Origin of the sequence: Micromonospora sp. WMMD964 (assembly GCF_029581455.1) — a bacterium.
GTDB lineage: Bacteria > Actinomycetota > Actinomycetes > Mycobacteriales > Micromonosporaceae > Micromonospora.
The window spans coordinates 2,396,931-2,454,601 of sequence record NZ_CP120860.1 but is presented as its reverse complement, the minus strand read 5'-3'; the positions used below and the strand labels follow the sequence as shown (position 1 = coordinate 2,454,601).

Annotated in this window: 49 protein-coding genes and 3 tRNA genes (2 of these 52 cut by a window edge); 22 read left to right on the top strand and 30 right to left on the bottom strand. The window is 71.6% G+C overall.

The annotated features are described in order from the left end of the window. Positions 1 to 423 carry the 5' portion of a 3-isopropylmalate dehydratase small subunit gene (gene leuD, locus O7616_RS11485; protein WP_282262032.1) on the bottom strand. 165 nt of this gene lie to the left of the window's left edge, so only the first 423 of its 588 coding nucleotides appear in the window; the start codon lies at positions 421 to 423; its stop codon lies beyond the left edge, outside the window. 15 nt (positions 424 to 438) lie between these two features. After that, the gene (leuC, locus tag O7616_RS11480) at positions 439 to 1,884 is read right to left on the bottom strand and encodes a 3-isopropylmalate dehydratase large subunit (protein WP_282306794.1); all 1,446 of its coding nucleotides are present in this window, start codon (positions 1,882 to 1,884) and stop codon (positions 439 to 441) included. Between the two features lie 49 nt (positions 1,885 to 1,933). On the opposite strand from leuC, the gene O7616_RS11475 reads away from it, so the two are divergent. Continuing rightward, positions 1,934 to 2,620 (top strand): IclR family transcriptional regulator, encoded by a 687-nt coding sequence (locus O7616_RS11475; RefSeq protein WP_007456408.1) that lies wholly within the window; start codon positions 1,934 to 1,936, stop codon positions 2,618 to 2,620. Positions 2,621 to 2,893: 273 nt separating this feature from the next. Here O7616_RS11475 and O7616_RS11470 read toward each other — a convergent pair. From O7616_RS11470 to O7616_RS11455, 4 genes are all read right to left on the bottom strand, one after another. Next, a tRNA-Glu gene (locus O7616_RS11470) sits at positions 2,894 to 2,966 on the bottom strand. Positions 2,967 to 3,278: 312 nt separating this feature from the next. After that, a tRNA-Glu gene (locus tag O7616_RS11465) sits at positions 3,279 to 3,351 on the bottom strand. 134 nt (positions 3,352 to 3,485) lie between these two features. After that, positions 3,486 to 3,557, bottom strand: a tRNA-Gln gene (locus tag O7616_RS11460). Between the two features lie 108 nt (positions 3,558 to 3,665). After that, entirely contained in the window at positions 3,666 to 4,469 is an 804-nt protein-coding gene (locus O7616_RS11455) for a fumarylacetoacetate hydrolase family protein (RefSeq protein WP_282262034.1), read from the bottom strand. A 570-nt stretch (positions 4,470 to 5,039) separates the two neighbouring features. On the opposite strand from O7616_RS11455, the gene O7616_RS11450 reads away from it, so the two are divergent. Continuing rightward, positions 5,040 to 6,248: a hypothetical protein gene (locus tag O7616_RS11450; RefSeq protein WP_282306793.1), complete on the top strand. Its 1,209-nt coding sequence runs from the start codon at positions 5,040 to 5,042 to the stop codon at positions 6,246 to 6,248. Positions 6,249 to 6,282: 34 nt separating this feature from the next. Further along, positions 6,283 to 7,149, top strand: a complete 867-nt coding sequence (locus O7616_RS11445; RefSeq protein WP_282306792.1) for a 3-methyladenine DNA glycosylase — start codon at positions 6,283 to 6,285, stop codon at positions 7,147 to 7,149. A gap of 15 nt (positions 7,150 to 7,164) precedes the next feature. Here the strand turns inward: O7616_RS11445 and O7616_RS11440 are convergent, their stop codons facing one another. The 9 genes from O7616_RS11440 to O7616_RS11400 all read right to left on the bottom strand — a co-directional run bounded on the left by O7616_RS11440 (position 7,165) and on the right by O7616_RS11400 (position 14,686). Further along, positions 7,165 to 7,761, bottom strand: a complete 597-nt coding sequence (locus O7616_RS11440) for a TetR family transcriptional regulator (RefSeq protein ID WP_282306791.1) — start codon at positions 7,759 to 7,761, stop codon at positions 7,165 to 7,167. A gap of 73 nt (positions 7,762 to 7,834) precedes the next feature. Beyond that, positions 7,835 to 8,833, bottom strand: a complete 999-nt coding sequence (locus O7616_RS11435) for an aldo/keto reductase (protein WP_282306790.1) — start codon at positions 8,831 to 8,833, stop codon at positions 7,835 to 7,837. Positions 8,834 to 8,942: 109 nt separating this feature from the next. Further along, a complete protein-coding gene (gene arfB, locus O7616_RS11430) occupies positions 8,943 to 9,368 on the bottom strand; it encodes an alternative ribosome rescue aminoacyl-tRNA hydrolase ArfB (RefSeq protein ID WP_282262044.1) in 426 nt (141 codons plus the stop codon). A 234-nt stretch (positions 9,369 to 9,602) separates the two neighbouring features. Beyond that, positions 9,603 to 9,899: a hypothetical protein gene (locus tag O7616_RS11425; RefSeq protein ID WP_282262046.1), complete on the bottom strand. Its 297-nt coding sequence runs from the start codon at positions 9,897 to 9,899 to the stop codon at positions 9,603 to 9,605. Positions 9,900 to 9,986: 87 nt separating this feature from the next. Beyond that, on the bottom strand, positions 9,987 to 10,871 hold the full coding sequence (locus O7616_RS11420; protein ID WP_282306789.1) for a trypsin-like peptidase domain-containing protein: 885 nt from the start codon (positions 10,869 to 10,871) through the stop codon (positions 9,987 to 9,989). 35 nt (positions 10,872 to 10,906) lie between these two features. Then, positions 10,907 to 11,866: a VWA domain-containing protein gene (locus O7616_RS11415; RefSeq protein WP_282262050.1), complete on the bottom strand. Its 960-nt coding sequence runs from the start codon at positions 11,864 to 11,866 to the stop codon at positions 10,907 to 10,909. Beyond that, entirely contained in the window at positions 11,863 to 12,858 is a 996-nt protein-coding gene (locus O7616_RS11410) for a DUF58 domain-containing protein (protein ID WP_282307592.1), read from the bottom strand. Before O7616_RS11410 ends, O7616_RS11415 begins: the two co-directional genes overlap by 4 nt. A 23-nt stretch (positions 12,859 to 12,881) precedes the next feature. Next, the gene (locus O7616_RS11405) at positions 12,882 to 13,931 is read right to left on the bottom strand and encodes a MoxR family ATPase (protein ID WP_282262052.1); all 1,050 of its coding nucleotides are present in this window, start codon (positions 13,929 to 13,931) and stop codon (positions 12,882 to 12,884) included. Between the two features lie 245 nt (positions 13,932 to 14,176). Continuing rightward, on the bottom strand, positions 14,177 to 14,686 hold the full coding sequence (locus O7616_RS11400; RefSeq protein ID WP_282306788.1) for a hypothetical protein: 510 nt from the start codon (positions 14,684 to 14,686) through the stop codon (positions 14,177 to 14,179). 341 nt (positions 14,687 to 15,027) lie between these two features. On the opposite strand from O7616_RS11400, the gene O7616_RS11395 reads away from it, so the two are divergent. Next, on the top strand, positions 15,028 to 16,035 hold the full coding sequence (locus O7616_RS11395) for an endonuclease/exonuclease/phosphatase family protein (protein WP_282306787.1): 1,008 nt from the start codon (positions 15,028 to 15,030) through the stop codon (positions 16,033 to 16,035). Between the two features lie 164 nt (positions 16,036 to 16,199). Here O7616_RS11395 and cimA read toward each other — a convergent pair whose 3' ends face one another. Further along, positions 16,200 to 17,783 (bottom strand): citramalate synthase, encoded by a 1,584-nt coding sequence (gene cimA / locus O7616_RS11390; protein WP_282306786.1) that lies wholly within the window; start codon positions 17,781 to 17,783, stop codon positions 16,200 to 16,202. Between the two features lie 314 nt (positions 17,784 to 18,097). Here cimA and O7616_RS11385 point away from each other — a divergent pair, with 314 nt between their 5' ends. From O7616_RS11385 to O7616_RS11370, 4 genes are all read left to right on the top strand, one after another. After that, the gene (locus O7616_RS11385) at positions 18,098 to 18,274 is read left to right on the top strand and encodes a hypothetical protein (RefSeq protein ID WP_282262057.1); all 177 of its coding nucleotides are present in this window, start codon (positions 18,098 to 18,100) and stop codon (positions 18,272 to 18,274) included. A 2-nt stretch (positions 18,275 to 18,276) separates the two neighbouring features. Further along, entirely contained in the window at positions 18,277 to 18,807 is a 531-nt protein-coding gene (locus tag O7616_RS11380) for a carboxymuconolactone decarboxylase family protein (protein ID WP_282306785.1), read from the top strand. Between the two features lie 134 nt (positions 18,808 to 18,941). Continuing rightward, positions 18,942 to 19,400: a PRC-barrel domain containing protein gene (locus tag O7616_RS11375; RefSeq protein WP_282262059.1), complete on the top strand. Its 459-nt coding sequence runs from the start codon at positions 18,942 to 18,944 to the stop codon at positions 19,398 to 19,400. Positions 19,401 to 19,456: 56 nt separating this feature from the next. Next, the gene (locus tag O7616_RS11370) at positions 19,457 to 20,200 is read left to right on the top strand and encodes a tyrosine-protein phosphatase (RefSeq protein WP_282306784.1); all 744 of its coding nucleotides are present in this window, start codon (positions 19,457 to 19,459) and stop codon (positions 20,198 to 20,200) included. 50 nt (positions 20,201 to 20,250) lie between these two features. Here O7616_RS11370 and O7616_RS11365 read toward each other — a convergent pair whose 3' ends face one another. Both O7616_RS11365 and O7616_RS11360 read right to left on the bottom strand, forming a co-directional pair. Beyond that, a complete protein-coding gene (locus tag O7616_RS11365; protein ID WP_282262062.1) occupies positions 20,251 to 21,348 on the bottom strand; it encodes a branched-chain amino acid aminotransferase in 1,098 nt (365 codons plus the stop codon). Between the two features lie 141 nt (positions 21,349 to 21,489). Next, a complete protein-coding gene (locus O7616_RS11360) occupies positions 21,490 to 22,521 on the bottom strand; it encodes a 3-isopropylmalate dehydrogenase (RefSeq protein WP_282306783.1) in 1,032 nt (343 codons plus the stop codon). Positions 22,522 to 22,749: 228 nt separating this feature from the next. Between O7616_RS11360 and O7616_RS11355 the strand changes: the two genes are divergently transcribed. After that, positions 22,750 to 23,592, top strand: coding sequence for an FAD:protein FMN transferase (locus tag O7616_RS11355; protein WP_282306782.1), 843 nt, complete (start codon positions 22,750 to 22,752; stop codon positions 23,590 to 23,592). A 410-nt stretch (positions 23,593 to 24,002) separates the two neighbouring features. After that, positions 24,003 to 24,359: a hypothetical protein gene (locus O7616_RS11350; RefSeq protein WP_282262065.1), complete on the top strand. Its 357-nt coding sequence runs from the start codon at positions 24,003 to 24,005 to the stop codon at positions 24,357 to 24,359. A gap of 72 nt (positions 24,360 to 24,431) precedes the next feature. On the opposite strand, the gene serA is transcribed toward O7616_RS11350, so the two are convergent. Beyond that, the gene (gene serA, locus O7616_RS11345; RefSeq protein ID WP_282306781.1) at positions 24,432 to 26,030 is read right to left on the bottom strand and encodes a phosphoglycerate dehydrogenase; all 1,599 of its coding nucleotides are present in this window, start codon (positions 26,028 to 26,030) and stop codon (positions 24,432 to 24,434) included. Between the two features lie 266 nt (positions 26,031 to 26,296). On the opposite strand from serA, the gene O7616_RS11340 reads away from it, so the two are divergent. Beyond that, complete coding sequence (locus O7616_RS11340; protein WP_282306780.1) at positions 26,297 to 27,286, top strand: hypothetical protein; 990 nt, start codon at positions 26,297 to 26,299, stop codon at positions 27,284 to 27,286. An 81-nt stretch (positions 27,287 to 27,367) separates the two neighbouring features. Here the strand turns inward: O7616_RS11340 and ilvC are convergent, their stop codons facing one another. From ilvC to O7616_RS11320, 4 genes are all read right to left on the bottom strand, one after another. Next, the gene (ilvC, locus tag O7616_RS11335) at positions 27,368 to 28,381 is read right to left on the bottom strand and encodes a ketol-acid reductoisomerase (RefSeq protein WP_269680709.1); all 1,014 of its coding nucleotides are present in this window, start codon (positions 28,379 to 28,381) and stop codon (positions 27,368 to 27,370) included. A gap of 92 nt (positions 28,382 to 28,473) precedes the next feature. Next, positions 28,474 to 28,989 (bottom strand): acetolactate synthase small subunit, encoded by a 516-nt coding sequence (gene ilvN, locus O7616_RS11330; RefSeq protein ID WP_088991111.1) that lies wholly within the window; start codon positions 28,987 to 28,989, stop codon positions 28,474 to 28,476. Positions 28,990 to 29,047: 58 nt separating this feature from the next. Continuing rightward, entirely contained in the window at positions 29,048 to 30,931 is a 1,884-nt protein-coding gene (locus O7616_RS11325; protein ID WP_282306778.1) for an acetolactate synthase large subunit, read from the bottom strand. A gap of 187 nt (positions 30,932 to 31,118) precedes the next feature. Further along, a complete protein-coding gene (locus O7616_RS11320) occupies positions 31,119 to 33,491 on the bottom strand; it encodes an EAL domain-containing protein (RefSeq protein ID WP_282306777.1) in 2,373 nt (790 codons plus the stop codon). A 111-nt stretch (positions 33,492 to 33,602) separates the two neighbouring features. Between O7616_RS11320 and ilvD the strand changes: the two genes are divergently transcribed. Beyond that, positions 33,603 to 35,450, top strand: coding sequence for a dihydroxy-acid dehydratase (ilvD, locus tag O7616_RS11315; RefSeq protein WP_282306775.1), 1,848 nt, complete (start codon positions 33,603 to 33,605; stop codon positions 35,448 to 35,450). A 115-nt stretch (positions 35,451 to 35,565) separates the two neighbouring features. Further along, entirely contained in the window at positions 35,566 to 36,411 is an 846-nt protein-coding gene (locus O7616_RS11310; protein WP_282306774.1) for a hypothetical protein, read from the top strand. 223 nt (positions 36,412 to 36,634) lie between these two features. Here the strand turns inward: O7616_RS11310 and O7616_RS11305 are convergent, their stop codons facing one another. Then, on the bottom strand, positions 36,635 to 37,909 hold the full coding sequence (locus O7616_RS11305) for an ROK family transcriptional regulator (protein ID WP_282306772.1): 1,275 nt from the start codon (positions 37,907 to 37,909) through the stop codon (positions 36,635 to 36,637). A gap of 163 nt (positions 37,910 to 38,072) precedes the next feature. Between O7616_RS11305 and O7616_RS11300 the strand changes: the two genes are divergently transcribed. The 6 genes from O7616_RS11300 (at position 38,073) to O7616_RS11275 (ending at position 43,177) form a co-directional block, all read left to right on the top strand. Continuing rightward, positions 38,073 to 38,801, top strand: coding sequence for an amino acid ABC transporter ATP-binding protein (locus O7616_RS11300; RefSeq protein ID WP_282307591.1), 729 nt, complete (start codon positions 38,073 to 38,075; stop codon positions 38,799 to 38,801). A gap of 19 nt (positions 38,802 to 38,820) precedes the next feature. Then, positions 38,821 to 39,789: a glutamate ABC transporter substrate-binding protein gene (locus O7616_RS11295; RefSeq protein WP_282306771.1), complete on the top strand. Its 969-nt coding sequence runs from the start codon at positions 38,821 to 38,823 to the stop codon at positions 39,787 to 39,789. 16 nt (positions 39,790 to 39,805) lie between these two features. Next, entirely contained in the window at positions 39,806 to 40,450 is a 645-nt protein-coding gene (locus O7616_RS11290; RefSeq protein ID WP_282306770.1) for an amino acid ABC transporter permease, read from the top strand. Further along, the gene (locus tag O7616_RS11285) at positions 40,447 to 41,316 is read left to right on the top strand and encodes an amino acid ABC transporter permease (RefSeq protein WP_282306768.1); all 870 of its coding nucleotides are present in this window, start codon (positions 40,447 to 40,449) and stop codon (positions 41,314 to 41,316) included. The genes O7616_RS11290 and O7616_RS11285 overlap by 4 nt, the downstream gene beginning before the upstream one ends. After that, positions 41,313 to 42,296, top strand: coding sequence for an asparaginase (locus O7616_RS11280; protein WP_282306766.1), 984 nt, complete (start codon positions 41,313 to 41,315; stop codon positions 42,294 to 42,296). The genes O7616_RS11285 and O7616_RS11280 overlap by 4 nt, the downstream gene beginning before the upstream one ends. Before the next feature lie 137 nt (positions 42,297 to 42,433). After that, positions 42,434 to 43,177: a copper homeostasis protein CutC gene (locus O7616_RS11275; RefSeq protein ID WP_282306764.1), complete on the top strand. Its 744-nt coding sequence runs from the start codon at positions 42,434 to 42,436 to the stop codon at positions 43,175 to 43,177. 274 nt (positions 43,178 to 43,451) lie between these two features. Here the strand turns inward: O7616_RS11275 and O7616_RS11270 are convergent, their stop codons facing one another. The 4 genes from O7616_RS11270 to O7616_RS11255 form a co-directional block, all read right to left on the bottom strand. Then, positions 43,452 to 44,399, bottom strand: coding sequence for a tetratricopeptide repeat protein (locus tag O7616_RS11270; RefSeq protein WP_282306763.1), 948 nt, complete (start codon positions 44,397 to 44,399; stop codon positions 43,452 to 43,454). Then, positions 44,396 to 46,654, bottom strand: coding sequence for a CHAT domain-containing protein (locus O7616_RS11265; protein WP_282306762.1), 2,259 nt, complete (start codon positions 46,652 to 46,654; stop codon positions 44,396 to 44,398). Before O7616_RS11265 ends, O7616_RS11270 begins: the two co-directional genes overlap by 4 nt. A gap of 44 nt (positions 46,655 to 46,698) precedes the next feature. Continuing rightward, entirely contained in the window at positions 46,699 to 47,949 is a 1,251-nt protein-coding gene (locus O7616_RS11260; protein ID WP_282306761.1) for a tetratricopeptide repeat protein, read from the bottom strand. A gap of 394 nt (positions 47,950 to 48,343) precedes the next feature. After that, complete coding sequence (locus O7616_RS11255) at positions 48,344 to 50,794, bottom strand: glycoside hydrolase family 2 protein (protein ID WP_282306760.1); 2,451 nt, start codon at positions 50,792 to 50,794, stop codon at positions 48,344 to 48,346. A gap of 111 nt (positions 50,795 to 50,905) precedes the next feature. Between O7616_RS11255 and O7616_RS11250 the strand changes: the two genes are divergently transcribed. Continuing rightward, positions 50,906 to 51,925, top strand: coding sequence for a LacI family DNA-binding transcriptional regulator (locus tag O7616_RS11250; protein WP_282306757.1), 1,020 nt, complete (start codon positions 50,906 to 50,908; stop codon positions 51,923 to 51,925). 6 nt (positions 51,926 to 51,931) lie between these two features. Here O7616_RS11250 and O7616_RS11245 read toward each other — a convergent pair whose 3' ends face one another. Beyond that, positions 51,932 to 54,289 carry an EAL domain-containing protein gene (locus tag O7616_RS11245; protein WP_282306755.1) on the bottom strand — a complete coding sequence of 786 codons (2,358 nt, stop codon included), beginning with the start codon at positions 54,287 to 54,289 and terminating at the stop codon, positions 51,932 to 51,934. 218 nt (positions 54,290 to 54,507) lie between these two features. On the opposite strand from O7616_RS11245, the gene O7616_RS11240 reads away from it, so the two are divergent. Further along, positions 54,508 to 54,900, top strand: coding sequence for a PH domain-containing protein (locus O7616_RS11240; protein WP_282306753.1), 393 nt, complete (start codon positions 54,508 to 54,510; stop codon positions 54,898 to 54,900). Here O7616_RS11240 and O7616_RS11235 read toward each other — a convergent pair. Then, a complete protein-coding gene (locus tag O7616_RS11235) occupies positions 54,894 to 55,820 on the bottom strand; it encodes a 2-hydroxyacid dehydrogenase (RefSeq protein ID WP_282306751.1) in 927 nt (308 codons plus the stop codon). The genes O7616_RS11240 and O7616_RS11235 overlap by 7 nt on opposite strands. Positions 55,821 to 56,006: 186 nt before the next feature. Here O7616_RS11235 and O7616_RS11230 point away from each other — a divergent pair, with 186 nt between their 5' ends. Next, on the top strand, positions 56,007 to 57,671 hold the 5' portion of the coding sequence (locus tag O7616_RS11230; protein ID WP_282306749.1) for a SpoIIE family protein phosphatase. It continues 153 nt past the right edge of the window; 1,665 of the gene's 1,818 nt are visible here — the first part of the coding sequence; its start codon is at positions 56,007 to 56,009; the stop codon falls past the right edge of the window.

Below are 57,671 nucleotides of genomic sequence, written 5' to 3'. Positions count from 1 at the left end.
GGCGGTCAGGTCGACGGTCACCGGAGTGGTCGGATCCGACTCCACCAGGTCCCACAACTCTTCGACGGCTTTCAATTCCAACTCGACCGGCAACAGGCCCTCCTTGAGGGCGTTGCCCCGGAAGATGTCGCCGAAGCGGGGAGCCACCACCGCGCGGAAGCCCCAGTCCCGCAGTGCCCAGACCGCGTGTTCCCGGGAGGAGCCGGTGCCGAACTCCGGGCCGGCGATGAGGATCGACGCCCCGGAATAGTTCTCATCGTTGAGTACGAATGTCGGATCTTCCCGCCAGGCGCTGAACAGCCCGTCGGCGAAGCCCGTCCGGGTCACCCGCTTGAGGTACACGGCGGGGATGATCTGGTCGGTATCCACGTTGGACCGGCGCAGCGGCACGGCGGTGCCGGTGTGGGTGGTGAACTTGTCCATCTCCTGGCGTCCCTTCTACAGGTCGGCGGGGGCGGCCAGCCGACCGACCACGGCGGTGGCGGCGGCGACCGGCGGGGAGACCAGGTGGGTACGCCCACCCCGGCCCTGACGGCCCTCGAAGTTGCGGTTCGAGGTGGAGGCGGAACGCTCGCCCGGCTTCAACGTGTCGGGGTTCATCCCCAGACACATGGAGCAGCCGGCGAACCGCCACTCGGCCCCGGCGTCGGTGAAGACCTTGTCCAACCCCTCGACCTCGGCGGCCTCCCGCACGGCGGCGGAACCGGGCACCACGAGCATCCGAACGCCGTCGGCGACCCGGTGGCCGCGCAACACGTCGGCGGCGGCCCGCAGGTCCTCCAGGCGCCCGTTGGTGCAGGAGCCCACGAAGACCACGTCGATCGGCAGCTCCCGCAGCGGGGTGCCGGGACGCAGGTCCATGTACTCCAGGGCGCGGCGCGCGGCGGCCCGCTCCGAATCGGTGACGAACTCCTCCGGATCCGGCACCGGCGCGCTCAGCGGCGCACCCTGCCCGGGGTTGGTGCCCCAGGTGACGAACGGGGTCACCTGACCGGCGTCCAGCGTCACCTCGGCGTCGAAGCGCGCGCCCTCGTCGGTGGGCAGCGTCCGCCACCACTCCAGCGCCGCGTCCCAGTCCGCGCCCTGAGGCGCGTTCGGACGACCCTTGAGGTACGCGAAGGTCGTCTCGTCCGGCGCGATCATGCCGGCCTTGGCGCCCCACTCGATGGACATGTTGGCGATGGTCATCCGCCCCTCCATGGAGAGGGCCCGGATCGCCTCGCCGCGGTACTCGACGATGTGCCCGCGCCCACCGCCGGTGCCGACCTGGGCGATCAGCGCGAGCACCAGGTCCTTGGCGGTGACGCCGGGGGCGAGGCGGCCGGTCACGTTCACGGCCATCGTCTTCGGCCGGCTCTGCGGCAGTGTCTGGGTGGCCAGTACGTGCTCCACCTCACTGGTGCCGATGCCGAAGGCGAGCGCGCCGAAAGCGCCGTGGGTGGCGGTGTGCGAGTCGCCGCAGACGATCGTCATGCCCGGCTGGGTGACACCGAGCTGCGGGCCGATCACGTGCACGATGCCCTGGTTGTCGTCACCGAGCGGGTGCAGGCGCACCCCGAACTCGGCGCAGTTACGGCGCAGCGTCTCGATCTGCGTACGCGACGTGGGGTCCGCGATGGTGAGCAGGTCACCACGGCGGAGGCGGAACGCCGGGTCGGCGTACCCGGTCGGGGTGTTGTGGTCCTCGGTCGCGAGGGTCAGGTCGGTACGACGCACCCGGCGCCCGGCGAGCCGCAGCCCGTCGAACGCCTGCGGGCTGGTCACCTCGTGCAGCAGGTGCAGGTCGATGAAGAGCAGGTCCGGCTCACCGGCGGCGGACCGTACGACGTGCGCGTCCCAGACCTTCTCGGCCAGGGTCCTCGGCTGAGGAGTGACTCCCACCATCTGGACATCCTAAATTCTGGGAGGTAAGTTTCGGCTTGTGGGACACAGTATGAGCGGTGTCGGCGTTCTCGACAAGGCGGTGGTCATCCTGGCCGCCTGTGTCGACGGCGCCAGCCTGGCCGAACTCGTTGAACGCACCAAGCTGCCCCGAGCCACCGCACACCGGCTGGCGCAGGCTCTGGAGATCCACCGGATGCTGGTCCGGGACACCCAGGGCCGATGGCGACCGGGCCCCCGGCTGGGCGAGCTGGCCAACGCGGCGCCGGACGTCCTGCTGACCGCCGCCGAGCCCCTGCTCGCCGCGTTGCGCGACGCCACAGGCGAGAGCGCCCAGCTCTACCTGCGGCGCGCCGACGAGCGGATCTGCGTGGCGGCGGCAGAGCGGGCCAGCGGCCTGCGGGACACCGTGCCGGTGGGCTCGGTGCTGCCGATGACGGCCGGCTCCGCGGCGCAGATCCTGCTGGCCTGGGAGCCGCCGGAGGCGGTGATGCCGCTGCTGCCGCGCAGCAAGTTCACTGGCCGGACCCTCGCCGAGGTACGCCGCCGAGGCTGGGCGCAGAGCGTCGCCGAGCGGGAGGCCGGTGTGGCGAGCGTCTCCGCCCCGATCCGCGACCGCACCGGTCGGGTGATCGCCTCGGTCAGCATCTCCGGCCCGATCGAGCGCCTGGGCCGCCGCCCCGGCGAGCGCCACGCGATGGCCGTGGTGCGAGCCGGCCAACGCCTGTCCGGCCTCTAACCCCCCGCACCCCGCACCCCGCACCCCGCACCAAGATCCGCGCAACTTCCCCGATGTTGCTGCCTCCGACACGCGGGAGACAGCAACATCCCCGGTGTTGCTGTCTCCCAGCGCAGGGACCCCGCCCCACCCCCGCCTCCTCCGGTGATCAAGAGGTTTGCGTCACGACACGCCGGAAGCGGTGACGCAAACCTCTTGATCACCCGAGAGTGGGCGGGGATCGGGGACATGAGGAAAGGCTCGCCTCGCGGGAGCGAGACGAGCCTGTGGTTGTAGCCCCGACCGGATTCGAACCGGCGCTACCGCCTTGAGAGGGCGGCGTCCTGGGCCGCTAGACGACGGGGCCAGAACTTCGTGCGTTCACCACCCTCGCGGGCGGTGCGGCAGTAGTCTAGCGGCACCGCCTCCGGGCGCGAGAACGGGGTCCGGGCTCGCCGGGTCGGGCGCCGCGCCAGGGACGGCAGCACGTGGGGCGGCGCCGCTCAGATCAACTCGCGTTTCATGAAATCGGCCTGTCGGAGCCGCGCAGGACACCACGGTTTCAGGAATTCCGAATCGATCGAGCCGCCGAGTCGATCAAGCCGGCGGGCTGCGGGGCGAGCATGAGCACACACACGAAACAGCCCGCCTCACCAGGTGAGACGGGCTGTGCGCAATGTAGCCCCGACCGGATTCGAACCGGCGCTACCGCCTTGAGAGGGCGGCGTCCTGGGCCGCTAGACGACGGGGCCAGAACAACTTTCGCTCCCCCACCCTCGCGGGCGGAGGAGCTGCACTCTACCAGAGACCACTCTCCGCCCCCGGAAGGGCGGAGCCGAACTCCGTCAGAATCCAGCGTCTGAAATTCTTATGAATTCCAGCAGCGCTGGGGTACCAGGACTCGAACCTAGACTAACTGAACCAGAATCAGTCGGGCTGCCAATTACCCCATACCCCATTGGCCCCTTGCGGCGCCGGGAGTGAACTTTACCCTCCCGGTGCCGGCAGGCCAAATCGGATCCCCCCGAACCACCTCTGAGCTGCGGAAACAGGGGCATCCAGCGAATCAGGCGACGGGAACCACCGGGTTGGTGAGCTCGCCGATGCCGTCGATCCGCACGGTGACCGTATCCCCCTCGACGAGCGGGCTAACCCCGGCCGGAGTGCCGGTGAGAACGACATCGCCGGGGAGCAGAGTCATCACGTGCGAGATGTACGACACCAGGCCCGGTACGTCGAAGACCATGTCCTTCGTCCGGCCGAGCTGGCGTACCTCCATCTCCTCCGGGTTGCGACCCACCTCGCACCGGATCTCCAGGTCGGAGACGTCCAGACCGGTGGTGATCCACGGGCCGATCGGGCAGAACGAGTCGAAGCCCTTGGCCCGGGTCCACTGCCCGTCCGAGCGCTGGAGGTCCCGCGCGGTGACGTCGTTGGCGCAGGTGTAGCCGAAGATCGCGCGTTCGGCGGCGGCCCGGTCGGCGCGGCGCGCGCCCGGCGCCCCGATCACGACAGCGAGTTCCGCCTCGTGCTCCACCTGCTTGGAGAAGATCGGCAGTCGGATGGCGTCCCGGGGGCCGATCACCGAGGTGGACGGCTTGAGGAACAGCAGCGGCTCCTTGGGCACGTCGTTGCCGAGCTCGGCGGCGTGGTCGGCGTAGTTGCGGCCGACACAGACGACCTTGCTGGGCAGGATCGGCGAGAGCAGCCGAACGTCGGAGAGGGCCCAACGGGCCCCACTGAAGGAGAGTTTGCCGAACGGGTGCCCCTCGATCTCGGCGATGGTCAGGCCCTGCGGCCCGGCCTCCGGTTCGCCTTCGACGGCACCGAACGACATTCCCTTGGCATGGGCGAAACGAGCGATACGCACCCGGCCAATCTAGCCCCGCCGACACCTCGACCGGCCACTACCGGCAGTGGGATGTGCTCAACCCGTCACCGCGCGGCACCCTATCGGAGCAGGAGGTGAGCGGGGCGGTCTTCCGGACTTCGTACCCGCACGGATACGGCGCGCCCCTACCGTCGGCTCCGGAGGTTCGTTCGTATGCCTGCATCGACACGACACCACAGGGCCCTCGCAGTGTTCGTGCACTGCCTCGGCATCCTCGCCGCTGTGCCGGCCCTGCCGGCCGCGACGCCGGAGGCGGCGGCCACGCCACGACCACCGGCCGCCACGTCACCGCCGACGTCCAGCGCGCCACCACCAACGGCAGGGCCACTACCAACGGCGGCCCCACGATCCACTGCCGCGCCGCGATCAACGGCCGGGACGCCGCCACCAGCGGCGGCCACACCACGACCACAGGCCGGCGCGCCACGGCCGACCACCGCGGTGCCGCCCGGTGCCGCGACGCCACGACCGAGCGCCGCACGGCCGCCGACGGAGACGTCCACCACACGGACCCCGGCCGCCACCCGGCCACCGGTCGCGATGGTCGCCATGGTGACCGAGCCCACCCCACCCTCGGCGCCTCCGGCGATGGCACCACCCACCCGGGCACCGGCGTCGGCGCCGCCGCAACAGGTCACCGTCGCGGTCGCGCCGGAGAACAGCCCGGCGCCGAGGTACCGGATCCACGTCCGCAACGTGGGCAACGCGCCGGTGGAGACCACCGTGCGCCAGGAACTGCCACCCGGCTCGTCGCCGACCGCGATCAGCGGCGGCGGCCGATCCACCCGGGCCGGCGGTTCCACGAGCGAGGTGACCTGGCGGTTGAGGCTGCCGGCACACAGTTCCACCACTCTGGGTACGGCGCTCGCCGCGACCGCGCCCGGCCAACCACTCACCGCCCCGGCGTGTGCGTTCACCAGCGACGGCACCCGGCCGTACGACTGCGCCACGGCCACCTGGAAGGCGGCGGCGGCACCGGCGGCCGAGGTCACCGAGGCACCACCCTGGCGGCGGTACCCGGTGTTGCTCGCCGGGTTGGCGGTCCTGCTGCTGATCAGCGCGGCCCTGGTGTGGGTGTGGCGACGTCGACGCGGGCGGGGGCGTCGGGTGACGGCCGCCGCGCTGGCCGGTGGCGGCGGGCCGACCGGTGGACGGGGGACGATCTATCCACGGCCGGCGACGCCGGGGCCGACGAGGCGTCGGCGTACCCCACCGGTCTGGTTGTTGGTGGGCGCTGCCGTCGCGGTGCTGGCCGGTGTCGTCGGCACCGCCGGGTGGACCGCGACCCGGCAGGTCTCGCAGATCGACACCCAGAAGCAGCCGACCAGCGGTGCGTGGATGGGCACCGGGGTCACCGGTCCGGTGGGCGTGCCGCTGCGGGAGTCGGCGTTCGAGTTCACCGTGTACCGGATGACCTGCGGCGCGCCCGGCTCCGCCGGAAAGACCGACGGCGGTGCGGCACCGGCCGCCGGCCGACGCTGCCAGGCCACCGTGGGCGTGCGCAACGTCACCGGCGACCACCAGCCCTGGCACAGCCAACTGCAACGGGCGTACCTGCCCGGTGGGCGTTGGGTGACCACCGACGAGCCGGCCACCCGGGCGGCCAACCTGGGGCGGGACGTCTTCGCCGCCCCGATGGCGGCGGGCACCCGGATGGTGCTCCCGCTGGTCTTCACCGTCGACGGTCGGGACCCACCCCGGCAGTTGGAGTTGCGCAGCGGCGTGTTCTCCGCCGGGGTTCGGGTGCAGATGCCCTGACCGGTGCGCGGGCGGCGGTCGTACCCTGGGGTGCGTGACCGCCGCCCTCGCCCCCGCCGTGCTCGACGCCGCGCAGTGGCGGGCCCGTCGGCGGGCCCACGAGGAGCGTGTGGACGTCTGGCTGACACCGCACCTGGCCCGCCGCCGGCGCGGCGAGCGGCATCAGGTGGCCGACTTCCTGTTCACCTACTACTCGCACCGTCCAGCCCAGCTACGGCGCTGGCATCCGGGGGCCGGGGTCGAGCTGCACGACGCCGACCCGGCCGAGTTCGGCCGGGACTACCGCGCCACCACCGCCGGGGTCACCCTCGACACCGATGGGGTACGCGCGCGGCGCGGCGAGTCGATCACCTGGATCCGCTCCCTGTTGGCGGCCACCAGCGGGCGGGCGCCACACCTCGGCTGCTTCGGGATGCACGAGTGGGCGATGGTCTACCGGCAGTCCCAGGCGGAGCTGCGGCACAACGCCTGGCCGCTGCGACTGAGCCCGGAGCGGACCGCCGCGGTCGTCGAGGAGCGGGGCGTGCGGTGCAGCCACTTCGACGCGTTCCGGTTCTTCACACCGCCGGCCCGCCCGTTGAACCTGCTCACGCCGACCCGGGAGACGCAGCACGCCCTGGAACAGCCGGGGTGCCTGCACGCCAACATGGATCTGTACAAGTGGGCGTACAAGCTGTCCCCGCTGGTCGACTCGGAGCTGGTGGCCGACGCGTTCGAGCTGGCCACGGAGATCCGCACACTGGACATGCGGGCCAGCCCGTACGACCTGGCGGCGTTGGGCTACCCGCCGGTGCGGGTGGAGACCCCGGAGGGTCGGGCCGAGTACGCGACGGCACAACGGTCCTTCGCCGACCGGGGCGCCGTTCTGCGCGAGCGGCTACTCAGCGCCGTCCCGGCCTGACCTCGGCCGCCCGGGTCAGCTCGTCGGCCGGGTACGCAGGCCGTCGATGAGCAGGTCCACCACCGCCGCCAGGTCGTCGTCGAGCCCCGACTCGTCCCACTCGGTGCGGTGAGCCGGGTGGTGGAAGCGGGCGGTGGCCTGCAGGATCGCCCGACCGGCCACCGCCGGTTCGGGCACTGTGAACTCTCCCGTCGCCACCCCGTCCGCCACGATCACGCTGAGCTGACCGGCGAGGACCTCGAGGTGGGTGGCGACCGCCCCCTCGGAGAGGGTGGCGAGTTGGTGGAAGTTGTCGAACAACTCCGGGTCCTCCCGGGCCATCCGGCGCTTCGTGCCGCTCAGCTCCGCCAGCCAGCGGCGGAGCCGCTCCGGCGCGGGCCCGTCACCGGTGGCCACCCCGATCAGCGGGGTGGACACCCGGGCCAGCCACCGCTCGGCGACCGCCTCCCGTAGAGCGGCCTTGCTGGCGAAATGCCGGTAGACGCTGCCGTGGCTGACGCTCAGCGCGCGGGCGACGTCCAGCACGGTGGCCTTGGCCGGCCCGTACCGGCGCAGCACCTCCTCGGCGGTGTCGAGGATCCGGTCGGCCGTCAGGGCGGTGGCGTCGCTCATGACTCCAGCCTTCCTGACCGGGGCGCGGGCCGTGGCGCGACCCCCGGCCGACGGTCGCGCCACGGCACGGTGGTCATGCCCGCTCGCTGTCCAGGAGCGCCATCTGCGCCTCGCCGTACCGGGAGCCGGCGGCCGCGCCGGACGGGACGGCGGCCTCGATCGCCACGAGGTCGGCCTCGGTCAGGGTGAACGCCGCCGCGCCGAGCGCCTCGGTCAGCCGTTCCCGGCGGCGGGCACCGATCAGCGGCACGATGTTCTCGCCCCGGGACAGCACCCAGGCGATGGCGATCTGGGCCACGGTGACGCCACGAGCCTCGGCGACGGTGCGCAGCGCGTCCACCAGGGCGAGGTTGTGGTCCAGGTTCGCGCCGGCGAACCGGGGCAGGTGGCTGCGGAAGTCGGTGACGCCGGTCTGGCGCTGCGGCGACCAGTGACCGCTGATCAGGCCCCGGGACAACACCCCGTACGCGGTGACGCCGACGCCCAACTCGTGGGCCGTCGGCAGGATCTCCGCCTCGGGGTCGCGGGAGATCAGCGAGTATTCGAGCTGGAGGTCGGCGACGGGGTGCACGGCGTGCGCGCGACGCAGTGTCTCCGCGCTCACCTCGGACAGGCCGATGTGCCGGACGTGACCGGCCTTGACCAGGTCGGCCAGGGTGCCCATGACGTCCTCGACCGGCACGTCCGGCGTCAGGCGGGCCGGGCGGTAGATGTCGACGTGGTCGGTGCCGAGCCGGCGCAGGGTGTAGGCCAGGAAGTTCTTGATCGCGGCGGGTCGGAGGTCGGTGCCGTTCCAGCCGCCCTCGATGTCGCGTAGTGCGCCGAACTTGACGCTGATCACCGCGTTGTCGCGGTTGCGGCCACGCAGCGCGTCGCGCAGCAGCATCTCGTTGTGGCCCATCCCGTAGAAGTCGCCGGTGTCGAGCAACGTGATGCCGGCGTCGAGCGCGGCGTGGATGGTGGCGATGCTCTCGGCCTCGTCGGTGGTGCCGTAGAGGTCGGACATGCCCATCAGGCCGAGGCCGAGTGCGGAGACGGTCGGGCCGGCGGTGCCGAGGGTGCGGGTGTTCATGGGTCTTCCTCTCCTGGGGTGACCCCATCAACGTACACCCTTCAGATGACAGATTCCAGATTCTGTCAGTGACGGGCGCGACAGGCCCGACCCTACGAGGGAGGATCGGCTACTCGCCGTCGGCGCGGCGGTCGCGCTTGCGCTGGGACTGGCGCTTCTTCTCGGCCAGTCGGCGTTCCTTGGCCCCACGGGACGGGCGGGTCGCTCGACGGGCCGGCGGAGGGGGCGCGGCGGCCTCTCGCAGCAGGGCGGTCATCCGTTCCCGGGCCGCCTCCCGGTTGGCCAGTTGGGCGCGGTGCTCGCTGGCGGCGATCGTCAACACCCCGTCGACCAGGCGGTTGGCCAGGCGGGCCATCGCCCGCGACCGCAGCGACTCGGGCACGGCAGGCGAATTGGCCAGGTCGTAGCTCAGCTCGACCCGGGAGTCCGCCGTGTTGACCCCCTGCCCTCCCGGCCCCGAGGAGCGGGAGAAGCGCTCCCGCAGTTCCCCGGCGGGGACGACCCACCGGTCGGTCACCCGCAGTCCGTCGTCCACGCCCTGAGGCTAACCCGCCACGAACCGCCGAAGGTCGGGCCCCGGCCCAACCCCGTGGGCGGTCTGCGCCATCCGCCGCGCCCCGCCGACAACGTCGGCCGCCGGCATCCACGGCAGGGCACCCGTCCGGAAGATCCGCACAACATCGGGGATGGTGCTGCCTCCCGCCTGCCCCGAGGCAGCACCATCAGGGAGGTTGCGCGGATCTCGGCGCGCCGACGCCGAGGTGCTGTCCTAGCGGCGCGGAGGTGCACTCTGCGTCGGGGACTGGCTGGGTGCCGGCCCGGCGGTCTCCTCGTCCGAGCCGACGGCCGCGTACGCCACCGCGCCGAAGAGGAGCAGGGCGATCACCCCGGCCTTCACGGCGACGCCACGGATCAGCAACCAGGCGCCTCGACGGGCGCCCGGCACCGATTTCTTGACGGTCTGGTAATCGTTCCACCCGCGTCGTGCCCGGGCGTACGCCGACCCCACTGCACATCCGATGAACAGGCCCACCAGCAGGAGGACCGCGAGAAGAGGACGCTCCACCTCCGCCAGTATCCATACCGACAGTAATATTTCCATGGGGCGATGCCGTGCGGCCGGATATCTGACACTGGCGGCTGTCCGGGCAGCTCAGCCACCCTTGCCGATGATGGTGTCGGCGGTCTGCTGGACCTGGTCGATGGGAATGGCGAACCCGATGCCGATCGACCCGTTGCCGTCGATCGTGGCGATGGCGGTGTTCACTCCGACCACCTCGCCCCGGGCGTTGACGAGCGGCCCACCGGAGTTGCCGGGGTTTATGGACGCGTCGGTCTGCACGGCGGTGTGCCGGTTGTTGCCCAGTCGCACCTCCCGGTCCAACGCGCTGACGATGCCCGCGGTGACCGTCCCGGCCAGACCGAGCGGCGAACCCACGGCGAGGACCGGCTCGCCGACCCGGGTCGCGCCGGGTTTGGCCAGGGGTAGCGGGGTCAGGCCGGCCGACGCCGGAACCTTCAGCACCGCCAGGTCGCTGCGTGGCTCCCGGCCGACCACCTCGGCGGCGAACCGTCGGCCGTCGGGCAGTTCCACCGTCACCGGGCCACCGCCGCCCTTGGCCAGGATGTGGTCGTTGGTGATCAGGTGCTGCTGGTCGTCGACGGCGAATCCGGAGCCGGTCGCGGACGTACCGGTCGCGGAACCGGCGACCGAGGAGCCGGCGGTCGCGCCGCCGGCCAACACCGACACCACCCCGGGTACGGTCCGCTCCGCCGCCGTGACCAGTTCGGCCGGCACCGGGGCGGCGGACGCGGCGGACGCGCCCGGATCTCCGTACCGCCCGGCGACCACGCCACCGGCGACGGCGCCCGACACCGTGGAGATCGCCACCACGGCCAGCGCGGCGAGCAGCCGTCGGGACCGTCGACTGCCCGGTTCCCGCTCGGGCGGCTCCCACCAGGCGCGCCCGTCCGGGTCGAGTTCCGGTGAGATGAACCAGGGACCGCGCGGTTCGCCCAGTCCGGTCTGCACTGCCATGCGTACTCCTCACGGTCGACGTCGTTGTACGGCGATCAGGGCAGTCGGGAGAACCAGCGCATCGAGCCGGCGGCGGCGCCCATCGCGAAGACCAGTCCGAGGCCGATGAACCGGGCCGAGACGTCCTGCCGTTCCGTGCGGTAGCCCACCGAGCTGCCGATGTCGTCGTAGACGGCGCGCAGTTCGTCGGAGGTGCTGGCCTCGTGGAACATGCCGCCGGTCTCCTCGGCGACCGCCTTGAGGGTCTGCCCGTCGACGGGTACCTGGATGGGGCGTCCGCCACGGTCCACGAACCCGGACGGTGTCCCGAACGAGATGGCGTGCACCGGCACCTCCGCCGTCACCGCCTCCGCCGCCGCCTCCATCGGGTCCATCCCGGAGGTGTTGGCGCCGTCGGAGAGCAGGATGATCCGGGCCGGCGGCGGCTCCTTCGCGGCCTCGCTGTCGAGGCTCTTGACCGCGCCGAGGGACGTGGAGATCGCCTCACCGATCGCGGTGCCCTGCACACCGGTGATGCCCTCGGCCAACCGGCCGATCCCCTCGTCGAGGGCGTCCCGGTCGGTGCTCGGCGGCACCAGGACGGCCGCGCTGCCCGCGAACGCGACCAGCCCCACGTTGAACTCGTCGGGCAGCCCGTCGACGAAACGCCGGGCCGCCTGTTTGGCGGCGGCCAACCGGTCCGGGTCGACGTCGGTGGCGAGCATCGACGTGGAGACGTCCACCGCCACCATCACCGTGGCGCGTTCCCGAGGCACCCGGACCTCGGCGCTGGGTCGGGCGAACCCGACCACGAGCAGCGCCAGCATGGCCAGGAAGAGACCGGCCGGCACGTGTCGACGCCAGGCGGGCCGCTCCGGCGCCACCCGGTCCAGCAACCGCAGGTTGGTGAAGCGGACGGCGTACCGGCTGCGTCGGCGCTGCACCACCAGGTAGGCGACGACCAGGGCGAGCACACCGAGCAGCAGCCAGAGCCGCAGCGGCGACTCCCAGATCACGCGGCACCTCCCCGTCGCCCGCCGACCGGCGCGGCGGCGAGCCGACGCTGGGCGTGCACGTGCCGGACGATGTCCGCGCTCCAGTCCCCGTCGGTGCGCAGCGGCAGGTGCGTTGCCCCGCTGCGGCGCAACGCCTGCTGGACCTGCACGCGCTGGGCGGCGGCGGCCTCGGCGTACCGCTCGCGCAGCCGCCGGTCCGATGTGCACACCTCGCGGCAGCGGCCGGTCTCCGGGTCGACGAGCGTGATCAGGCCGACGTCCGGCAGGTCCAGTTCACGCGGGTCGGTCACCTCGATCGCCAGCACCTGGTGCCGGGCGGCCAACCGGCGCAGGGTCCGTTCCCAGGGCGCCTGCTGGTCGGGGTCGTCGGGCAGCCCGTCGAGGAAGTCGGAGACCACCACGACGAGGCCGCGTCGGTTGGCGATCCGGTGCACCGCGTCGAGGCCGTCGGCCAGGTTCGGCGGGGCGACAGTGGACGCACGCCCCGGGGCGGCGGGGGGCGCGGTGGCCCGCGGGGCGGCGAGCAGCGCGCGGAGCAGAGCGAGCAGATGGGTACGTCCGGCGCGGGCCGGGAAGCGGCGTACCCCGTCGGCGCGCAGCACCTGGGCTCCGAGGCGGTTGCCGACGCCCGCGGTCAGGAAACCGACCGCCGCGACGGCCGCCACGGACAGTTCCCGTTTGTCCAGGTCGGCGGTGCCGAACTCCATACTGGCGCTGCCGTCGACGAGCAGCCAGGTGGTCAGTTCGCGGTCGGCGTCGACCTGCCGGACGTGTGGCACGGCGGTACGCGCGGTCACCGCCCAGTCCATCCGGCGTACCTCGTCCTCGCCCGGCCGGTACTCGCGGCTGCCGGCGGGTTCGCTGCCCGGGCCGGGCAGCAGGCCACGGTACTGACCGTGCAGCAGACCGTCGAGTCGGCGGGTGACGGTCAGTTCCAGACGGCGCAACCGCTGGTCGGGGGCCAGCTCGGCCAGGCCGGGGTCGGCCGGCACGACGGCGGGCGCGGGCGTTCGTCTCATGCCGCCGCCAGGTCCGGCGCTGGTTGCGGGTGCCCGGTGGCCAGCCGAGGCGGTGGCACGGCCTCGACCAGCCGACGCACCACGCTCTCGGCCGACACCCCGTCGGCGACCGCGTCGAAGGAGAGCACCAGCCGATGGGCGAGGACGTCGACGGCGAGTTCCCGGATGTCCTCGGGCAGCACGTACTCCCGCCCGCGCAGCAGGGCCTGCGCCCGGGCGGCCGCGACCAGGCCCAGGGTGGCCCGCGGGCTGGCCCCGTACGCCAGCAGCGGGGCGATCTCCGGGAGCCCGAACCGGCCCGGGTCGCGGGTGGCGAGGATCAGTCGCACCACGTACTCGGCCAACGCGTGGTGGACGAACACCCTCTCCGCCTGGGCCTGCAGGTCCCGCAGCCGTTGGGCGTCGAGCACCTGGCGCGGCTTCGGCCGGTCGGTGCTCATCCGGTAGAGGATGGTCAGCTCGTCGGCGTCGCTGGGGTAGTCGACCACCACCTTCATCAGGAACCGGTCGCGCTGGGCCTCGGGGAGTTGGTAAACCCCCTCGGACTCGATCGGGTTCTGGGTGGCCAGGACCAGGAACGGCTCCGGGACCGGCCAACTCCGCCCGCCGATCGAGACCTGACGTTCGGCCATCGCCTCCAGCAGCGCCGACTGCACCTTCGCCGGGGCGCGGTTGATCTCGTCGGCCAGCACCAGGTTGGCCATGATCGGGCCCAGCTCGATGTCGAAGGTCTCCTTGGAGGCCCGGTAGATCCGGGTGCCGACGATGTCGGAGGGGACCAGGTCCGGGGTGAACTGGATCCGCGAGAAGGTGCCACCGACCACGGTGGCGAGGGTCTGCGCGGCCAGTGTCTTGGCCACGCCGGGTACGCCTTCGAGGAGGCAGTGCCCGTTGGCGACCAGTGCGGTCAGCAGGCGTTCAACGAGGCGATCCTGCCCGACGATCACGCGTTTGACCTCGAAGAGGGTCTGTTCCAGCTCGACGCCGGCCGGCTCGGGATCGACCGAGGTGGGCACGCTGGCCAGGGTGTCCGAGATGTCCGTCACGGTGCTTGCTTCCCGGGCAGGTGCCCGGCAAACGTCGGATTGTGCGGGCCGCGAAGGCCGTCGGCAGCCCGAACGGGGATGAACTGCGCGGAAGGGTGACGACCGACGCGAGTCGGCCGAGATCACCCGCTGCACGCAGCGGGGGTGTCCCTTTGGGTGCCGGACACCCGGACGGGCAGCGAGGCGGACAGCACAACGGTCCGGCCCCCGCGCACGAGGCGCGAGGGCCGGATGGTCGGTTTCGGTCAGGGAGTGTGAGTGAGCAGGGTGAAGCCCAGGTCGGCCGGGGTCCCGGCCGAGTTACGGGTCTGCACGAAGACCGCGTTGGGCGTGCTCAGCCGCGGCGCGACCGACACCTCGCCGGCCGGCGGGATGCAGCAGGCGTCGGACCGGGAGATGGTGGCCAGGAAGGCACCAGCCGAGACGACGTAGCCGAACTGCACCTCGTACTGACCGGGGCCGTACTTGATCACGGTGCCGGTGCCACGCGCCTTGGTGCCGTTGGAGTTGACGACGGTGAAGACGTTCGTGGCCACCAGCGTCGTGGCCGCGCCCGCCTTCAGAGCGGCCTTCGCCGTGCGGGCCGCCTCGGCGGTGACCGGCGGCTGCGCGTTGGTGCCGCGCGCCGCCGGCTGGACGGCCTCCTGCGGCGCCTTCGCCGACGGCTGGGCGACAGCGATGCCCCCACCGGCCAGGCTGAGCGCCAGGACAGCGAATGTGACCGCTGCCGCCTTGCGTCGGAAGAATGAACTCATTACAGGTCCCCCTTGTGTGACCGGGTGAATTCGGCCGACCCGCGGGGCGGGACGGATGACTGCCCACTAATAGGCGAGGCGACGGCGACGAGCGGAAGGAAGACCTTTTCGCTTTCCTTCGGAGAGGTTGATTCCTCAACGCTCCACACCCTGTCTGAGCTGGTATTACTACTCAGAGTTGCGTCGTTTGAGCCAGATGGAACGTAGCATCGGAAAAAGCCGGGAGTCAATAGTTGATCTCGCTTTTTCGAGCTGTCAATCAGCCGTCAGGGAATTGTGAAAGATGAGCGCCTCACCATTCATGAAATTGCGCCCAGCGCGTCGGCGCTAGGATCACCGCCATGATCGTCGACGCGTCGCCCCCGCCCGCGCCCACGTCGGGCCGACGCCGCAACGCTCGGCTCGGCTCGGCACTCTGCTGGCTGACGGTCACCCCGACCGCCCTCTGGGCCGCCGTCCGGCTGATCGGCCTGGACCGGGGACCGCTGGTCCAGGCGCTCGCCTTCACGCCGTACGTCGCGGGCTTCAGCGTGCTCACCCTGGGCCTCGCGCTCGCCCTGCGGCGCTGGTGGCCGGCGGCTCTCGCGGCCGTGGTGGCGGTGGCACTGCTCGGCGTCGTCGCACCCCGGGCGCTCGCCTCGCCGCAGCCGACCGCGGACGGGCCGACCGTGCGGCTGCTCACCGCCAACCTGCTCGCCGGCGCCGGTGACGCGCGGACACTCGTCGAACTGGTCCGGCGGTACGAGGTGGACGTCCTCACCGTGCAGGAGTTCACACCGGGGGCACAGGCGTCCCTGGACCAGCTCGGTCTCGACCGGCTGCTACCGCACCGGCAGCTCAACGCGGAGATCGGCACACCCGGCTCGGGGCTCTACTCGCGGTGGCCGCTGACCGACGTCGGGCTCCGGCACAACCGCAACGGCTGGGGCTTCACCCAGGCGTACGGCACGGTGGCCGTCCCCGGCGCACCCCCGGTACGTGTCGAGTCGGCCCACCCGTCGGCGCCGTACGCGGTGGACCAGGTCGGCGCGTGGCGTGCCGACCTGAAGGCTCAACCACCGGCCACCCCGGACGGTGGCCTGCAGATCCTCGCCGGGGACTTCAACGCCACCCTCGACCACGGCCCGCTGCGGGCCCTGTTGAGCAGCGGGTACGTCGACGCCGCCGACGCCACCGGGAAGGGCCTGACCGGCACCTGGGGGCCGTACGACGGGGACCTCATCCCACCGGTCACCATCGACCACGTGCTCGTCGACAGGCGCATAGCGGTCCACGGGGTGAAGGTGCTCGCCCTACCGGGAAGCGACCACCGCCCCGTCCTAGCCACCCTCACCCTCCCCCGCCCCTGACCCCCGCCCCCCTTGCCGCTCTCGTCGATCATGGAGTGGTGGTGGGCGCTTTACGGATGTAGGCCCGCTTTGTTCACCACCACAACTCCATGATCGACCGAGCGAGGGGTGGGGCGGGGTGGGGCGGGGGTGGGGGGTTGGTCGGGGGTGGGGGTGGGGGTGGGTTAGACGGGGGTGGGGGCCAGGCCGTAGGTGAGGGCGTCGACCAGGGCGTGCCAGCTGGCCTCGACCACGTTGGGGTGCACGCCCACGGTGGTCCAGTCCCGGCCGGCGCCGTTGGCCGTCTCCAGCAGCACCCGGGTCACCGCGCCGGTGCCGTGGCTGCCCTCCAGGATGCGCACCTTGTAGTCGGCCAGCTCGAAGTCGCGCAGCTGTGGGTAGTGCCGGGCCAGGCCCACCCGCAGCGCCTCGTCGAGGGCGTTGACCGGGCCGTTGCCCTCGGCGGTGGCGATCACCCGCTCACCCCGTACCCGGATCTTGACGGTCGCCTCGGAGACCACCGCGCCGTCCTCGCGGTGCTCGACCAGCACCCGGTACGACTCCAGGGTGAACGGTCGGGCCGGGCCGCCCTCCGGCAACTCGGAGCGGACCAGCAGCTCGAAGGAGGCGTCCGCGGCCTCGAAGGACCAACCACCCGCCTCCAACTCCTTGACCCGCTTGGTGACCCGGGTCAGCGCCTCCGGGCTGCCGGCCAGGTCCAGCCCGAGCTCACGACTCTTGAGCTCCACGCTGGCCCGGCCGGCCATCTCGGTCACCAGGATCCGCATGTCGTTGCCCACCACCGACGGGTCCACGTGGTTGTAGAGCAACGGGTCGACCTTGATCGCGCTCGCGTGCAGCCCCGCCTTGTGGGCGAAGGCGGCGGCCCCGACGTACGCCTGGTGGGTGTCGGGGGCGATGTTGGCGATCTCGGCGATGGCGTGCGAGACCCGCACCATCTGCGCCAGGCATCCCTCCGGTAGGACGGGCAGGCCCAGCTTGAGTTGGAGGTTGGCGACGATCGCGAAGATGTCCGCGTTTCCGGGACGTTCGCCGTAGCCGTTGGCGGTGCCCTGGACGTGGCGGACGCCCGCCTCCACGGCGGCGATCGTGTTGGCCACCGCGCAGGAGGTGTCGTTCTGGGCGTGCATGCCGAGCAGTCCGGCGTCGATGCCCAGCTTGTCGGTCAGGTCGGCGATCACGGCGGTCACCTGGGACGGCAGCATGCCGCCGTTGGTGTCGCAGAGCACCATCCGCTCCGCGCCGGCGGCGAGCGCGGTCTGCACCACCGCCGCGCCGTACGCGGGGTCGTGCCGGTAGCCGTCGAAGAAGTGTTCGCCGTCGACGAAGACCCGCCGGCCCTCGCGGACCAGGTGGCTGACGGTGTCGTGGATCATCGCGAGGTTCTCCGCGCCGGTGGTACGCAGCGCGCGTTCGACGTGCCGGGTGTCGGCCTTGGCGACCAGCGCCACCGCCGGGGTCTGCGCGTCGAGCAGGGCACGCACCTGGGGGTCGTCGGCGACCGCGACACCTGCCTTGCGGGTGGCGCCGAACGCGACGAGCACGGCGTGCCGCAGCTGAAGTTCGGTGCGTGCCCGGCGGAAGAACTCGGTGTCCTTCGGCACCGCGCCCGGCCAGCCTCCCTCGATGAAGCCGACGCCGAACTCGTCGAGCAGCCGGGCCACCGCCAGCTTGTCGACGACCGAGTAGGTCAGCCCCTCGCGCTGGGCGCCGTCGCGCAACGTGGTGTCGTAGACCTGGAACGTCATCAGGATCCTTTCTCGGAGCAACAAAAAGACCTCCCGCGAATGCGGGAGGTCTGCGCGCTCGGCGGAGGGGGGCCGGCGCGCTAGGTCGCAATAATCAGGACGGTGCTGGTCACGATCGCCACTCTGCCACCCCGAACGGGATTTGGGAGAAACAATCCACATGGCGGGACGGTTACTGAGCGTTCGTTCAGCCATGAGCCCCGCTCGTGATCGGCTTCACACGGCAACCAGGTCGTTCACCGGCGGGAACAGGCGTGCGGAAGCATCTGGAATGGATCCGATGATGGCCACCGAGCCATCGGCAAGGAGGACCTGTGCTCACCGTCAGTAACCGCTTACCTGAGCACAGCCTCACCGCCTGGGTATCGCTGGACGTCACCAACGCGTCCACGACGATCAACCACGCGTCCCACGAGGGCATGTGGCGTGGGGTCTCCGTCGGGTCGATCGACGTCACAGTCATCGGCCCGGCGGGGATCACCGGGGCCTGACCATGGGCCTGGACGTCATCACTGCGGCCCTGCCCGCGTACGCCGAGGACATCGCGCTCAACCTGGGCTCCACCATCGGCGCCTCGACGTTGACCCCGGCGCAGACCTGGGGCACCGCGCTGGCCTGCGCGGTGGCGGCCCGCAACCCGCTGGTGTTGCGGGAGATCGCGGCCGAGGCGCTCGGGCACCTCGGGCCGGACGGTGTCGAGGCGGCCAAGGCCGCTGCCGCGATCATGGCGATGAACAACGTCTACTACCGGGCCAAGCACCTCATCGGCGACGAGCGGTACACCTCGATGCCGGCCCGGTTGCGGATGCGGGTCGTCGCCCGGCCCGGCGTGGACAAGGGCGACTTCAAGTTGTGGTGCCTCGCCGTGTCGGCCATCGCCGGCTGCGGCGTGTGCCTGGAGCTGCACGAGCAGACGCTGCGCGGCCGGGGTTTCACCACCGAGCAGGTCCACGAGGCGCTGCGGATCGCCGCCGTGGTGCACGCCGCGGCGGTCACCCTGGACGCCGAGGCCGCACTGAGCTGAACAGCGAGCCCACCGTGGCTCCGACTGAGCACCGGCGCGCTCCCGCCGTTTCCGGCCCCCGACGGCCGGGTAGCTCCTGCGGGGAACGCAGCCACCGACGCCGTGACGATCGGCGACAGTCAGGAGTGAACGGCATGGACAGGATCGATCCGCACGCCACCCACGCCGGGCCGGACCCGCTGCGCGGCGGCGACCAGGGCGCGGTGCCCGGCGGGGCGCCGGCCGGCACCTTCGACCCCTGGCGCTACCGGGACCACGCCGGGGTGGCCGACGCCGACCTGGTCGGCTACAAGGTCGAGGCCACCGACGGCGGAATCGGCAAGATCGACAGCGCCAGCCACGAGGTGGACGGCAGCTATCTGGTCGTGGACACCGGCCCGTGGATCTTCGGCAAGAAGGTGATGCTGCCGGCCGGCACCGTCAACCAGGTCGACCACGACCAGCGCACCGTCTCCGTCGACCGCACCCGGGACCAGATCAAGGCCGCCCCGGAGTACGACGAGACCAGCCACAGCGATCCGAGTTACCGGGATCGGCTGGGCGGCTACTACGACGAGACGTACGGGGCTCTCCCGCCCGGCACGGCACGCTGACGGTTCGCACTCGACGGCCGGTGGGACACCGACCCACCGGCCGTTACCGTGTGAGCGTGGACGCCATCGACGACAGCCAGATCTCCCTCCCGGCCACCTTCAACTTCCGTGACGTCGGTGGCTACCTCGGCCACGGCGACCGGTCCGTGCGCCGGGGCCGCCTCTACCGCTCCGACTCGTTGCACCGCCTCACCGAATCCGACCGGGACGCGTTCGCCGCGATCGGCATCCGCACCGTCATCGACCTTCGCCGCCCCACCGAGGTGGAGCGCGACGGCCGGGTGCCCGCCTACCAGGGGCTGACCTACCGGCACATCCACCCGGAGCACGACGACTGGTCGGGTACGCCGCACGAGGAGGGTGCCAGCCTCGCCCGGTACCTCGCCGACCGTTACGCCGCCCTGGCCCAGACCGGCACCGCCGGGCTGGCCGAGGCGGTCGGGCTGATCGCCGACTCCGCCAACGCCCCGGTGGTGGTGCACTGCGTCGCCGGCAAGGACCGCACCGGCATCGTCTGCGCTCTGACCCTCGCCGTGCTCGGCGTCGACGACGCGGACATCACCGCCGACTACGCGCTCAGCACCGAGGCGTCGGCCCGGTACAGCGCCTGGCTGGCCACCGTCACCCCGGGCGGGGTGGACGTGCCGGCGCCGTTCCTGGCCTCCCCCGCCGAGGCGATGCAGATCTTCCTGGACGAGCTGCGGGCCGGGCACGGGTCGGTCGAGGCGTACCTGCGGCACGCCGGGGTGACCGACGAGCAACTCGCCGCCCTCCGCGACCACCTGCTGAACGAGGCGTAGGCGAAGCGGGGTCGGCCGGTCCGTCCGACGGGCCGACCCCGTGACGAGGGTCAGAGGACCCGATGCACCCAACCGTGCCCGTCGGTGGCCTTGCCGCGCTGGATGTCGACCAACTGCTGGCGCAGCGACATGGTGACCCGGCCGGGCTCGCCGCCGCCGATCAGGAACTCGCCGTCGGGGAAGCGGACCCCACCGATCGGGGTGACCACGGCGGCGGTGCCGCAGGCGAACACCTCCCGCAGGTGGCCGCTCGCCGCGTCGGCCTGCCAGTCGGCGAAGCTGACCGGCCGCTCCTCGACCTGGTGCCCGGCCGCGGCGGCCAGCGTCATGATCGCGTCGCGGGTGATGCCGGGCAGGATCGTGCCGGTCAACGGCGGGGTGACGACCGTGTTGTCGTCGTAGACGAAGAAGACGTTCATGCCGCCCAACTCGTCGACGAACCGGCGCTCCACCGCGTCCAGGAAGACGACCTGGTCACAGCCGGCCTCGATGGCCTCCGCCTGGGCCGCCAGCGATGCCGCGTAGTTGCCGCCGCACTTGGCCGCGCCGGTGCCGCCGGGAGCGGCCCGGGTGTAGTCCGGGGAGACCCAGACGGTGACCGGCTTGACCCCGCCGCTGAAGTACGACCCGGCCGGTGAGGCGATCACCAGGTAGAGGTATTCGTTGGCCGGTCGGACGCCGAGGAAGACCTCGCTGGCGAACATGAACGGCCGCAGGTAGAGGCTGCCGTCCTCGTCGGTGGGGATCCAGTCCTGATCGATCTCGATGAGCTTGTGCAGCGAGTCGACGAACACCTCGGGCGGCAGCACCGGCATCGCCATCCGCTGCGCCGACGCGACGAAACGGGAGGCGTTGGCGTCCGGCCGGAACATCGTCACGCCACCGTCGGCCGTCCGGTACGCCTTCAACCCCTCGAAGATCTCCTGCGCGTAGTGCAGCACGGCGCTCGCCGGGTCCATCGGGATCGGCCCACGCGCCTCCACCCGGGCGTCGTACCAGCCCTTGCCCTCGGCGTACCGGATGGTGACCATGTGGTCGGTGTGCACGCGGCCGAACCCGGGGTTGGCCAGCAGGGCGGCCCGGTCGGCGGCGGATACCGGCGCGGGATTCGGACGGATCTCGAAGTCGAGCTTGTCACCACCGCTCATCGCGCTGACCTCCCTGCGGGACAACGGCATGCGGGATCGCACACCGACATGGCTGTGCCAGAAAACCTACCCCGAACGTCCGTTCAGCGGGTAGCGCCGTCCGGGCAGGACCGCGTGCCGCGCAGGCCGACGCCGGGATGGTCAGGCTACGGCGTGGGCGGCGAGCCGGTCGCCGACCTCTTCGGTCCGCAGCGTCACGCCCGGGGTACGACCGGCCAGCTCGACGGCGACCGCCGCGTTGACCCGGGAGGCGGCCTCGGCGTGCCCCAACTGCTCCAGCAGCAACGCCGCGGAGAGCACGGCGGCGACGGGGTCGGCGACGCCCTGGCCGGCGATGTCCGGCGCCGAGCCGTGCACCGGCTCGAACATCGAGGGGTACGCCCCCTCGGGGTTGATGCAGCCGCTGGCGGCCAGCCCGATCCCGCCGGTGACGGCGGCGGCGATGTCGGTGAGGATGTCGCCGAAGAGGTTGTCGGTGACCACCACGTCGTAGCGCTGCGGCTGGGTGACCAGGAACATCGCGGCGGCGTCGACGTGCTGGTATTCGGTGGCGACGTCCGGGTGCTCGGCGGCGACCGCCTCGAAGGCGCGCGCCCACAGCGACCCGGCGTGGGTGAGCACGTTGGTCTTGTGCACCAGAGTGACCTTGCGCCGCTCCCGGCGGCCGGCGCGGGCGAACGCGTCGCGGATCACCCGCTCCACGCCGTGCCGGGTGTTCAGGCTCTCCTCGGTGGCGACCTCGGCGGGGGTGTCCCGGTGCAGCGAGCCACCGGCGCCGGCGTAGAGACCCTCGGTGCCCTCCCGCACCACCACCAGGTCGACCTCTCCCGGCTTCACGTTGCCGAGCGGGCCGGCGACCCCGGGCCAGAGCCGGGACGGGCGGAGGTTGACGTACTGGTCGAAGGCGAACCGGAGCTTGAGCAGCAGACCCCGCTCCAGCACACCCGGCGGAACCGTGGGGTCGCCGACCGCGCCGAGCAGGATCGCGTCGTGCCCGGCCAGCTCGGCCAGCACGGAGTCGGGCAACACCTCTCCGGTACGGTGCCAGCGGGCCGCGCCGAGGTCGTACTCGGTGGCTTCGACGCCGGGCAACACCGCGTCGAGGACCTTGCGGGCCTGCGCGACCACCTCGGGCCCGATGCCATCCCCGGCCACCACCGCGATCCGCGCCACGACCGCACTCCTCTGCTCAACGGTTCCGTTCGGGCAACGGTACGTCGCTGTCCCGCCTCCCGGTACGCGGCTTCCACTATCCGGGAACACGGATGCACAGCACCCTCTCAGCTGGGACTCATGAGGCGGTCATCTCCGCTGCCTACGGTGGTACCAAGCGGGTCACCGGGGGCCTGCCGACCATCGGGGTCGCGACGCCGCGACGCCACGTGCGAGGGAGCAGATGCCATGCGCATCGACGAGCAGCCGAGGACCCGCTGGCCGGACCTGTCCGCGTTCCGCAACCGTCGGCCGGACCTCCGACTCGGCAGCCGACGGCAGCGGATCGACCCGGCCGCCGCCATCGACGGCCGAATCGCCGTGCAGCACACCGTCCGCACCGCGACCGCCGAGTACACCCTCCTCCTCAACGCACCCGCGTGGCTCGGTCGCCGCGGCGTCGGCGAGGCACTGCGGGACAGCGTGGCGGAGCTTCGCGCCATCGACCTCACCTACGGCCCCAACCGGCCGGAGAGCCTGGTGTCCCGCCTGCGCCGAGACGAGATCAGCCCCGACTCGTACCCGCCCCTCGCCGACCTGGTGGACCGCTGCACGGCCATGCGCGCCGCCACCGACGGGTGGTTCGACGCCTGGGCGGTGCCCGGCGGCTTCGACCCGGGCGGCCTGCTCGGCGGCTGGGCTGTCGAGCGCGCCGCCGAGAGGCTGCGCGCCGCAGGCGTCCACGACTACGCCGTACTCAGCGGCGCGGACCTCGTCGTCCGGGGGCACGCGCCGCACGGTGGGCCCTGGCGGGTCGCGGTGCACCACCCGACGGCCCCCGAGCGCGCGCCGCTGGTGTTGGAGATGACCGCCGGCGCGATCGGCACCTCCGGGGTGAGCGGGCGGCAGGGACACGTGGTGGACCCACACACCGGCGAGCCCGCCGACCAGTTGGTCTCCGCCACCGTCGTGGGCCCCGACCTGACGATCGCCGACGCCTACGCCACCGCGCTCTACGCGGCCGGGCCCACCGGCCTGTCGTGGTTCCGTGGCGACTCCGACTATCGCGCGCTCTTCGCACACCGACGCTGAACAGCAGGTCGTCGCAGCGAGCCCGTCTCCCCGCGGTGCTCCGGCCCGATTCGCACCTCGGCCGCCCACAACCGGTGAACCCCGTCAGCGGTGATGGTCGGCCGGTCGGGCCTTGCGATCGGCCCCCACGGTCTCGGCAACGACCGTGGGGGCCGGTCAGCGACGAGTGCGCGTGGCTCGCACAATCGAGGGGTGCGGACCGGTCGGGCCGGACGTCGACCGCGCCACCCGAAGACGGGCCGGTGCCTCGACTCGGCCAGTGACCGCAGTACGTACGCTAGCGAATCGACGCAACTCGACGCAAGAGTCTCCACAGCGGACCGTCGTGACCGGAGTCCGCGGAATTCGACGGTTGGGCTGGCGGCGAGGCAGTTTCGACATGGTGAACGGCGGATGGCACGCTGTCCGCCGTGAGTTTCGATCTGAGCGTGTGGGCCCTGGAGGACGGGGCGACGCCCGAGGACGTACGGACAGCGGTCGACGGTTGCCGACAGGGCCGGCACATCGACCGATACCCGGACCCGAGGGTGGTCAGCTTCTACCGGGCCATCACCGCCTCCTATCCGGACCGTCACCCCGGCCCGAACAGCCCGTGGGCCGTGGCGCCACTGCACGCCGCCCACGACCACGTCGAGCTGAACCTGCACCCGACCTGTGCGGACCAGGTGCTGCTCGACATCGAACGGCTGGCCGGTGAGCACGGTCTCATGCTGTTCGACCCACAGGACGGGTCGGTCTACCCGCCGCCGGCCCGGATGCACGGCTGACCCGGGTCACCTCCCCCGGGTACGACAAGGGGCCCAGCGGATCGCCGGGCCCCCATGCTGCTGTGCCGTCGGTCACTCGTCGCGCAGGTCGGCGGCGCTGGCCGCCGTGGCGCCGATCGAGTCGGCCGCCGAGGTGAGCAGGTCGGCGCCGAGTGCCTGGTCGACGGTGAGCGTCATCAGCGTCTCGCCGCCCGCCTCACGACGAGCCACCTGCATGGCCGCGATGTTGATGCCGGACTCGCCGAGCAGCGTGCCGACGGTGCCGACGACGCCGGGCCGGTCCGCGTAGCGCAGGAAGAGCAGGATGCCCTCCGCGCCGATCTCCACGTCGAAGCCGTCCACCTCGGTCAGCTTGAGGACGTCCCGGGCCCCGGAGTGGGTGACCGTGCCGGAGACGCTCACCGTACGACCATCGGGCAGCGCCCCACGCACCGTGACCAGTGTGGACTGGTCGGCCGTCTCGGCCAGGGCGGCCAGGGTGACCTCGACACCGCGCTCCGCCGCCAGGTGCGGGGCGTTGACGTAGGTGACCTGCTCCTCGACGACCGAGCTGAACAGGCCCTTCGTGGCGGCGAGCTTGAGAACCGACACGTCGTGGCCGACGATCTCGCCGCGCACCTCGACGGTGACGCTGGCGGCGACCCCACCGGCGACCGCGGTGAACGCCCGACCCAGCTTCTCGGCCAGCGGCAGCAGCGGCCGCACGTCTTCGGCGACCACGCCGCCGGCCTGCACGTTCACCGCGTCCGGGACGAACTCGCCCTGCAACGCCAGCTTGACGCTCTTGGCCACGGCAAGGCCCGCCTTGTCCTGCGCCTCGTGGGTGGAGGCGCCCAGGTGCGGGGTCGCCACCACGTTGTCGAAGGCGAACAGCGGCGAGGAGGTGCACGGCTCCTTGCTGTAGACGTCCACGCCGGCACCGGCGACCCGGCCCTCGGCGATCGCGTCGGCGAGCGCCTGCTCGTCGACCAGCCCACCACGGGCGGCGTTGACGATGCGGACGCCGGGCTTGACGATCGCCAGCTCCTTCTCACCGATCAGGCCCACCGTCTCCGGGGTCTTCGGCAGGTGGATGGAGATGAAGTCGCTCTCCCGCAGCAGCTCCTCCAACCCGACCAGGCGCACGCCGAGCTGCGCCGCACGGGCCGGCTGGATGTACGGGTCGTACGCGATAAGCCGGGTGCCGAAGGCGGCGATGCGCTGTGCGAAGAGCACCCCGATCCGACCGAGCCCGACCACGCCGACGGTCTTGCCCTGCACCTCGACGCCCGTGTACTTCGACCGCTTCCACTCCCCCGCCTTCAGCGCGGAGCTGGCGCTCGCGGTGTTGCGGGCGACGGCGAGCAGCAGTGCGACGGCCTGCTCGGCGGCGGAGACGATGTTGGAGGTGGGGGCGTTGACGACCATGACGCCCCGGGCGGTGGCGGCCGGCACCTCGACGTTGTCCAGCCCGACGCCGGCCCGGGCGACCACCTTGAGTCGCGGCGCGGCGGCCACCGCCTCGGCGTCGATCTGGGTCGCGCTTCGCACGATGACGGCGTCGGCCTCGGAGAGCGCCGAGAGCAGGGCCGGACGGTCGGTGCCGTCGACATGACGGACGTCGAAGTCGTGGGCGAGCACCTCGATGGCGGCGGGGGCGAGTTCTTCGGCGATCAGTACGACAGGATTCATCGGTCCTCGTAGAGGTCGTGTATGCGATCGGCCCGGGCTGCGAGACGCCGCACTGCGCCCTGCGCTGATCCGTGCCGGTGGCCGTCAGGTGCCGGCTGCTGCACCTACAGGCGATCGTAGGGGCCGCGCTGCCCGGCATGTTCCGGTCTGTGGGGTGAGGGCCCTCACACGCCCGGTCGAGCGACGGACATCGGCGGTTCACCTGACCGAAACGGTTGCGTCGACCCACTACAAACGGAGCCGGGAACCGACTGAAGGAGGCGTCCGTGCTGCTCGCCGCGCGTGTCGTCCTGCTGCGGCAGCTCAGCCGCGTCGATCCCGCACGGTTCGGTCCGAGGTTGGCTGAGGCGTTGGTCACCCGGTCCCAGCAGGTGAGGATCCGGCGCGACTTCGTACGCCGGCGGACGGCCGCCGCCGACGAGGCGGTCGCGCTCTACCGGCGGCTGGTCCGCGACCGACCGGGTCGGTACGAGGTGGGGCTCGCCCGGGCGCTCGTGGCGCAGGGTTCGGTCCCCGACGACCGCACCGTGGGTTCCGCGCTCGCGCAGGGCCGGGAGGCGATCGGGTACGTCGAGAACGCGACCGACCGGCACGGGTTGGTCGTCCTGGCCGGAGCGCAGCTGATGATGGCGACCCACCTCCAGGCCGAGGCTCCCGAAGACGCCCTGACGCTCGCCGAGCAGGCTCACCGGACGCTCTCACAGTGCACGCCGTTGACCACCCGGGAGCGGGTGAACCTGGCCCGGTCCCGCACCGTGGTCGGCTACTGCCGGGCGACGCTGGGCGAACCGGCCGAGGCCCTTGCCGCCCGGGAGGAAGCGGTCGAACTGTTTCAGGGGCTGCCCTTCTGGACGCGGATGCGGTACATGCCCGCCCGACTTGAAGCGGTGACCGGGCTGGCCCACTCCGTCGCCACGTACCGCCGGTGGACCGAGGCGCTGACGCTGGCCGCGGACCCTCGCGAGGAGCTCGTCTACTGGTCCCGGTGGGAACCGATACGGGCCCTTCCCACGCTCGGCACCCTGTTGTTGGTGATCGCCAGGTGCCACGCCGAGCTCGACGAGCCGGAGGCGGCAGTGACGACCGCCGCCAAGGCGATCGAGCACTACCGCTGGCTCGTCGAGCACGACCCCGTTCGCCACCGCGGTCGGTTGGCCGTCGCGCTGCGCGCGCAGGCCGTTGTTCTCCAGGCCGTCGGCCGGCACGAGGAGGCCGCCCGGGCAGCCGGTGAGGCCGAGACGATCGAGAGCCGCTGAAACAGGGCCGGCGGCCGGCGACCCGCGCTGGGGAGAGCGCACGATCGCCGGCCGCCGGTGGACCATTGCGGGTCGAACCCGTCAGGCGGTCTCGGTGATCGGGCGGTCGACCCAGCTCATCATGCCGCGCAGCTTCTTGCCGGTCTCCTCGATCGGGTGCGCCGCACCCTCGGCCTGCCACTTCTTGAAGTTGGGCCGACCGGCCTCGTCCTCGGCGACCCACTCGCGGGCGAACTCGCCGGACTGGATCTCGCCGAGGATCTTGCGCATCTCGTCCTTCACGCGGGAGTCGATGATGCGCGAACCACGGGAGAGGTCGCCGTACTCGGCGGTGTCGGAGATGCTGTAGCGCATCTTCGCGATGCCGCCCTCGTACATGAGGTCGACGATCAGCTTCAGCTCGTGCAGGCACTCGAAGTACGCGACCTCCGGGGCGTAGCCCGCCTCGGTGAGCACCTCGAAACCGGTCTGCACCAGCGCCGAGGCACCGCCGCAGAGCACCGCCTGCTCGCCGAAGAGGTCGGTCTCGGTCTCCTCGGTGAAGGTGGTCTTGATCGCGCCGGCCCGGGTGCCGCCGATGCCCTTGGCGTACGCGAGGGCGAGCGCGAACGCGTTGCCGCTGGCGTCCTGCTCGACGGCGACGAGGCAGGGCACGCCCTTGCCGTCGGCGTACTGGCGGCGGACCAGGTGACCCGGGCCCTTCGGGGCGACCATCGCCACGTCCACCTCGGCCGGCGGCTTGATCAGGCCGTACCGGATGTTGAAGCCGTGGCCGAAGAAGAGCGCCTTGCCCGCGGTGAGGTTCGGCTCGATCGACTCGGTGTAGAGCTTGCGCTGGGCGGTGTCCGGCGCGAGCACCATGATCACGTCGGCCTCGGCGGCGGCCTGCGCCGGCGTGAGCACCCGCAGGCCCTGCTCCTCGGCCTTGGGACGGCTCTTCGAGCCCTCCGGCAGACCGATCACCACGTCGACGCCCGAATCACGCAGCGACAGCGCGTGGGCGTGACCCTGGCTGCCGTAGCCGATCACCGCGACCTTCCGGGCCTGGATCAGGCCGAGGTCGGCGTTGTCGTCGTAGTACACCTCAACGCTCATGAGAAACTTCCCTTTCGTACGACGGCCGGGGCGGCCCGTCGTGGTCTGTGTGGTTGGGGTCCGGGAGGCCCGCCGGGGCCGACCGGTGGCGGTCAGGCGGCCCGTAGCGCGGGACCGGCGGTGATCGAGCGCGAGCCGCGCCCGATCGCCACCAACCCGGACTGGACCATCTCCTTGATGCCGAAGGCCTCGAGGTCGCGCAGCAACGCGTCGAGCTTGTCAGGAGTGCCGGTGGCCTCGATGGTCAGCGTGTCCGGTGCGACGTCGACCACCCGGGCGCGGAACAGGTTGACCGTCTCCAGCACCTGGGATCTCGCGGCCCGGTCGGCGCGCACCTTCACCAGCAGCAACTCCCGGGCGACCGACACCTGAGGATCCAGCTCCACGATCTTCAGCACGTTGACCAGCTTGTTGAGCTGCTTGGTGACCTGCTCCAACGGCGACGACTCGGCGTTGACCACGATGGTGATCCGGGAGACGTCCGGGTTCTCGGTCTCGCCGACGGCGAGGCTGTCGATGTTGAACCCGCGGCGGGAGAACAGGCCGGAGACGCGGGCGAGCACGCCGGGCTTGTTCTCCACGAGCACGGACAGGGTGTGCATGGTCACTGCGTCTCCTTCTTCATGCCCTCACGGCCCTCGCTGCGCTCGGTGCATTCGTTCATGACTAGATGTCGTCCTCGTCGAAGACCGGGCGGACGCCGCGGGCGAACATGATCTCGTCGTTGCTGGTGCCGGCGGCGACCATCGGCCAGACCATCGCGTCCTTGCCGACCACGAAGTCGATCACCACCGGGGCGTCGTCGATCTCCATGGCGGCGGCGATGGTCTTGTCGACGTCGGCCGCGTTCTCGCAGCGCAGGCCGACGCAGCCCAACGCCTCGGCGAGCTTCACGAAGTCGGGGATGCGGTGCTTGTGGGTGCCCAGCTCGGTGTTGGAGTAGCGCTCGTTGTAGAACAGCGTCTGCCACTGCCGGACCATGCCGAGATTGCCGTTGTTGATCACGGCGATCTTGACCGGGATGCCCTCCAGCGCGCAGGTGGCCAACTCCTGGTTGGTCATCTGGAAGCAGCCGTCACCGTCGACCGCCCAGACCACCGTGTCCGGCTTGCCGACCTTCGCGCCCATCGCCGCCGGGACCGCGTAGCCCATCGTGCCGAGGCCGCCGGAGTTCAACCAGGTGTGCGGCTTCTCGTAGGAGATGAACTGGGAGGCCCACATCTGGTGCTGGCCCACCCCGGCCACGAAGATCGTGTCGGGGCCGGCGATCTCGCCCAGGCGCTTGATCACGTACTGCGGGGAGAGCGTGCCGTCGGACGGCTCGTCGTAACCCAGCGGGTAACGGTCGCGCAGGTCGTCCAGTTGCGTCCACCAGTCGCCCAGATCGGTGGTGCGCCCCGCCGACCGCTCGACCGTGACGGCGGCGATCAGCTCGTCGATGACGTGCTTGGCGTCGCCGACGATCGGCACGTCCACGTGCCGGTTCTTGCCGATCTCCGCCGGGTCGATGTCCGCGTGCACCACCGTCGCGTCCGGGGCGAACGAGTCCAGCTTGCCGGTGACCCGGTCGTCGAACCGCGCGCCCAGTGCCACGATCAGATCCGACTTCTGCAGGCCGTAGACCGCCGCGACCGTGCCGTGCATGCCGGGCATCCCCAGGTGCTGCCGGTGCGAGTCGGGGAAGGCGCCGAGCGCCATCAGCGTCGTGACGACCGGGATGCCGGTCAACTCGGCCAACCGGCGCAGCCCGTCGGTGGCACCGGCCTTGAGCACCCCACCGCCGACGTAGAGCACCGGCCGGCGGGCCCCGGCCATCAGCCGCGCCGCCTCCCGGATCTGCTTGCCGTGCGGGTGCAGGGTGGGCCGGTAACCGGGCAGGTCCAGCGTGGGCGGCCAGGAGAAGGTGGTCGGCGCCTGGAGCACGTCCTTGGGGATGTCCACCAGCACCGGACCGGGCCGCCCGCTGCTGGCCAGGTGGAACGCCTCCGCCAGCACCCGCGGGATCTCCTCGGCGTTCTGGACGAGGAAGTTGTGCTTGGTGATCGGCAGGGTGATGCCCTGGATGTCCGCCTCCTGGAAGGCGTCGGTGCCGATCGACGGGCGGGCCACCTGCCCGGTGATCGCGACCATCGCGACCGAGTCCATGTACGCGTCGGCGATCGGGGTGACCAGGTTCGTCGCGCCCGGACCGGAGGTCGCGATGCAGACACCGACCTTGCCAGTGGCCTGCGCGTACCCCGTCGCCGCGTGCCCGGCGCCCTGCTCGTGGCGCACCAGGATGTGCCGGACGGTGGAGTCGTAGAGCGGGTCGTACGCCGGCAGGATCGCGCCGCCCGGGATGCCGAAGACGACGTCGACGCCGAGCGCTTCGAGGGACCGCACGAGCGAGCCGGCCCCGGAGACCTGGGCGGGAGCGGAGGGCCGTACCGCCGGAACGGCCGGGGTGACCGCGCTGCGTGCGGCGGCCGGGTCGACGTCGACGGTCGGCTCGGCGGCCGCGCGGGCCCGGCGGGCGGTGTGGGCGAGGGTCTCGGGCGTGGGTCTCGTCATGACGGTTCTGGCCTTCGGCTGGAGTGGCTGGTGGCTAGTCGAGCGTTGCGACACGGGCGGGGCCCGCCTCGCCAGGTTCCGATGGCAATAAAAACGGCCCTCGTGCAGATGCACGGGGCCAGCGCACTCTCATCAGGGAGAGTGCGCTCAGGTAAGTACTCGCAGCGACCGGTACGACGACATGCGGCTAAGCCTGACGCATCTCACGCGATGAGTCAACTGATCCCACATGTTGGTTGACGGAGTTCGGCGCGTCGGCCTGCGACGCGCCATCGACACGCGGGTTGAGCTGCGCCGACCCGCCCGGATTCCGGCGTTGCGCGGGCGGCGGGGCGGGCCGCGCACCCGGTGAGGTGGCCGCCTCCAGCATCGCCTCCAGGTGCTCGGCCGGCACCCCCCAGCCGAACAGCGCGCCCTGGCCGAACCGGCACCCGGCGGCCACCACGGCGGCCAACTCGGTCGGCGTGGTCACCCCCTCGGCGATCACCTCCAGCCCCAACTGGTGCCCCAGTCGCATGACGATGTCGACCATCGGCGCGAACGCCGGACCGTCCTGGTCGACCGGGCGGACCGGCTCGTGCTCGGCGACCAGGCTGTGGTCGATCTTCAGGATGTCGATCGGGAGCCGACGCAACTGCCCCAGCGACGAGTAGCCGGCCCCGAAGTCGTCCAGCGCGATCCGCACGCCGGTCAACCGAAGCGCGGTCAGCCGCCGGATCAACTCGTCCAGGTCGGTGGCGACCGCGTGTTCGGTGACCTCCAGCACCAGCCGCTGCGGCGGCACGTGGTGGGCGCGCAACGCCTCGGCGACCTGCACCACGTACTCCGGGGCGTGCAACTCACGCGGGGACACGTTGACCGACACCCAGACGTCGTGCCCGTCCGCCAGCCACCGGGAGAGCTGGTAGCAGGCCTGGTGCAACACCCAGGCGCCCAACGGGGCGATCATCCCGCACTCCTCGGCGAGCGGGATGAACTCGTCCGGGCGGACGTTGCCCAACTCGGGATGGTGCCAACGGAGGAGCGCCTCCGCGCCGACCGGCCGCACCGACGGCAGGGAGGCCACCGGCTGGAAGACCAGACTCAGCTCGTCGCGGTCGACGGCACCGCGCAGCTCGTGCTCCACCGTCGTACGTCGGCGCAGCAGCTGGTCGTAGGTGGCGTCGTAGCGCTCGATGCGGTTCTTGCCCCGCTGCTTCGCGTAGCGCAGCGCCAGGTCGGCGTGGCGCAGCAGCAACTCCACGTCCGGTTCGCCGGCCCAGCCGGCCACCCCGATGCTGACCGACAGGAAGACCGGCCCCTCCGGCTCGTCGTACGGCCGGTTGAGCACCCCGAGCAGCCGTTCGGCGACCCGGTCCGCCTCGGCCGGACGGCCCTGCATGAGGACGGCGAACTCGTCACCGCCCAACCGGGCGGCCACGTCGCCGGGACGCAGGTTGCCGCGCAGCCGCCGGCCCACCTCGGCCAGCACCGCGTCGCCCACGTCGTGGCCGCGCATGTCGTTGACGTTCTTGAAGCCGTCCAGGTCGAGCCCGAGCAGCGCGCGGGGGGTGCCCGTCGCGGCACTCTCGTGCAGTGCGCGGAGCAGACCACGCCGGTTGGCCAACGACGTCAACGGGTCGGTGTGCGCCAGCTCACGGAAGTGCGCCTCCCGCTCGGCCAGACGGTCCGCGTACCCCCGGACGTCGCGCAGCGTGAGGTATTGCCGCGCCACCAGGGCGAAGCCCTCCACGCTGCCGGCCACGATGCCCGCCGCGGTGAACCGGCCGTCGCGGCCGAGGTGATACATCGCCGAGGCGGCCATCGCCAGCATCGGGGCGACCGCGTACTCGCCGTCGCGACCGATCAGGTCCAACTCGACCTCGCCCGGCCGGTCGGCCCGGTGCATCGCGAACGCGACGGTCAGCAGGCCGGCGGCGAGCACCGTCGCACCGGTCAACGCCATCGTCGGCCCGGCCTGGCAGAGCCCGGCGCTGAGGCCCAGCCCGCCGCAGGTCACGGCGGTGATGCCGGCACTGAGCGCGGCGAGCCGCCGACGCGGGCTCGCGGCCCGGAAGACCACGATCACGGCGAGCCCGGCGGCGAGGGCCGCGCTCACCGTGGTGACCAGGATCGCCGGGCAGGCCATCGGGGTGGCGGCGCCGAGCAACCGGGTGGGCTCGGAGAAGAGCACCCAACCGACGAACCACAGCGCGGCGGCCATGACCAACCCGTCCAGGGCGAGCCGGGCCGTTCCCGTAGCGGTCGCCGCCACACCGGGCAACCGGAGCAGACCGGCGGCGAAGACCAGCCCGCTCACCGCCGTGCCGATCGCCACCACCGTCGCCCAGCCCGTGCGCTGCCCCTGTTGGTGGGCCCAGTGGTCGTTGGCGGTGAGCGCGGCGAGGACCCCGACCAGCAGGCTCAGAAACGCTCCCCCGGCAGCGGCCGCGAGCAGCACGTGGGCCGGCCGACGCGGCCCCGTGCGCCGCCAGGCGATCACGGTCAGCAGCGCGACGGCCACGGCGGCGACGAGCCCGCTGAGCACCGCGACAGCGACCATGCCCGGGGGGAGATGCACGCCTCCAAGAGTGCCGGATGCGCGCACGCGATGGGGGGCTGGGTGTGCATCTGTTGGGACACGGCGCCCACCGGGGAGTGCCTTCGCGGCGGCGGTGTCATGCTGGTATGCATGCCTGAGCTGCGGTCGAGGACTTCCACACACGGTCGGACGATGGCCGGCGCCCGGGCCCTCTGGCGGGCCACCGGGATGACCGACGACGATTTCGGCAAGCCGATCGTCGCCATCGCCAACAGTTTCACCCAGTTCGTGCCTGGTCACGTCCATCTCAAGGACATGGGTGGCCTGGTCGCCGACGCGGTCGCGGAGGCCGGCGGGGTGGGCCGGGAGTTCAACACCATCGCTGTCGACGACGGCATCGCGATGGGCCACGGCGGCATGCTCTACTCGCTGCCCAGCCGGGAGCTGATCGCCGACGCGGTGGAGTACATGGTCAACGCGCACTGCGCGGACGCCCTGGTCTGCATCTCCAACTGCGACAAGATCACCCCCGGGATGCTGCTGGCCGCGCTACGGCTCAACATCCCGACCGTCTTCGTCTCCGGCGGCCCGATGGAGGCCGGCAAGACGATGGCGATCGAGGGCGTGGTGCACAGCAAGATCGACCTGATCGACGCGATGATCGCCTCGTCCAACGAGACGGTCACCGACGAGCAGCTCGGTGAGATCGAGCGGTCCGCCTGCCCGACCTGCGGCTCGTGCTCCGGCATGTTCACCGCCAACTCGATGAACTGCCTCACCGAGGCGATCGGCCTGGCGCTGCCCGGCAACGGCTCGACCCTGGCCACCCACGCCGCACGACGGTCGCTCTTCGTCGAGGCCGGCCGGACCGTCGTGGACATCGCCAAGCGCTGGTACGAGGGCGACGACGACTCGGTGCTGCCGCGCGTGGTCGCCTCCAAGGCCGCCTTCGAGAACGCGGTCGCCCTGGACGTGGCGATGGGTGGCTCCACCAACACCGTGCTGCACCTGCTCGCCGCCGCCCGGGAGGCGGAGCTGGACTTCGGCGTCGCCGACATCGACGCGATCTCCCGGCGCGTGCCGTGCCTGGCGAAGGTCGCGCCCAACTCCCCGAATTACCACATGGAGGACGTGCACCGGGCCGGTGGCATCCCGGCGATCCTCGGCGAACTGGACCGGGCCGGGCAGCTCAACCGGAACGTGCACGCCGTGCACTCCCCCTCGCTGGCGCAGTGGCTGACCGACTGGGACGTCCGCGGCGGCTCCCCGAAGCCGGAGGCGGTCGAGCTGTTCCACGCCGCGCCGGGTGGCGTGCGTACCGTCGAGCCGTTCTCCACCACCAACCGGTGGTCGTCGCTGGACACCGACGCGGCCGGTGGCTGCATCCGGGACCGCGAGCACGCCTACTCCGCCGACGGCGGGCTGGCCATCCTGCACGGCAACCTGGCACCGGCCGGCAGCGTGGTGAAGACCGCCGGCGTGCCGGACGACTGCCTGACCTTCCGTGGCCCCGCCAAGGTGTACGAGTCGCAGGACGACGCGGTGACCGCGATCCTCGCCAAGCAGGTCGTCGCCGGTGACGTCGTGGTGATCCGGTACGAGGGCCCGAAGGGCGGCCCCGGCATGCAGGAGATGCTCTACCCCACCTCCTTCCTCAAGGGACGCGGGCTGGGCCGCTCCTGCGCGCTGCTCACCGACGGCCGTTTCTCCGGTGGCACCTCCGGCCTCTCCATCGGGCACGTCTCCCCCGAGGCCGCCTCGGGTGGGCTGATCGCGCTGGTCCACGACGGCGACGAGATCGTCATCGACATCCCCAGCCGGTCGATCTCTCTCAACGTGCCGGAGGACGAACTGGAGGCACGACGCGTGGCCGAGGAGAAGCGCGACAAGCCGTACACTCCGACCGCCCGGCAACGCCCGGTGTCGGCGGCGCTGCGCGCGTACGCCTCGATGGCCACCTCGGCCAGCGACGGCGCCTACCGCCGCGTCCCGGAGTAACCGCCGCTCGCGACAGGCACGGCTGAACGCGGTCCGCGAATGTCGGTCGCGTGGGCTAGGTTGTCGTCGATCAATTCGGGGAGAGCCCGGATTCCTGCGGGGAAGAGGCGTGTACGTGTCATTTGGCAAGAAGTCCGTGGCGGTGGCGGTCTCGGCGCTCACCGCGCTCGCTGTCTCCGCGTGCGGCACGACGTCCGGCGGGTCCGGCGGGTCCGACGCCCCCAAGCAGCCCAGCGTTCTGGAGCTGTTGGCCAGTGACCTGAAGGGGTCGCTGCAGAAGACCGCCGAGGCCACCACCAAGAGCGACTCGGTGACCGTGAGCATGACGGGCACGGCCGGCGGCGAGAAGGTCGAGATGCGCGGCGTCATCGACCTCGGCGACCCGGTCAAGGCCGAGATGACGGTGAAGGACCCGAAGGGCGACCCGACCGTCGTCCGGATGATCGACGGGGTCGTCTACGTCGAGATTCCGGCTGAGGACCGCGCGGAGATGGACGGCAAGCGCTGGATGAAGATGGACCTGAGCGCGGCCGGTGAGCAGGCGGGGATGAACTTCGGCAAGCAGTTCGAGGACGTCGACCCGACCAAGCAGGTCAAGACGCTGCTCGCCACCGAGGGCACGAAGGTGATCGGGCAGGAGACGGTGAACGGGGCGGCCACCGTCCACTACACCGTCACCGTCCCGGTGGCGACCCACCTGCAGCAGATGGACGCGAAGCTGCGGGCGGGCGTCGAGCAGCAGATGACCAAGATGGGCGTCAAGGAGATCACCACCGACCTGTGGGTCGACGAGGAGTACCGGCCCCGCCGGGCGGCTCTGAAGATGGGCCCGCTGGGCGATCTGCTGATGGACTACACCGACTACGGCAAGCCGGTGACCGTCGAGACGCCGCCGACGGCGGAGACCCTCGACTTCGCCGAGATGCTCAAGGGTCTGCAGGGCCTGACCGCCGGCAACTGATCAGGACCGGATCGCTGCCCGGCCGGCGCGGAGACGCGCTCGGCCGGGCAGTGCCGTTTCCGGACCCTGGTCGCGCCCGGCTGACAGCCGATCCCGGGTCAGGAGTGTCCCGTCCAGATCAACACGTCTTCGCGCCGGCCGACGCCACTGGCGATCCCCGCGACCACCGATGTGGCGGCGTCCGGGCGGCGTGGATACCGCCGCATCGGCGAACTGGTGTCGATCATGGTTGCGCGGACACGACGTGGTCGATGACCAGGTGTGCGGCGCCGGTGATGCCGATGTCCTGGCTGGTGGCGACCCGTTCGATGAGCAGGGTCTGGGTGGCCAGCGGCAGGCACCGCTCGTAGAGGGTGGCCCGCATGCTGGCCAGCAGGGGTTCACAGTCGGCGAGGCGACCGCCGATGGCGACCACCTGCGGGTTGAAGAAGTTGACCACGACGGCCAGGATCTCGCCGATGGCCCGCCCGGCCTGCCGGGCCAGCGACGTGGCGTGCCGGTCACCGTCGTCGATCAGGCGGAGCACACCGGTCAGGTCGTCGACCGGCACGCCCTGGTCGCGTAGTGCGGTGACCAGGGCCGCGCCGCTGGCCACCGCCTCCAGGCAGCCGGCGTTGCCGCAACTGCACAGCGGCGCGGGGTCAGCCACCACCCGGCAGTGGCTGATGTCTCCCGCCGACCCCTGGGCGCCCCGGTGCAACCGTCCACTGGAGATCACCCCGGAGCCGATCCCGGTGCCCGCCTTGATGTAGACGGCGTGATCCAACTGGGGGTGCGCGGTGCGGTGCGCGCCGAGCGCCATCAGATTGGCGTCGTTGTCCACGATCACCGGCACGTCGATCCGGTCGGCGCAGAACGCGGCGACGTCGAAGCCGTTCCAGCCGGGCATCCGCGACGGGCTGACGATCCGGCCGGTGGCGTGCTGCACCGGACCGGGAATGCCGATGCCGACACCCCGCAACGCGCCCGTCGCCCCGCCGCCGGAGGCCGGCGACGTGCCGGAGGCGGCCGACGTGCCGCCGGGAACGCCGCTGGAGGCGGCCGACGTGCCGCCGCCGGAGGCCGCCTTGCCTTCGGAAGCCGCTGAGGCGACATCGCCGGCCAGTGCGGTGACCTCGGCCAGCAGTGCGCCCAGCACGGTTTCCGGGCCGTCCTCGATGCGGACCGGCAGGGTGCGGGCCTGGACCACCCGTCCGGAGAGATCCAGTGTGCCGATGCGCGCATGGTGCGCGCCGAGGTCGATGGCACCGACGACGGCTCCGCCGGTTGGTACGGCGAGCTGACGGGGCCGCCGCCCGCCCCGGGACCGCCCGGCACCGGTCTCCTCCAGCAAGCCCTGGTTGATCAACGCCTCGACCCGCTGGGAGACCGTCGAGGGCGAGAGCCCGGATAGCCGGGACAGGTCGGCACGACTGACGGCGGCTCCGGTCGCCACCCATCGCAGCAGCTCCCGAGGGCCACCCCGGAGGGCTTCACGTGGCGCGTCGTCAATCGTCACGTCAGGTTCTTAGCATCCGCAGTTTGTTCAAGCAACCGGTTGACTTAGTTTGTTGGCTACCTTTAGATGGCGCTGTTGGTTCGATATGAAGCTTACTTAGTTTGAATGTCGAAGAAAGTAGGGCCGTCTGGTGGCACCGGAGACGACGGGTGCGGACCGACCGATGGTGTCGGTACGCGGCCTCAACAAGTGGTTCGGTCCACTGCACGTGCTCAAGGACATCGACCTCACGGTGGCCGCCGGCGAGGTGGTCGTCGTGGTGGGTCCCTCCGGCTCCGGCAAGTCGACCCTCTGCCGTTGCCTCAACCGGCTGGAGACGGCCGGGCGGGGCAGCATCGAGATCGACGGTGAGCCGCTGCCGACCGAGGGGCGGGCACTGGCCCGGCTGCGCGCCGACGTCGGCATGGTGTTCCAGTCCTTCAACCTCTTCGGGCACAAGACGGTGCTGGACAACGTCACCCTCGGCCCCACCCGGGTCCGCAGGATCGCCCGTCCCGAGGCGCGACAGCAGGCGATGGCCCTGCTCGAACGCGTCGGGATCGCCGACAAGGCGAACCACCACCCGGCCCAACTCTCCGGTGGGCAGCAGCAGCGGGCCGCGATCGCCCGGGCGCTGGCCATGCGACCGAAGGTGCTGCTCTTCGACGAGCCGACCTCCGCGCTCGACCCGGAGATGGTCAACGAGGTGCTCGACGTGATGGTCTCCCTCGCCAGCGAGGGGATGACCATGATCGTGGTCACCCACGAGATGGGCTTCGCCCGCCGAGCCGCCGACCGGGTCGTCTTCATGGACGACGGCCGCATCGTCGAATCCGGCGCCCCCGACGAATTCTTCGCAGCTCCGCGCACCGAGCGGGCCCGCGACTTCCTTGCCAAGATCCTCCAGCACTAGCCCCCAACGGGAGGGTGTCATGTCAATCCTCAAGATGAGCTTCACCGGGCGGCGCTCGCTCGCCCTCACCGCCACCGCCGTGGCGGTGGCCCTCGCCGCCACCGGCTGCGGCGGTGACAGCGGCGGCAGCGCGCCGACGCTGCCGGGCAACCCCGGCCCGGGTGGCGACGGCGTGGTCGCCCAGTCGGTGTACGACGCCGCCCCGGTCGCCAGCGACGCGGACATCCCGGCCGGCTCGACCATGGACGCGATCCGCAAGCGCGGCTACCTGAACATCGGCGGGTCCCTGGACGCGCCTCTGCTCGCCCAGCAGAACCCGGTCACCGGCACCATCGAGGGCTTCGACGCCGACATGGCGAAGCTGCTGGCGAAGTACATCATCGGCAAGCCCGAGGTGAAGACGACGACGATCGGCACCCAGACCCGGGAGGCCATGCTCCAGGCCAAGTCGGTCGACGCCGTCTTCCAGACCTACACGATCACCCCGCAGCGGGCCACCCAGGTCGCGTTCGCCGGACCGTACCTCACCTCCGGTCTCGCGGTCGGGGTCCGCAAGGACGACACCTCGATCAAGAGCGTCAAGGACCTCGCCGGCAAGACCGTCATCGTCGGGGCGAACACCCCGGCGGTCACCGCGCTGCCCTCGGCCGCTCCCGGCTCGAAGCAGATCGCCTTCGGCACCGACCCGCAGGCGTTGCAGGCGCTGCTGCAGAAGCGCGGCGACGCGTACGTGCAGGACTTCACGCTGCTCGCCTCCGGCGCCAAGGCCAACCCGGGGATGAAGGTGGTCGGCGAGCCGTTCACCACCGAGGCGTACGGCATCGGCCTCAACCGGGAGGACGCGCAGTTCAAGGAGTTCGTCAACAACTGGCTGAAGAAGATCCAGGCCGACGGGACCTGGGCGAAGGTCTGGGAAGGCACCCTCGGCTCGGTGGTGGAGGGTGGCGCGCCCACCCCGCCCGCTCTCGGCTCCGCCGACGGTTCCTGAGAATCCTCCCGTACCGATGGACGCCCTCACCGCCCACCTGAGCGAGCTCGGCCACGGCCTGGTCACGACCGTCGAACTGACGGTCGTGACCACCGTCGGCGCGATGCTGCTGGGCATCGTCGTCGCCACGCTGCGGATCGCACCCGTCCCGCTGTTGCGTGCCATCGGCACGGCGTACGTCGAGGTGTTCCAGAACCTGCCGCTGCTGGCTCTGCTGGTGCTCTTCGTCTTCGCCCTGCCGACCATCGGCATCACGTTCCCGCTGTTCACCTCGGCCGCGATCGTCATCGCGGTCTACGAGGGGGCGTACCTGGCCGAGGCGATCCGCGCCGGTATCAACACGGTCGGGGTCGGCCAGGCCGAGGCGGCCCGGGCCATCGGGTTGACGTTCGGGCAGTCCCTGCGGCACGTGATCCTGCCGCAGGGACTGCGGGCGGTCATCCAGCCGATCGGCAACATCTGCATCGCGCTGCTGATGAACACCTCGCTGGCCGCCGCCGTCGGCGTCGTCGAGCTGACCCAGGCGGCCAACAACGTGAACCTGGTCGAGGCCCGACCGATCGCCGTGTTCACCGGCGCGGGCCTGGCCTACATGCTGCTGGCGCTGATCATCGGTCAGGTCACCGGCCTGCTCGAACGAAGGCTGGCGATCGTCCGATGAACAAGACGCAACAGATCCTCTTCGACGAACCCGGTCCGCGAGCCCAACGGCGGATCCGGATCGCCACAGTGGTGGGCGCCGTCCTCCTGGTCGCCGCCGCCGTGGCGGCGGTCTACCAGTTCGCCAGCCACGGCGAGTTGGCCGCCGCCCGGTGGGAGCCGTTCACCACCTGGCCGATCTGGCGGTACCTGCTCAACGGGCTCTGGGCCACCGTGCGGGCCGCCGCCGCGACCGCCGTGCTCAGCGCCGTACTCGGGTTGCTGCTGGCACTCGGACGCCTCTCCGCGCACCGACCGTTGCGCTGGTTGGCCGGCGCGTACGTGGAGATCTTCCGAACCGTCCCCACCCTGCTGCTCATCTACGTGACGCTGTTCGCCCTGCCGCAGTACGGGATGAACTTCCCGCTCTTCTGGAAGCTCGTGGTGCCGCTGGTGGTGTCCAACTCGGCGGCGTTCGCGGAGATCTTCCGGTCCGGCATCCTGGCCCTCGACCGTGGGCAGACCGAGGCCGGTCTCGCCGTCGGGCTGCGCCGTGGACAGGTGATGGCATTCGTGGTCCTGCCCCAGGCGCTGCTCCAACTCGCCCCGTCCCTGGTCAGCCAGCTGGTCGGGCTGCTCAAGGACACCTCGCTCGGCTTCGTGGTCAGCTACACCGAGCTGCTCTACAGCGGGCAGGTGCTGTCGTCGTACACCCATCTGCTGATCCAGACGTTCCTGGTGGTGGCGCTGATCTACCTCGTGGTCAACGCCTCGCTGTCGAAGTTCGCCCGCGTACTCCAGGCTCGCAACGGCCGCTTCGGCGGCCGGCGGGCAGGACGCGACGCCGACCTGCCCCCGCCGCTGATCGAAGGGACCACCCCCCGGTGACCATCTTCCGTTACGCCGAACTGGCTCGGGTCGTCCGCAACGGCTTCGTCGAGAGCCGGCACTACGGCAGTGTCGTGGTGCTCGCACCGGACGGTGAGGTGGTCCTCGCCGCCGGCGTACCCGACGAGCCGGTACTCCCCCGCTCCACCCTGAAGCCCGTGCAGGCCCTGGCCTGCCGGGTCGCGGCCGGCGACCAGCTGACCGGCCCGGCGTTGGCGCTCGCCGCCGGTAGCCACACCGGCGACGACCGGCACGTCGAGGTGGTCCGGGCGATGCTGGCCGGTGTGGGCCTGACCGAGGACGCGCTCGGCTGCCCGGTGGACTGGCCGGAGGACGAGCTGACCCGGGACCGACTGATCCGCGACGGCGGGCAGCGCGATCGGATCCGGATGAACTGCTCCGGCAAGCACGCGGCGATGCTGGTCGCCTCCGTCGCGCGGTCCTGGAGCACGCACGACTACCTCGACCCGCAGCACCCGCTTCAGCGGGAGACCGCCGCCGCCGTCGCCCGGCTGGCCGGAACGCCCCTCGCGCATCACGCCGTCGATGGTTGCGGCGCACCCCTGTTCGGCCTGCCGCTGACGGGCCTGGCCCGCACGTTCCAGGCGTTGGTCACCGCACCCGACGGCAGCGACGAGGCGCTGGTCGCGCAGTCCATGCGCCGATTCCCGGAGTACGTGGGCGGCTGGCACGGGCACCCCAACACCGACCTGATGCGGGCGCTGCCCGGTGTCCTGGCCAAGGGCGGGGCCGAGGGCGTTCTCGGGGTGGCCGCCCCGGACGGTCACGCCGTCGCGGTGAAGGTGGTCGACGGTTCGCCCCGAGCCACCACCGCCATCGCGCTCGCCGCCCTCGACGCCGTGGGCGTACCGGTGGGTGGAGCCGACGCGCTGCGCCAGGTGCCGGTGCTCGGCGGCGGCGAACCGGTCGGCGCCGTCACGGCCGTCATCGACCGGACCGCGGCATCGTCCCGCACCTGAGCGACGTCGCCTCCCATCGAGCCGGTGTCGTTCCACGCCGAAGCGACGTCGCCTCCCATCAAGCCGGTGTCGTTCCACACCGAAGCGACGTCGCCTCCCATCAAGCCGGTGTCGTTCCGCACCGAGAAGGAAGAGTCATGAGCACATTCGAGATCTGCATCGACAGCGTCGAGGGGGCGGTAGCCGCCGAGGAGGCCGGCGCCGACCGGGTGGAGCTGTGCTCCGCGCTCTTCGACGGTGGACTGACCCCCAGCCTGGGCACCATCGAGACGACACTGCGCGCCGTCACCCGGATCCGGGTGCACGTGATCGTCCGGCCACGCGCCGGTGACTTCATCTACTCGCCGTTCGAGATCGAGGCGATGGAGCGGGACGTGCAGGCCGCCGTCGCCGCCGGCGCGCACGGCGTCGTGATCGGCGCGCTGACCGCCGAAGGCGACGTCGACGTGCCGACCACCCGCCGGTTGATCGCCGCCGCCGGTGACGCCAGCATCACCTTTCACCGCGCGTTCGACATGACCCGCGACCCGTACGCGGCGTTGGAGCAGCTCATCGAGCTGGGCGTGCACCGGGTGCTCACCTCGGGCCAGGAGGTCAGCGTGCTGGAGGGTGCCCCGCTCATCGCCGACCTGGTACGCCGGGCCGCCGGGCGGATCGTCGTCATGCCCGGTGGTGGCATCACCCCGCGCAACATCACCCGGATCGTCGAGGCGACGGGTGCCGACGAGTACCACTTCGCGGCCCTGGTCAGCTCCGACAGCCCGGCCGTGCACCGCAACCCGGCACCGCTGATGGGCGGCAGCCTCAACCGGCCCGAGTACGAGCGCTCCGGCACCTCCGGCGCCCTGGTCGGTCAGGTGCTCGCCGCCGCCCGCGCCTGACCCACGGATCACTTCGACGAGCGGTGGGCGTGGCGCTCCGTCGCGCCCACCGCTCGATCAGCGACCCCGGCACCCCGCCACCCCGGCACCCCGGCACCCCGGCACCCCGGCACCCCGGCACCCCGGCACCCCGGCACCAAGGTTCGAGCAACTTCCCGGATGTTGCTGCCTGCGGCGCGCGGGAGGCAGCAACATCCGGGATGTTGCGCGGATCTCCCGACGGAGGGCGCTCGCGAGTCGGAGAGCATGACGTCAGCGGGCGACGGACACCGAGTCAGGTCACGTCCGGAGTCCGTGCTCGTTCTCCGCGTACCTGTTCGAGCACTGCGGTGTCGGATGCCAGGTCCGGGTGGTCGACCTGGCGGTCGAGGTCCACGACGATTTCGAGTTCGCGGATGGCGGCGTCGAGGTTGCCCTCCTCCCGATGCAGCATCCCGATGTTGAACCGGGTGACCGCTTCGGCCGCGCGGTCGCCGACCTCCTGCGTGATCATCAAGGCTTGCTCGTAGTAGGCGCGGGCCCGATCCCGATCCTCAAGCCCTTTGTGGAGCAGGCCGATGTTGTTGAGGGTGACGGCCTCCCCGGCTCGGTCGCCGACCTCCCGCCGGATGGGCAGCGCCTGCTCGTAGTAGGCCAGCGCCCGCTCCCCGTCCCCGATCCCGAGGTAGAAGAAGCCGAGGTTGTTGAGGGTGCTCGCCTCGCCGGCACGGTCGCCGACCTCCCGTTGGATGGGCAGCGCCTGCTCGTAGTGGGTCAGCGCCCGCTCCCGGTCCCCCAGCTTCCAGTGTGCGAGTCCGATGTTGTTGAGGGTGATCGCTTCACCGGCCTGATTGTCGACCTGTCGCTGGATGGGCAGCGCCTGCTCGTAGTAGGCCAGCGCCCGCCTCAGATCGCCAAGGTTGTCGTAGACGCCACCGATGTTGGTGAGGGTGACTGCGGCGTTGCCGTGGTCACCGGACTCCCGATACAGGTGCAGGGCCTGCTCGTAGCTGATCAGGGCTTGCTGCGGGTGCCCGGTGGAGGACTGGGCCCAGCCCAGGTCGTAGAGGGCACCGGCGTCCGGCCCGAGACTCAGGGTGGCGTTGGCGATGGCCGCGACATCGGCGAACCGCGACGTGCGTAGCCACACCCTCGCCACCGAGTGGCCGACCTCGCGGGCGATCGTCGGCTCCTGGCCCGCCACCGCCAACCGGTGCACCTCTACCCATCGGACGATGGTCATACCGCAGACCCGGACGGCGCGAGGTCGGTGACCCAGAGCTTGTAGAGGCTTCGCGCGGCGGCGCCACAGGCTTGGACGTATTCGTCCTCGGTGAGCAGCGGACGGACGAGAGGGCGCAGGACGTTGGAGACGAAGTAGCGAGGCCGGCGGGTCTCCGGGTCGGTGCCTTCTTCGATGAGCCCGAGTTCGACGGCGCGTTTGAGGTGGTCACTGGCGTCGGGATGGTCGTGGACGGCCCTGACGGTCGCGGCGGGGACGGGCAGGTCGATGACGTTGACCTTGGCGAGCATCTTTTGCAGCTCGAGGGCTTGGGAGTCGAGCAGGTTCGCCGCGAGGATGGTCTCCCGGCGGAATCGGTCGGCTTCCTCCTCGATGGCGGTGATGAGACCGTCGATGTCGAGGCTGCTGTCGTCGACGATCAGGTCGAGCCAGTCGAGCAGGCGGGGGTTCCCGGCCGAGGCGTGGACGGCACGCTCGCGAACACCCGGGTCGATCGGCGAGCCGGGGCGCAGGTTGCGCAGGTTCGCGAGTTTCTTGGTCTGCTCGATCTCGGTGAGGGTTTCGAGGGATTCGACGGCGACAGCCGTCCCGGCGGGGGCGGGGAAGAGGTAGCGGCTGGTGATCACGACCCGGCTGGGGCTGCCGGTCTCGTGGATGGCTCGGAGGAGGGCCGGAAGGATGTCGGCCATCTCCGGGGAGAGCACGTAGCCGCCGTCGCGCTGGTCGAGATTGCCGTCCTCGAAGTCGTCGAACACGAACAGGCAGGGGGTCTGCCCGAGCGGTCCGTCGACATGAAGCAGGTGGCGCAGGCGGACGAGGAGGGGCGCCTGGTCGTTGGCGAGCAGTTTGTCCGCCTCGACCTGCTGCTCCACCGTCGGGAACTGGACCCTGGTGGTGAGCTCCCGGAAGCTCTGCAGGTCGACGCGGCCATACCAGACGGCACGCTGGTGGAGGGGCATGCGTTCGAGCAGCCGGGAGGCGAGGCTGCTCTTACCGAGACCACCCATGCCGTGCAGGACCAGGGCCTCGGCTGCGCCGTCCAGACCCAAGGGCATTTTCAGGGTACGCAGGCAGCGCTGGATGACTCGTCGCCGTCCGACGAAGGCGGTGCGGGCGGCGACCCGGGACAACTGGGTCTGCGGGTCCAGGAACTCCCGATCGGCCGGACGGATCTGGACTCGCGCGCGCCCCTTGGTGATCAGCGGCGTGACCATCGGGGCGAGTGGCGACCGGTCGGCGTAGACGCGCAGTAGGTGCCAGTTGCCGCGCTTCCGCGCGTACAGGTGTTGGCGGGCCTCGATGATGGCCCGGTCGAGGGACACGCCGTCAGCCAGTGACCGGTAGAGCTCGGCGGCGAAGTCGGTCGCGGAGACGTCGCCGACCGGCAGCGCCCACCCCAACACGGCCGGGGCTCCGGAGTGCACCAGGCTCTCACTCATCGAGGGGAAGGCGCCGGCACCCGGGGCGTTCCCGGTCAGGCAGCCGGAGACGAAGATCAGGCGGGGCCAGTGCCCGGCCATCGCGTGCGCGATCTCGTCGGCGGTGGCATCGACGCGCTCGCCGAACTCGTTCTCCACCAGGAAGACGGGTTGACCGTCACTGTTGATGGTGGCGTGGCCGCTCAAATGGAGAACGTCGAAGTATCCCGCGCCGTAGTCCCGGCTGAGGAAGCGAAGCCCTTCCAGGGTGCCGCTCTCCTCGACCACCAACTCGGCACCGGTTCGGAACGTGGCGGCCAGGATGGCCGCCTCCTCTGCCTCGTAGCTGAGCACCGGCTCGACACCCTCGGGGGAGGCGGCCATGAACAGCACCCGCAGGGGTCGGTTCCCGGGCGTGACCGGACCCTTGAAGGCCGTGTTCGTGCCGACGGCCCGTACCGGTAACAGCGGTGCCTGGTTGGAGACGGTCAGATGCGTCCCGTCCACGGCGAGCAACTCCCAGGGCAGGTGTCGTAGCCGGCCCGCGACGGTGATCCGCAGCGTGCTGCCGGGAGGCTGGTGCAGGATCGGGGTCAGCCACCGCTCGTCGCCGTCGAGGAAGGCGGCCAGCCTCATCCCGAGGTTGCGGAGCTGTGGTGAGCCGAAGACCTGCGGAGCGACCGAGTGCTGGCCGTAGTGCCGTGTCACCAGGTTGATCAGCTCATTGATGGCGACCTTGTCCACCCCACGGGTCTTCGGTTGGCCACCGCCGGTGGACAGGCGCAGCTCGGAGTAGTCGGAGGTCCGCTCGAAGATCTCCAGCTCATAAGTGATCATTTCACTCACCGTTGGTCCCCTCCCGCACCGATAGTGCCCACCGTTCAACTCCCCTTGGTTTCCTCTAACCGGCTGAGGAATGCCCGATACTCGCCCAGATCGGGATCGCTCGTCTGCTCGGCCAGGGTGACCGCGCGACGCTGGAACTCGATGGCCTGGTCCACTCTCGCCATCCTTTCGAGCAGGACCGCCATATTCGCGCTGGCCGTCGCCTCGGATCTGCGGTCGCCGACAACGCGGAAAACCTCAAGCACTTCTTCCAGGATGTCCTTCGCCCCAGCAAGATCGCCTTGGCGGAACCGGATCGCACCGATGTTGTTGAGGGTGATCGCAGCGCCAGCCCGATCGCCGACCTCCCGTCGGAGCGGCAGAGCCTCCGAGTAGTGGGCCAGAGCCTGTTCGCGATCCCCCAGGCTGTCGTACACAGCGCCGATATTGCTGAGCGCCGTCGCCTCGCCGGCACGATCACCGACCTCACGTCGGATGGACAGCGCCTGCCCGAAGTAGGCCAGAGCCTGCTCCCCATCCCCGAACCTGTCGTACACACCACCGATGTTGTTGAGCGCCGTCGCCTCGCCGGCACGATCACCGACCTCACGTCGGATGGACAGCGCCTGCCCGTAGTAGGCCAAGGCCTGCTCCCCGTCCCCGAGGCTGTCGTACACACCGCCCATGTTGTTGAGCGTCGCCGCCTCGCCACCACGATCACCGACCTCACGCCGGATGGGCAGCGCCTGCCCGTAGTAGGCCAGAGCCCGCTCCCCATCGCCGAGGCTGTTGTACACACCCCCGATGTTGTTGAGAGTGTTCGCCTCGCCCCCGCGGTCGCCGACCTTCCGTTGGATGGGCAAGGCCTGCCCGTAGAAGGCCAGAGCCTGCCTCGCATCGCCGAGGCTGTGGTGAACGAGGCCGATGTTGGCGAGGGTTGCTGCTTCGTTGCCGCGGTCACCGGCCTCGCGGTACAGGTGCAGGGCCCGCTCGTAGCTCGCCAGAGCCTCTCGAGGCTGCCCGGTGGATGACTGGGTCCATCCCAGGTCATAGAAGGCGCCGGCGTCCGGGCCGAGAGTCAACGTCGCGTTCGCCAACCTCGCCACGTCGGCGAACCGCGACCTGGGCAGCCACACCCTCGCCACCAGATCGCCGACGTGCCGGGCGATTGCCAGCTCCTGGCCCACCGCCGCCAACCGGTGCACCTCCACCCACTGGGCAACCGTCGCAGCAGCCGATCCACCGCGCGCTGATGTCGGTCGCCCGGCCGGCGCGCCGTCGGCCGCTGGGTTCGAACCATCCGTCAACCCGGCACCTCCCCTGCCGATGCGCAGCCGTGACGACCAGTCCACGAATGCCAGTTTCGGGTCCCGTGAACGGTACCGTCGATATCGGACGCTGCGCAGCAATCGGTCGGCGGCAGGAACGGCGGCCTTTCCGGGCTATCCGGCCCATTGACGGTGACGATCGCCGTTGACCTGCGCCATTCTTGGCCATGAGTGGCAGGTGCGGTGACGCCGGGAGAGTCCTCATTCCGACATCGCGACTTGACGCGGAAAACCCGCTAGATCAACACGAGTTCGGCGATGTCGCGGTATCCCGCACATCTGGATACCGCGACTTCGGCAAAATGGTGTTGATCAAGTGGCGGGCTGGTTCGGCTCGCGACCTCGCGGCGGGCTGTGCCGCCCGGTCGTCCGCTTAGCGTCGGGTTATGTCGTTGACGCAGCGCAGGACCGGGCGGGCAGCCAGGGCAGCCGGGTCCAGCGGGGCTCCGGCACGCACGGTGAACAGCACCGACTCACCCGGCAGCAGGGTGACCAGGGCGCTGTCCACAGTGGCCGACGGGTCCAGCCGGTCCGGAAAGAGCGTCAGGTCGCGCAGCACGGTGCGGGCCGTGACCCTGACCTGCTGCCCGCCGTCGACCGGGGCGACCGTCGCGTCCCACACCGCCGCCGGCCAGTCCACGTCCCGGTCCTCGGCGAAGAACCACAGGGCACGTTCGGCGGTGTCACCGGCCTCCGCGACCAGCAACTCGCGGCGGCCGTCGTCCGGCCGGACCAGGTCCACCGGCAGCGCCAGCACCACCGAGGAGTACGCCGGGACATCGAGATCGAGTGAGTTCTTCGCCCGGGGCTCACCGCTGAGGGTCACCCGGGTCACCGAGGCCGACGCCCGCCAGGGTGTGCCGCTGTCGTTGACCGCCACCAGTGCGAGACCACCGTCGCGGGGCTGCACGGTGAGCAGCCGGTCGGCGTACGCGTGGCGCAGCGCGTACCACAGGGGTTTGCGGCGGCCGTCGCCGTCGACGGCCGACCAGGAGGTCACCGGCCAGCAGTCGTTGAGCTGCCACACGTTGGTGCCGGCGCAGACGTCCCGGTGGGAGCGGAAGTGCTCCACCCCGAGTTGGATGGCGCGGGCCTGGTTGAGCTGCGTCAGGTAGTGCCAGTCGTCGAAGTCAGCCGGGGCGGGCAGGTGCGCGTCCAGGCCGCGTCGGAGCTTGGCGTCACCGTCGGCGGCCTTCTGGTGGTGTGCCATGCCCGGTGAGTCGTGGGCGAGGGGCTCGTCGCTCAGCGCCCGGCGCAGTGTGGCGTACGCCGGTGGCGCCTGGTAGCCGAACTCGGCGACGAAGCGCGGCACGTACTCCCGGTATTTCGTGTAGTCGTCGGTGTTCCACACGTCCCAGATGTGGGTGGTGCCGTGCGCCGGGTCGTTGGGGTGGATGGCCTCGGTGCCCGACCAGGGGCTGCCCGGCCAGTACGGGCGGGTGGGGTCCAGGTCGCCGACGATCCGGGGCAGCACGTCGAGGTAGTAGCCGCGCCCCCAGGTGCGTCCGTCGAGGGGCTGTTGCCAGTCCCAGTCGTGCCAGCCCCAGATGTTCTCGTTGTTGCCGGTCCAGAGCACCAGCGACGGGTGCGGCGACAGGCGGGTCACCTGCTCGGCGGCCTCGGCGGCCACCTCGCTGCCGAAGGGTTCCTCCTCCGGGTAGGCGGCGCAGGCGAAGAGGAAGTCCTGTTGGACGAGCAGTCCGCGCTCGTCGGCGAGGTCGTAGAAGTCCGCCGACTCGTACCGGCCGCCACCCCAGACCCGCAGCAGGTTGACGTTGGCCCCAACCGCCTGGTCGAACCGTTCGGCCAACCGGTCGCGGGTGACCCGGGTGGGGAACACGTCGTCGGGGATCCAGTTGACCCCTCGCACGAAGACCGGAACGTCGTTGACCGACAACGCGAACGGGGTGCCGTGCGCGTCGGGCGTGGTGTCCAGTCGGATCGAGCGGAAGCCGATCCGGTGCGACCAGGTGTCCACTGTGTCGCCGTCCGGCCCGTGCACCGTCACCTCGATCGGGTGGCGCGTCTGGTCGCCGTACCCCCGGGGCCACCAGAGCGCGGGCTCGCGGACGGTGAGGCTGAGCACGGCCGTGCGGTGACCGGCCGGGATCACCACCTCGGCGCTGACGCCGGCGACGGCGGCGCGGACGGTCAGCGGCACGTCCGACGCCCGCTCGACCTCGACGTGCAGCTCGACCCGGCCGTCGCGACCATCCACCGTGACCAGCGGGCGGACGCCGACCAGCCGGGCCGTGGACCAGGCGTGCAGGCTGATCTCCTGCCAGATGCCGGCGGTGACCAGTGTCGGTCCCCAGTCCCAGCCGAAGTTGCAGGCCATCTTGCGGATGAAGTGGAACGGCTCCGGGTACGCGTTCGGCCGGTCGCCGAGTCGCTCCTGGTGCGCCTCGGCGTAGCGGTACGCGGAGCCGAACGTGACCACCAGGTCGTTGTCGCCGTCGCGCAGCAGCGACCGCACGTCGAACCGGTAGCCGCGGTGCATGTTCTCGGTGCGGCCGACCTCGACGCCGTTGACGGTGATGGTGGCGACGGTGTCCAGGCCGGCGCAGACCAGGTCGACCCGGTCGTGGTCGCCGCGCGGCACGTGGAAAATCGTCTGGTACGTCCAGTCGGCGCGCCCGATCCAGGCCAGCGCGATCTCGTTGTCGTCGAGGTAGGGGTCGGGGATCAGCCCGGCGTCGAGCAGGTCGGTGTGCACGCAACCCGGCACGGTCGCCGGCACGGACCGACCGGCGACAGCGGTCGGCACCTGCGCTCCGGGAGCGGCCCGCAGCGTCCAACCGTCGTAGAGTGCCTGTCGGCTCACGATTCCACCGCACCTTCTGCATCGAAAGACGTTGACTGAACCGGATAAGCTGAGCCACCGTACGGTCCGGAATCAGGGCTGTCAACGGCCGGAAAGCGAAGGAGCACACCGGTGAAGCGGCCGACAATCGCCGACGTCGCCCGACGCGCCGGGGTGTCCAAGGGCGCCGTGTCGTACGCGCTCAACGGCCAGCCCGGCGTCTCCGAGGCCACCCGGCAGCGCATCCTGACCATCGCCACGGAGATCGGGTTCAGCCCGAGCAGCGCCGCCCGCGCCCTCTCCGCCGCCACCGCCGGCGCTGTCGGTCTGGCCCTGTGCCGGCCGGCCCGGACACTCGGGGTCGAGCCGTTCTTCATGGCGCTGATCAGCGGCGTCGAGGCGGAACTCTCCGCCCGCTCGTACGCGCTGACCCTCCAGGTGGTGCCCGACCACGACGCCGAGATCGCCGTCTACCGGCGGTGGTGGGGTGAGCGCCGGGTGGACGGGGTGCTCGTCTGCGACCTGCGCAGCCACGACCGCCGCATAGCCGCGTTGGAGCAGCTCCACCTGCCGGCGGTGGTGATCGGCGGGCCTGGCGGCACGGGCGCGCTGGCCAGTCTCTGGTCCGACGACGCCGCCGCGCTGACCGAGGCGGTGGAGTACCTGGTCGCGCTCGGACACCGGCGGATCGCCCGGGTCGGTGGCCTGCCGGACCTGCGGCACACCGAGATCCGCACCGGGGCGTTCACGGCGGTCTGCGAGCGGCTCGGCCTGGTCGACGCCGTCACCGTCTCGTCCGACTACACCGGCGAGGAGGGCGGCCGGGCCACCCGCCGGCTGCTCAGCTCCGCCCAGCGGCCCACCGCGGTCGTCTACGACAACGACGTGATGGCCGTCGCCGGGCTCTCCGTGGCCCAGGAGATGGGATTGACCGTGCCCGCGGATCTGTCCATCGTGGCCTGGGACGACTCGCCGCTGTGCCGTCTGGTGCACCCGCCGTTGACGGCGGTGGGTCGGGACATCGCGGCGTACGGGGCGCACGCCGCCCGCCAGCTTCTCGCCGTCGTCGGCGGCCAGCCGGCCGGTCGGGTGCAGGACGAGACGCCGCACCTGACACCACGCGGCAGCACCGCACCACCCCGGGAGAGATGAACCGGTTCAGCGGGATGCGGAGGGGAATTCCTCGAAGTACGCCTCGACCCGCTCGGCCGTCGCCGGTCGGGCCAGCGCGAACCCCTGCCCGTACCGGCAACCGCCCCGACGCGCCCCCTCCACCTGGGTCGGCGACTCCAACTCCTCCGCCACGATCTCCACACCCAGGCGCTCGCCGACGTTGACCACCACGTCGATCAGCGGCGGCTGCTCGTCCGGCCGCGCGCCCACCAACTCCGGGCCCACCTTCAACAGGTCGATCGGCAGCCGACGGAGCTGCGCCAGCGAGGCGTGTTCGGCCCGGAAGTCGTCCAGCGCGGTGCGGACGCCCAACGACCGCAACCCGGCCAGCCGGGCCACCACGGTCGACAGGTCGGCGGCGACCCGTGGCTCGCTCACCTCCACCACCAGCCGTTCCGGCGGCACCCCGTACGCGGCGAGCACGGCTGCCGCCCGCTGAACGAAGTCGGGGGTGGCCAGCTCCCGGGTCGTCACGTTGACCGCCATCCACAGCTCCCGCACGCCCACCGTCCAGTTGGACAACTGCCGGCAGGCCCGGTCCAGGACCCACCACTCCAGCTCCCCGACCAGGTCCAGGTCCTCGGCGACCGGCAGCAACTCGGCCGGGAGCACCGTGCCGAGCACCGGGCTCCGCCACCGCAGCAGAGCCTCCGCACCCACCGGCTGCCCGTCGGCGAGGTCGAGCACCGGCTGGTAGACGAGGTCCAACTCGCCGCGCGCCACCGCACCGGGCAGCTCACGTTCCAGGTCGAGACGGCGGACCAGCTGTTCCTCCAGGAACGCGTCGTACCACTCGACCCGGTCCCGGCCCAACTGCACCGCCCGGCGGCGGGCCAGCTCGGCCTGACGGAGCACGTCCGCCGGCCCGGCCCCGCTCACCTCGGCCAGCCCGATGCTCGTCTGCACGCGCAGCACCGCGCCGGCCAGCGGATAGGGCGGGCTGAGCGCGGTCAGCAGCCGGGTGCCCAGCGCGTACGCGAGCACCGGACCGGCGGCGGTGACCACGGCGAAGCCGGTACCCGTGCAGCCGGTGACCAGGTCGTCGGGGGCGATCACCGCGCGGGCGCGGCGCACCGCCTCGGCCAGCACGTCCTCCCGAACGGTCGGGCCGACCGCATCGGTGCCGTGCAGGTCCACCAGCAGCAGCGCGCCGGTCGGCACCGGCACGTCACCGATCGCGGCCAGGGCGTCCAGCAGGGCCGCCCGGTCCCCCGGACCACCGCCTCCCGTCGGAACGGGCCGCCGGTCGAGCGCCGGCCAGGCCGCACCCGGCTGCCAGGCCGCGTCGACACCGCGCGTGGTGGTCGGAGCGTCCGGGTCGTCGACGCGCGCGGGCGGCTCCGACCTGCCCAGCCAGCGCGGTTGCGCCGCGCGGTGCCGGACCGCGCCACCGGACCGGCGGCGGTGCGCGGCCCGCCGTTCGGTGGTGGACGCCTCACCCGAGCGCAGCAACTCGCGCACCATCAGGGGCGGCACCGCCGCCAGGGCCAACACCACGCTCGTCCGGTCCAGAGCGCGGCCTGCGGTCAGGTGCAGACCCGCCGCCAGCAGCAGCATCGCCGCCGGTAGCACCGCCCGGGGCCAGGCCGCGGGGACCGCCTCCGCGGCAACCGTGTCCGCCGCGACGTCCGCACCGACCGCGACGAGCAGCATCCCGAACACCATCGGGGGTACGGCCAGCAGGGCCGCCCGGCCCTCCGACGCGGACGGCAGCGCGGCCAGCAGCACCAACCCGCCCAGGGTGAGGAGGACAGCGCCCCGACAGACGGACGCGCCAGAGTGTCGCCGTGGCCCCGCGAACGCGTTCAGGGCGGCCATGCCCAGCCCGCCGAGCGCCACCGCGACGACCAGACGAGCCGGATCGGGCAGGCCGTCGCGGGGGAGCAGCAGCCAGGCGGTGAGGGCCAGGCCGACGGCCGGGCCGCTCGACTCGACGAGCCGGCGCAGCCGGGCCCCGGGCGACGGACGCGTCCGACCGGGGAGGCGACGAAGACCGCTCACCGCGAGGGCCGCCACGACCAGCGACCCGACCAGCACGGCGAAGCTCGACCCGAGGGCGGCCAGGGGCAGCACGACCGCGGTGAGGCCGGCGGTCACCACCGCCGCGTCGAGCAGCACGCTCGCCGCACGCGACGACGGTGCGGTGCCGTGCCGGCCGGCCAGTCGGGTGAGCCGCACCCCGGCGACCGTGGCTCCGGCACCGACGGCCAGCGCGATCACCACCGGGGTCGGAACCAGGTCGACGGCACCGGCGAGAAGGAGCAGCGTCACCGCCTTGGACGTGACGGCCTCCGGCGCCGCCCGACGGGGGACGAGAACGCGGAACGGGTACGCGAGGAGCACGGCGGTCGCCTTCGTGAGGGGGCACGGGGGCGGTACGACGGTGCGGGGCATCGGACGTTGCTGGTCCGCTGCTCAACAAGTGGCAACGAGCGGCGACTGGATCGGTTACGTGCCGGTCACCGAAACGAGACAATGACCCGTGTCACTGTACGGCGTACCGCGCCCTGCCGGCACCGCCCGCCGCGAGCCGGACCGGCCGGGGGTGGGATCATCGGAGGGTGAGTAAGTCCGACACGGTCCGCTTCCGGCACAACCAAGCGATCCTGGCCGCCGCGATCATCGCCTTCATCGGTGCACTGCCGCTGGCCAGCGCCCGGTCCTATTTTCTGCCGGTGCTGCTCGTGCCGCTCGCCGTCGGAGCCTGGGCCTGGCGGGCCGGCACCGACGCCGACGCCACCGGGCTGCGCGTACGGGCGTTGGCCGGGCAGCGCCGGATCGCCTGGGACCAGGTCATCGAGCTGGTCACCGACGAGCGTGGGCGGGCGGTCGCCCGGCTCGACGACGGCCAGCAGGTCACCCTGCCGGCGGTACGCGGCACGGACCTGCCCCGGCTGGTGGCGGTCACCGGCCAGAGCCTGCCCCACACCCCGGCCGAGACGCCCAATCAGTAACCGTCGACCACCGTGTTGATCAGTGGTTGCCCGGCGGCGAAACGGCGCACCTGGTCACCGACGAGTCGGTAGGCCCGCGGCAGCAGCCCGCGCACCGACCCGGCCACGTGCGGGGTGAGCAACACGTTCGGCATCGCCCAGAGCGGCGAGTCGGCGGGTAGTGGCTCCGGGTCGGTGACGTCCAGCGCGGCCGCGATCCGACCGGTGGCCAGCTCGGCGACGAGCGCCTCGGTCTGGGCCACCGGCCCCCGGGCGGCGTTGACCAGCAACGCCCCGTCCGGCATCGCGGCGAGGAAGTCCTTGTCGATCAGGCCACGGGTCTGGTCGGTGAGCGGCACGATCACCACCACCACGTCGGCCTCGGGCAGCAGCCGGGGCAGCTCCTCGACGCCGTGCACCCCCTGCTCCGGGCGGGCGGTCCGCGCGACGAGCGTGAAGCTCACCTCGAACGGGGCGAGCCGGTCCCGCACAGCGGTGCCGATCGAACCGGCCCCGACGATGAGCACCCGCTTGCCGGTCAGCTCGTCGGTGGGGGTGTTCCCCTCGTACGCCCAGCGCCGCTCGGCCTGCGCCCGGACGAACGCGGGGAACGCCCGCAGTCGGGCGAGGATCGCCGTGACGACCCACTCGGCGGTCGACGGGTCGTGCACGCCTCGGGCGTCGCAGAGCGTGACACCCGGCGGTGTCCGACCGGCCCATGCGTCCGCTCCGGCGGAGAGCAACTGCACCACCGCCACGTCGGGCAGCTCCCGCAGCAACGCCGTCCCGTCGGAGCCACCCAGGAACGGTGGCACCCAGACGCGGACGTCGGCGGCGTCGGACGGCATGCGGTCGGCGTGCTCGAACACCTCCACCGTCACGTCCGGGGGCAGCTCGCCCATGAGGCTCAGACCGGCCTGGTGCGGGATCCATACCTTCACGTCCGCCGACGATAGTCCCCGGCGCGGCGGTCCGTGCGGGCACGGCGGGGATCCGGCGTCTCCGCGGCCGGCGCGCGCCGCCGGGGCGGGGCGAGGCTCGGCACACCCATGTTCGATTCAGGCCCGGACGAGGTATAAGAACTGTCGGAGGGCCGGTCCTCCTCCGTCCCGGCAGACAGGTGCTCGATGACCGACGGTTCCCCCGCCAACGCCCGGCGTCCGAACGTGCCTCCTCCGGCGCTCGGCGACGCGGCGCGGCTGCGCGCACTCACCGAGACCGGGCTGGACGCGACCCCGGACGAGGCGTTCGACAGGTTCGCCCGGTTGGTCAGCGACCTGCTGGACGTACCGGTGGCGTTGGTCTCCCTGGTCTCCGCCGACCGGCAGTTCTTCCCGGGTGCGGTGGGGTTGCCGGAACCCTGGTCGCAGCGCCGGCAGACCCCGCTGAGCCACTCGTTCTGCCAGCACGTCGTGGACATCGAGGTGCCGATGGTGCTGCCGGACGCCCGGCTCTACCCCCGCGTCCGGGACAATCTGGCCATCGATGACCTCGGTGTGGTCGCGTACGCCGGGATGCCACTGACCGATCTCTCCGGCCGGGTGCTCGGCGCACTGTGCGCGATCGACAACAAACCCCGCGCGTGGACGACCGCCCAGCTGCGGACACTGGCCGACCTGGCCGCCGCGTGCTCGTCGGAGCTGCGGCTGCGGATCGCGCTCGACGGCGCGCAGGAGGCGCGGCGGCGGGCCGTGCAGGCGCACGAACGGTTGGAGCTGGTCGCCGGGGTGAGCGAGACGCTGGCCGACACCCTCGACGTGGGCACCGCGTTGCGCCGGCTCGCCTCCACCATGGTGCCGCCGCTCGCCGACTGGTGCCTGCTCACCCTGATCGGGCCGACCGGCCAGCCCCGCGAGGTGGTCTCGGTGCACCACGACCCGGCCCGCGCCGCCGACATGGAACGCTTCGGTGAGCTGCTGCGCACCGGTCTGAGCCCGCAGTCGATCGTCCGGTCGGTCCTGCGCACCGGCCAGCCCCAACTCGGCGGCGTGGCATCCGTGGACGACGTGGCGAGGGGGACGACCGACCCGGAGATGGTGGCCATCGCCGGTCGTCTGGGCATCGCCTCGTACCTGAGCGTGCCGATGCAGGGGGCGGGCGGCACCGTGCTCGGGGCGATCACCCTCGTCAACAGCGCGCAGCGTCAACAGTTCGACGACCGTGACCTGCTCACCGCCGTCGAGATCGGCCGCCGGGCCGGCCAGGCGGTCGGCAACAGCTCGATGTACGGCGAACAGCGGCACGTGGCCGAGGTCCTGCAACACAGCATGCTGCCCCACCTGCCGGACGTGAAGGAGTTGGCGCTGGCGGCCCGCTACCAGCCGGCCGCCGACCGGGTGGAGGTGGGCGGTGACTGGTACGACGCCTTCGTCCAGCCCGACGGCGACGTGATCGTCACCATCGGTGACGTGGCGGGGCACGACATCGAGGCGGCGGCGGCGATGGGGCAGCTGCGCAACCTGGTGCGGGGCAACGCCTTCGGCCGGCCCGACGGTGTCGGGACGCTGATGAGTGACCTGGACGCCGCGATCCGCGGCCTGCGGTTGCCGATCGCGGCCACGGCGACACTGGTTCGGATCTGTCCGCGGGTCGCCGACGTCCACGAGGTGACCTGGTCCAACGCGGGTCACCCGCCGGCCCTGGTGCTCCGCTCCGGCGGGTCGGTCGAGATCCTGGAGGCGGCGCCGGAGCCGTTGCTCGGTCTGGCCCGGCCGTCGCCGCGCACCAGCAACTCCACCAGGTTGGCGGTCGGCGACACGCTGCTGCTCTACACCGACGGGCTGATCGAACGG

Bases quoted from the DNA above. Each gene is read 5' to 3' on its own strand.
- leuC (WP_282306794.1), bottom strand. From the start codon at position 1,884: ATGGTGGGAGTCACTCCTCAGCCGAGGACCCTGGCCGAGAAGGTCTGG.
- O7616_RS11475 (WP_007456408.1), top strand. From the start codon at position 1,934: ATGAGCGGTGTCGGCGTTCTCGACAAGGCGGTGGTCATCCTGGCCGCC.
- O7616_RS11450 (WP_282306793.1), top strand. From the start codon at position 5,040: ATGGTGACCGAGCCCACCCCACCCTCGGCGCCTCCGGCGATGGCACCA.
- O7616_RS11440 (WP_282306791.1), bottom strand. From the start codon at position 7,761: ATGAGCGACGCCACCGCCCTGACGGCCGACCGGATCCTCGACACCGCC.
- O7616_RS11435 (WP_282306790.1), bottom strand. From the start codon at position 8,833: ATGAACACCCGCACCCTCGGCACCGCCGGCCCGACCGTCTCCGCACTC.
- O7616_RS11420 (WP_282306789.1), bottom strand. From the start codon at position 10,871: ATGGCAGTGCAGACCGGACTGGGCGAACCGCGCGGTCCCTGGTTCATC.
- O7616_RS11400 (WP_282306788.1), bottom strand. From the start codon at position 14,686: ATGAGTTCATTCTTCCGACGCAAGGCGGCAGCGGTCACATTCGCTGTC.
- O7616_RS11395 (WP_282306787.1), top strand. From the start codon at position 15,028: ATGATCGTCGACGCGTCGCCCCCGCCCGCGCCCACGTCGGGCCGACGC.
- cimA (WP_282306786.1), bottom strand. From the start codon at position 17,783: ATGACGTTCCAGGTCTACGACACCACGTTGCGCGACGGCGCCCAGCGC.
- O7616_RS11380 (WP_282306785.1), top strand. From the start codon at position 18,277: ATGGGCCTGGACGTCATCACTGCGGCCCTGCCCGCGTACGCCGAGGAC.
- O7616_RS11375 (WP_282262059.1), top strand. From the start codon at position 18,942: ATGGACAGGATCGATCCGCACGCCACCCACGCCGGGCCGGACCCGCTG.
- O7616_RS11365 (WP_282262062.1), bottom strand. From the start codon at position 21,348: ATGAGCGGTGGTGACAAGCTCGACTTCGAGATCCGTCCGAATCCCGCG.
- O7616_RS11355 (WP_282306782.1), top strand. From the start codon at position 22,750: ATGCGCATCGACGAGCAGCCGAGGACCCGCTGGCCGGACCTGTCCGCG.
- serA (WP_282306781.1), bottom strand. From the start codon at position 26,030: ATGAATCCTGTCGTACTGATCGCCGAAGAACTCGCCCCCGCCGCCATC.
- ilvC (WP_269680709.1), bottom strand. From the start codon at position 28,381: ATGAGCGTTGAGGTGTACTACGACGACAACGCCGACCTCGGCCTGATC.
- O7616_RS11325 (WP_282306778.1), bottom strand. From the start codon at position 30,931: ATGACGAGACCCACGCCCGAGACCCTCGCCCACACCGCCCGCCGGGCC.
- ilvD (WP_282306775.1), top strand. From the start codon at position 33,603: ATGCCTGAGCTGCGGTCGAGGACTTCCACACACGGTCGGACGATGGCC.
- O7616_RS11300 (WP_282307591.1), top strand. From the start codon at position 38,073: ATGGTGTCGGTACGCGGCCTCAACAAGTGGTTCGGTCCACTGCACGTG.
- O7616_RS11295 (WP_282306771.1), top strand. From the start codon at position 38,821: ATGTCAATCCTCAAGATGAGCTTCACCGGGCGGCGCTCGCTCGCCCTC.
- O7616_RS11290 (WP_282306770.1), top strand. From the start codon at position 39,806: ATGGACGCCCTCACCGCCCACCTGAGCGAGCTCGGCCACGGCCTGGTC.
- O7616_RS11285 (WP_282306768.1), top strand. From the start codon at position 40,447: ATGAACAAGACGCAACAGATCCTCTTCGACGAACCCGGTCCGCGAGCC.
- O7616_RS11275 (WP_282306764.1), top strand. From the start codon at position 42,434: ATGAGCACATTCGAGATCTGCATCGACAGCGTCGAGGGGGCGGTAGCC.
- O7616_RS11270 (WP_282306763.1), bottom strand. From the start codon at position 44,399: ATGACCATCGTCCGATGGGTAGAGGTGCACCGGTTGGCGGTGGCGGGC.
- O7616_RS11265 (WP_282306762.1), bottom strand. From the start codon at position 46,654: ATGATCACTTATGAGCTGGAGATCTTCGAGCGGACCTCCGACTACTCC.